A 57,671-nucleotide genomic window follows, 5' to 3' on the forward strand; every position below is an offset into this window, starting at 1 on the left:
TTTTAAATTAGACTTAAATTAACAAGGGATTTCACCTGGAATTCTTTTTGAGTTTTCATGGTTTGATTGTTTTTACATAATATCAATACATCATTTTAAACTCAGTCGATAAAAAAGTAGTTATTACTCTGATTTTGTGAGAGAGAAAAACGTATGATTACTTCTGCCTGCTGTTGTGGAACATGCTATTTACATATATGTCACTATTTTATATATCAAATTTAGTCAGGAGAACAGAATTCTTTTTTCTTTCTTCAACCTCGAAACTCGCGAGATAATTTTCCGTGATTGCTAAGTTGGAATGTCCGAGACTTTCTGATATGTAAGCGATGTTGACGCCGCTACGTTTTAATACAGTGGCGAATGAGTGGCGCGCTGAATAGGTGGTAATTCGTGGAATTCCTGTTTTACATGAAATCCTGTAGAGAATCTGATTACATTCAGTGACCACTTCTCTTACGAGTTTTACTCTTTCGAATGGATTCTCCGCTCCGGTGGCGAAAGGAAAGATATAAGTTTCCGGTAAGATAGGAGGGTTACCCCATTTCTTGATTATTCTTTGCATTTCGGGAGTGATGACTGCATGGATAATTTTACTCCGTTTGGTGTTTCGGGCTGTTTTTGCACGTATGAAACAGACTTCTCCATTGATGATGTTGGAGTATTGCAGATATAATAAATCACGAAAATTGATACCATTGCATAGGTAGGAGAAGAACCAGAGATCACGGTACATTTCGGTTTTTTCTGTTCCATCGGTGTATGTGGCTATTTTCTTTATTTCTCCCAGATTTAATGCCAGTTTACGTCCACATCCGACAGGAATCTCATATTTTCCTTTTCCAAAAGGATATTGACTTTCTTTGATTACGCCGTCTTTGCGGGCTATGTTAAGAATACATTTCAGATTCCTGAAGTAGAATCCCATACTGGAATAACTGATACCTGATGCTGATAAATGACGTTCAAAACGGTTTAACCAGCTGATTGTTATCTCATGGAAAGAAATATGTTTTCCGGCGAATTGTTCAATCTTATTTAATGCACCTTTATAGGACAGATAAGTGTTCGCTTGTCCGTTATCTTTCAATTCTTCCAACTTCTTTAAGAATAGCGTGTTGAGCGACAAATCTGAGTATTTGCCTAAGCGGGCATTTAAGGTATCAAAATGGAATTCACCTTGAAAAGATAGAACTTCGACTTGCAGTTTGATGAGCGAGAAGCTATTTTCGATATTGCGTCGTATCTCAGACAACCTATGGCTTCTGGCGTATGGCAGTTTTTCCCAATCCGTGACAGAAGCCTCTTGCCCGGTAGAATAGTATTTCTGCTTTCTGTTGTAGATAACTTGTACTTTTATCGGGAACAATCCGTTCTTTTTCTGTTTTCTTTTGTCTAATACTGTGAGTACGGAAACTCCATCTTTAGAATACTTGTACATGATTTTTTAAAATTATAAGTTATTAACTGAAAATAGGTATTGCATTAAGTAACATGCAATTTACATGCAAAGTTGAAAAATACAGCTAATAATAAAACTCTTTTGAGACGGGATTGACAGAGATATAGATAATATTGATAATCCTGTGTCTTTTCATTCCTTACTTTTGTAATGCTAATAATTTAACTGAATATTATGAAACACAGATTTTTTATTTCATTGATTTTTGTACTCATTTGGGGACAGAATGGTGTTTGTTCAGAAACATTGGTTGTGCGAGAGCGTATTAATATCAATCGCGATTGGCGTTATCAGGAAAATGATCCGGTAGGGGTGGATTCTGCACTGCATTATTTTCGACTGAAACCTTATCTGTTGCCTTGTGCCAACAATTTTATCATATTTGGAAAAAAGCATCGGCGACCGGAAGGTAATCCGGGAGGAAATATAGCTTATGTGAGCTCTGATTTTGATGATAGTGGATGGCGGCAACTGAATCTTCCGCATGACTGGGCTATTGAAGGACCTTTTAATATTGATTATATGGGTTCAACCGGTAAATTGCCCTATTGGGGAATACGCTGGTATCGTAAAACATTTGAGTTGACAGAGAGTGATGCCGGGAAACAAATCTATCTTGATATTGATGGAGCCATGTCGTATGCCTCTGTATGGTGCAATGGACAATACGTGGGCGGGTGGCCTTATGGTTATGCTTCTTTTCGTCTTGACTTGACGCCATACATCAAGGTGGGACAAAAGAATGTGTTGGCTATCCGGCTGGATAATCCGGATGATGCTTCGCGTTGGTATCCGGGTAGTGGAATTTATCGGAATGTCTGGCTACTAAAAACATCTCCCGTACATGTGGAACAATGGGGAACTTTCGTGCGAAACGTACAACTCAATCAGGAAAAAGCTATTATGGAGATGGGAGTGAATGTTGAAAATCATGCAGGAAAAGACGTTCAGGTAGAAGTACGGACAGGCATTTATCTGCAAGATGAGAATGGACATCCTATGGGTGACAAGGTGGCGCAATATATCACAAAGAGTATAGCAATCAAAAAAGATAGTTGGGCAAGTGCCCGTTTCCAATTTGAGGTGGATGCTCCGAAGTTGTGGAGTATTGATACCCCGAATTGCTATGTGGCAGTCAGCCGGATATTTAAGGACGGACAAGAGGTGGATTGTTATGAAACCCCTTTTGGAATCCGCACCATTGAGTTCACACATGATCAGGGATTTATGTTGAACGGGCGGAAAGTTGCAATCAAAGGAGTGTGCATGCACCATGATTTAGGTGCTTTGGGGGCAGCTTTCAATAAAGTGGCTGCCGAAAGACAGTTGCGTATAATGAAAGAAATGGGCGCAAATGCCATTCGGACTTCTCACAACCCTCCTGCACCGGAGTTAGTGGCTCTTTGTGACCGTATGGGACTGATGATGCAACTGGAGTTGGCGGATACCTGGCAGAAAGGAAAACGTAAGAATGATTACAATCTTCTTTTTGATGATTGGAGTGAAGCGGATATGCGTTCACTGGTACGCCATTATCGTAATCATCCTTCGGTTATAATGTGGAGTATAGGTAATGAGGTACCCGACCAGATGACTGACCAGGGTATTATAATAGCCCGTAATTTGACTGCCTACTGTCACGACGAAGACCCTACACGTCCTACGTCGCTCGGATGTAATAAGCGGGATGCTATTTTCCGGGATATTGTGAATCAGGTAGATATATTTGGTTTGAACTATTTTCATAAAACTTATCCACTTTTCAAAGAGTACAATCCGACTCGCCGTTACCATGCCAGCGAGACTTCTTCTGCGACGAGTTCGCGAGGAGAGTACTTTTTTCCGGTAACGACCCATGTTGATGACAGTCGTTCCGGTTTTCAGCTTTCATCGTATGATATGACAACTATCGGTTGGGGATGTGCTCCTGAAGTTCAATTCAAAATGAATGAGGAATATCCATTTATGAGTGGTGAGTTTGTGTGGACAGGATTCGATTATTTGGGAGAGCCTACTCCATATAACAAAGACCTTACCAATCTGTTGAACTTTAGTGATCCGGCTGAGCTGGAGAAAGCACGGAAAGAGTTGGAAGAGTTAGGTAAGATTAAAACGCCGTCTCGTAGTTCATATTTCGGTATTGTCGATTTATGCGGATTTCCGAAAGACCGTTATTACAACTATAAGAGTTATTGGTGTCCGGATGTGCCGACTGTACATATATTGCCTCATTGGAACTGGGAGGAACGGATTGGAAAAATAACTCCGGTTCACATTTATACTTCGGGGGATGCTGTGGAACTGTTTTTGAACGGTAAACCTTTGGGACGTAGGGAAAAGATCCATTCTTATGATCGTTTGACATGGGATGATGTGCATTATGAACCGGGTGTTTTGAAAGCGGTAGCCTATAAAAACGGGCAGAAGTGGGCGGAAGAGGTCGTGGAAACAACCGGAAAGCCGGCTGCTTTGCAAGTGACACCGGAAAAGACCGTTCTAAAAAATGATGGTACGGATTTATCATTTATTCGTGTGGCTATTGTTGATTCCAAAGGCCGTGCTGTACCTCGTTCTAAGAATCATTTAAAGTTTTCTGTTAGCGGTCCTGCTGAAATAGTTGCTACGGATAATGGAGATGCAACAAGTTTATTGCCTTTCCAATTGTCAGAAAGAGATGCTTATAACGGATTGGCTTTGGTTATTTTGCGTGGCAAATATATGGAACAGGGAAAAGTAATTTTGACTGTAGAGTCTAAAGGGCTTCCAAAACAAAAAGTTATATTAAAGGTAAAATAATATAATGAATATGTGTGCCAAAGTAGTATGCTTTGTTTCTACCCGATGTCTGGAGATGCCAGACATCGGATGAATTACAATACAAGTGATTGATTAACGTTTCATTGATTTTATAAGACTTTCCATCTCTTTTTGCTCAACGTTGTGCCAGGACGTTCCGCAAACAGTGGGAGAGACGGCCTGCCATCGCTGAATTCTTAGTTGCCTGTCATTGAATGTGATTGTCTGAAATCCTTTGATGGCAGGCAATTCATTGTTTTTGAACTGGCAAAGATTGTCGATAAAGGTGATACCAGGGAATATGGCCGGGTTACTGATTTTTATATTAGGAATGGCATTGGAAGAATAAATCCGGTTATGAGCGAAACGTACGTTTCGCGGTTCTTTGTCTCCCCGTCCATCTCCGAAATTCAGTTCAGCGCAATCAATGAAAGTGTTGAAGGCGATATCGATATCTGTTGCACGATGATAAGATTTAAGCTTTTCATCTTCATAGTCTTCCGGAGTGCTGGGGCGTTCATATATACCCATACGAAGAATGAACGCAGCACCGGAACCTTTTCCTGTAACACCTTCTATATAATTGTTGCTGACGGTATGTCCTTGGTTTATAATACGAATGCCTGAGGTTGATGGCAGATTATTTCCAATAATGACATTGGAATCTATTATGTTGTTATGTCCGTGACGGCATACCAATCCTCCACGCGATTCGTAAAACAGGTTGCGACGTACAGTATTGAAACCGGACTTTACGGAAACGATTTCATTCTCTCCATCGCAATGATAAAATATATTTTCCTCGATAATACTGTAAGAAGGCAATTGTGATGACCATGAGTTCCCCACACGTATGATTTCCGCACCATTCCCTCCGAAAGGCTTCCGATAACCGAATACATTGTGATCTATCTGATGATGATTGTGGTCACCACCATCTTCTACAGTAATCTGTATGACCAAGCCGCGGGCGCGCTTGTTGGCAAAATAGCAATGGTCGATGCGATTGTTATTACCATGCAGACCAATCCAGTTTTCCGTTCCACCTCCCGGTTTCTCACCTTTGCCCGGATCATTACAATCATCGATGGCACAGCGGGTAATGCGGCAATGGGTAGCTGGATGTTCTTTGTCCAATTGGAATTCTATCATTTCGAAATCCGCAGCCCATGCTTTATGAAAGTAGAGTCCTTCTAATTGAAGATGGCTGCCGGACAGACGTATTTCAGTAGCTCCGGATATAATGACCTTTCCGGGATTAGCAGCTTTCAGTACAATTGGACAATCGGCAGTACCGTTTCCTGTGAAAATAACTTTTCCAAGATGCGAATAGGTACCATTTTGCAAAAGTAAAGTATCACCGGGCTGTAAGGAACCATCGGACATTGTGACTTTCAATTTCCCGATATCGGCAGACGTGAAAGTGTGTGTAATGGCAAAAATGGGACAAGAAAGCACTGCCGCCATTATGGCGGATGCTAATATTTTCTTATTCATGATATTTATTTATATATATTAGACAATTCATAAGAATAAAAAGCGGGTGTCTCACAACAACCGCTTTTCAATAAACAATCTACCTAAAAATAACCTATGAGATATAATACCTATTGACCAACTAACTATGAATTTAAAAAGCCTATGAATTCAATTTCTATTTATGAGTATGATGTGATGTTTTAATAGCAGTTCTTATGTTATCTATCGGTGTCTTGGGTAAAATAGTACAATCGGCTCCTAAAATGAAGAGCTTTCCTTTTTGTGATTTCTTTAATATCTTTATTTCTTTAGCTATGTCATCAGGGTTTCCTTCTAATATAGCTCCTTTACGATATAATCCTCCCATTACAGGACGTTTGAATAATTGTTCGCATGCTTGCAGACTGAATGGCTTGCCGGCTATTTCACAAGGAGCATTTATGATTTGTCCGGGATATGAGATAAAGCGGGTTAAATCGTCATATTGGCCCTCATAGTCACAAATGTGAAGTATATTGAGCTGTGTATTTGCATTACACTCCTGCATGACTCTTAAATCATAGGGCTTGACAAATGTTTCAAAGAATGCAGGGACCTCATAAAACTTTATTTCTCCTCCCTGAGTAGGTGTATAAAAACCGTCTACACCAATTTTTTTACAGGCTTTTACGTATCCGATAAGTGCTTCTGTAAAATATTCAAGAGCCTTTTTAACTCGTTCAGGTTCTGTCTTGGCATATGCTACTACGGTTTTGGCTCCTACACTTTGTATTAACATTTGAAATGGAGAATAAACGGTAGGCAATATCATTGCATTGGCTCCGGCAATATCGTAAATTCCCTGTACCACTTCCAGTGTGGGAGCGAAGAAGTCCGCTGGAAGAGCTTTTATCTGCTCCCAATCTTCCGGCTTCTCGATCCGGATACGACCGTAGCCTTGTTCGAACTGAATCTTGACGAAATCCATACCTGTAGACAGAAAATAACGTAAGTGTGCATCTATAGCTTTCTCTCCGGTACGGGCATCTTTTCCGAAATGCATGAAAAATGCCGCCGGTACATATGACTCGTCTAGGGTACCTGACAAGAATTGTTGCATCACTTCCCGTTTGTTGGTGGGAATTTGCGCCTGTGCCAGTGAAGCGAGACAAAATAATATGAATATAAGTCTTTTCATAAATTGATGCTTTTCATTTGATTCGATGTTGCAAAAGTACGAGCAATACCAATACAGAGCTTAGAATATTGTTTCAATTATTATATATATTGTTTCAGAAAGTACTTTCTTAGCGTGTAAAATCAAGAATTAATATTTCTTTAGGCGCCAATGTGATGGAAATAGTATCTCCGTAACGATATTTTGTAGCTAACCTTCCCTGAATATTTGTAGTTGGTGAGTTAACTTTTAAATATGTTTTGGATTCAGGCATGCCTACTGTCCTGTTCAATGTAATTCGGTAACTTTGGGGCATATCTGATGGATTATGGAATGATATATATCCTTGCTTATCAGTCCAGGCTGTATAACCGTATACTTCGTTCTGTTGGGGTGAACCTCCATGTATATGTACGTTGTGGAAAGTAGAAAACATTTTCCGGCTCCATTTCAAACCATCAGCAAGGATGTCCCAATCACTGGAAGAAAGGTTGTCGGTTTTGATATATAGTTCGATAAAGCCTGTACCACGGCTCAGATTCATATATAGATAGTTCCTGAATGTTTCGGGAGTTTCATCCGATGATATCTTTTTGGGTTCATGGTTGAAGATGGCACTTATCGGGAACTTTGTGTTCTCTTCTTTCCATATCTGATGATAAATTTGATCGCGGTATACTAATTCTCCATTCCGGTCATTTCCTTTGGCGGCATCTCCCGCATTAATCAGCCATACAATATCAATATATTGTAACCACCAGGGACTCAGATAAGCACCATTCGTGATGGCGATGAATATATCCGGATTTACTGCCCCCAGTTTATTGAAGATTTGCATGAGTCGTTCCGTTCCAGCTGAAAGATAATAACCTTTTTGTTCATCGTAGCTGCTGTCATTCAGTCTTTCATCATTTGATGATGGAAAAGGATTGTTGGTGATATCGAAATCACGGAGATTGAGATGCCCGAAAAGACCGTCAAATTTGAAATAGGATATTCCCATGCGTGCTAATTCCAGTACTCGGTTTTCTAATTTTTGCATGTAGGTTTTACCAGTCATAGACATGCCGAAGATAGTGCCTCAAAGCCGTATTCTCGCATTTTGGACACCATTGGTTGCCCTCCGAAGAGACAGCCGGGACTGAGCCAGAGTCCTAATTGTGAGTGTACATTTTGTACGGAGCGGAAGCAGTCTGCAAAATCAGGCTGGAACTTGGAGTTGATCGTCCATACTTTGTCTGACCAGTCGGTTTCTTTGCTGGTATCCTGCCAGCCATCGTCAATAATATAGGCATTCAGTGGTTGGCAACCTCTTTGTGTTACTAATTCATTGTTGATTTTCTCCACAGCGTGGATGAATTTCTCTTTTGATACGTTTCTGGAATAATCAAACCAACTGTTATATTGGATTTGCAGGCGCAACGGGCGTTTCCTTATCTTATTGATATAGTTATAGAAAGCATCGTCTATAAATTGCGGATCGGCACTTACACCTATTATGCTGTTGTATGATATATAAGGTGTGCCTTGGCTTAGTGTTTGTCCCCACAAATATCCGCAGTTTATCTGGTGGTTATTGACTTCGTTGGTGGCAGCCGGAAATTCTATTCCCCAAAAGGTTCCTGTTTGAGTAGTATAAAGCGGTTGTCCCAGCCCTGGCTTCCATTGCGCATTGCCTCTGGCTGTGATTTTCTTGAGTGTGTAGTTTTGGTAGGCATCTTCAAAAGCAATGGCTTCTACATCTATTCTTTTCAAGCAAATATCCCTACAGGAAGTCAGTTCCAAATGTTTCCGACAGTAGCTTTCATCTTCTGCCAACTCATAACAAACGGTCAGAGATAAATCATTCTCTTTTCCTTGTAGCCGGAACAGATATCCTTTACTTTCCGGACGCTGAGGATTCACATAAGGAGAAGCGGAAATAACAGTGAAGTCTTTGGCTGATAAAATATGGTCTGTATTATTCATTTGGGCAGGTATGGAGAAACGAAGGGAGAACTCATCACAGCTTGTCGGTCTTAATACGGTCTTAGCTTGTTTGTTGATAATTGACAGCGTGGATAACCGCCCTTCTGTTACTTGCAGAATACGTGCCAGATGTTTGTTTTCTACTTTGTATGTTTGAGCCGTAATCTTCGGGATAGTAATCAATAGGATAATGAGTGTGATAATGTTTTTTTTCATATTATAAATATTTGAATGATTGACATTGCAAATATATGTTGTCAATAGGAGAGAGGCTTACAATATCTTCTCATAATCTGTTTGTGTTGTCTCATTATCAGAGAATATATAAAAAGGAGGGCCAAATATACTTTGGCTCCTCCTTACATGAAATGTTTTGCTGATTATTTTTTCACTTGAATAATATCGTAGTTCAGGTCGCTGACAGCCTCTTGCAAACTATCGTTAACCAGACGTAAAGTGGTATCGTTCACTACTACAAAGTAGACAGGAGCGTCACCGTCATTCGGCGTCAGTTTGTAAGCCGTCTTTTGTTTGTTGTCCACGGTCTTTTTGATGACTTGTTTCTTACCTTTGGTTGTGAAACTCTTGTTCTGTCCCTGACCTTCTGCATCCAGGTAAGTCATTACCAGAGTATAGCCGCTTTCTCCGTCAGGACCTACACTGTCCACGCTCAATACGTATTGGATACCCGGACCATCGGCGGCAGGGAGGAGACCTTCGTAAACGGCGACAGCGGAAGAGTCATTTCCGGCAACTGCCATCACACCTTCGCCTTCATCTACAGCAGCATTATTCTGAGTTCCTTTTGATTGGCAGGATACCAACGCAGCAGCGATAGCTGCAATCATCATTACTTTTTTCATTGCTTTAATGGTTTAAGTTAATATATAAAATGCAATTTAGCTATTTTTTCTCTTCTCTTTTGATGACAAGTAGTTTGTCTACTCGTCCACGGTCCATGTCCACCACCTCGAAATCCAGGTTCTTGTAGCTGAACAAGTCTCCGGCTTTCGGCACCCGTCCGATGAGGAACATGGCGAGCCCGCTTAGTGTGGTAAAATCTTCCTCTTTCAGGTCATCGTAACTCAAGATACCCATCTCTTCCATAAAATCATCCATATTCATGGAGGCTTCAACGAGCATCGAGCCATCCTGCCGGGTGACGATGTCTTCTTCTTCCGTTTCGTTCTCTTCAAGGATGTCGCCGAAGATGCTTTCCGTCAAATCGTGCAGGGTGATGATACCTGCGGTGTTACCGTACTCGTCTACAACAACTCCGAACTTATTTTTGTTCTTCTTGAATACCTCTAAAACTTTCTTTGCATATAAACTTTCCGGAACAAACAGGGGAGGGCGGGCTATACTGCGTAAATCGAACGGATCTTCGCTGCCCAACATCAGGATTATATCTTTGACGGACACCACACCAATAATATCGTCTTTTCCTTTCTCTACTAACAGATATTTGCTGAAATGTTGTTCGCGGATGATTTGCAGTACTTCTTCATGGGTATATGTAGGATGCAGTACAACGATGTCGCGGCGGTAAGTCATCAGTTCATTGGCGCGTTTGTCTGAAAAGCGGAATACATCTCGCAGCATTTCGGTCTCTTCCTTATCTATGACACCTTGTTCCGAACTTTGATGCAGAATCATTTTCAATTCATCTTGCGTCATGGTACGTTCTTCTCCATTGTTCAATCCAATTAGTTTATTCATGATTTTGGTGGAGAAACTGAGCAGGCAAACGAAGGGATATGAGACTTTAGTCAACAGAATCATGACGGGACTGAGCAGAGTCGCATAACGTTCCGGATTACTCAAGGCTATGGATTTGGGCACCAACTCACCTATGATAAGCGAAAGGTAAGTGATGATTGCCACGGTCGTAATCATGGCAAGGTCTTTGGCGTAAGGGGCTAATCCTGAGATGGAAGCAAACAACGGCGCTACATTATCGGCAATGGCAACACCACCGAAAGCTCCGGATACGATACCGATGAGGGTAATTCCGATTTGAATAGTAGAAAGAAACTTTTCGGGTTCTTCCAGCTGTTTCAGCACGCCTTTGGCTCTTTTGCTTCCTTTGCCGGCAAGGGTTTCGAGCCGCGCTTTGCTGGATGATACCAATGCTATTTCATACATGGCAAAGACACCGTTCAACACTAATAAAAGTAGGATAATAATAAATTCCATATAGGTTTTGAATAGTTTATGCTGCAAACATACTAATTTTTTGAATTTTATTACTAATATTGCCGCCTATTTATATGGATTATTAATGAATGAAAAACATGAGAAGTAAACAAATTCTGTTTAGCGTTTTGGTGTTGTTTGCCGCTGTTGCGGCGCAAGCGGCACGGGTAGATACTATTATGGTAAAGAGTCCTTCGATGAAGAAAGAAGTGCAGGTGGTATATGTACTTCCGGACAAGGCATTGGGGAAGAAAGCAGAGGCTTGTCCGACGGTTTATTTGTTGCATGGTTATGGTGGTAATGCGCGTACCTGGGTGGGGCTTAAACCGGAATTGACCCAAATTGCTGATGAGAAAGGAATCATCTTCGTATGTCCCGATGGTAAAAACAGTTGGTACTGGGATAGCCCTAAGAATCCGGCTTACCGTTACGAGACTTTTGTAGCCTCGGAACTGGTGAAGTATACGGATGATCACTATGCTACTATTCCCGCAAAGAAAGCGCGTGCCATTACCGGTTTGAGTATGGGCGGACATGGAGCGTTGTGGTTGGCAATCCGTCATAACGATACGTTTGGTGCGGCAGGAAGCACCAGTGGTGGAGTTGATATCCGTCCGTTTCCAAAGAACTGGGAGATGAATCTGCAACTCGGTGAATATGAAGCGGACAAGGCTTTATGGAATCAGCACACGGTTATCACTCAGATTGATAAAATAAAAGAGGGTGATCTTGCATTGATTATCGATTGCGGTGAGCAAGACTTCTTCCTGAATGTGAACAAAGCCTTGCACGAGAGCTTGTTGGAGAAGAATATCAGTCATGATTTCATAACCCGTCCCGGTTCTCATAACGGGAAATACTGGAGTAATTCCATTGATTACCAAATTCTTTTCTTCGATAAGTTCTTCAAGAGATAATATCCTTAATTTATTCGATTGTATAGTTTACGGTACGGACATAGTTCGTACCGTAACTGTTTGTCACATTCCGACAAGAAGTTACAATGCCTTTTGCATTGAGAGTATAACTGTAAGTTACGGTTTCATTGCTTTCACTATTCTCGTCCGGTTGGAAGCGAGTGACCAAAACATTATACGGATCTCCTAAAAGTTTTCCGTAAAGGGCGGCTGTATGAAATGAGAGAGGGTATAATTCAGCAAGGAACAGGAAGGGGAGCTCTGAAGTGTTGGCTATTTCCTCATTGGCCGGGGTTGTAGCTGTATATGATTGTTCATAATTATCCGTCTGTTCGGTGATATGTAATTCTCTCTTGTCGCTATAGTCAATATGAATAGCGGAATAAGTCTGATTTCCATCTAATGATTCTGTAACATCCTTAAGAAAATGCTTTCCTTCCGGGTTGACAAGATAGGAGAAAGTATAAAAGCGGGTATTAATGCCTTCTTGTCGTATACAACTTATGGCGTAACCTTTATCATTCAGAGTATAAGTGGATATATAGCCGTAGTCATCGGTTACTATAGCCTTATGATTTTCATAAGTTATCTGCATGCCACTTTTGATTTCTACTGATTCTCCTGCCACAAAGTTCTGCTTTAATGTGAGGTTCGCCAGCCGACCGGTTTCATAGATGTAAGTTTGAGTCGTAGTGACAGGCTGGGCATCTCCTGTCTTTACTTCTGATAACTCGATTTTCGAGAAATGGGTCACGGGATATTCATTGGCATTTGGAATTCCGTTTTCGTTCTTGCAAACGAAGATATTATCAGTTTCTAGATTTACTGAATTATCATCATCATTACAACTTGTCAATGCCCCAACGAGAAGTAAGCCTACGAGGATTTTTTTTGTCATTTCAATTTATTTGATTATAAGACCGTTGCGGAAGGTGCGTTTCACCTTTACGCTTTTCACAACTGTCATTTGGGTTTCGGGGGTTGGCTCCGGTTCGGGAAGTACGATGCTGCCATTGATGATGCCCAATGCCGCACTTATCAGTTCTTCATTCGGGTCGCCTAATGGCAATACTTTGGCAAAATTACTCAGCTGGCTGACAGCATAGTCCGGAGTGAACCCTTTGGCATAATCCGCCTCATCTTCCGAATTGAATACTTCGCACACAACGGGGCGGAGCACCCACAAGAATTGATCGCTGGGGAAACTTTCCGTAGCCACCGTTACTCCTTTGGTGGTGCTGCCCACTACCACTACTTTCATATAAGGTTTCAGACAGTTGATCAGCATTTCTGAGGCAGCCGCAGTTGTGCTGCTTGTCAGTACATAGACTTTAGGCAGATTTAAGTTGCTGCCTCCTTCCGGAAGCTGGGCGTCAAGCGTCAACTCATGGTTTTTATATTGCCGCTTCTGACTGTATACCAATGAGGCAAAGGGGCTGCCTAACTTATCGGCGGGCACCAGTATGTCTGCCAATAGCTGTACACACTCCATTTCTCCACCGTCATTGTAGCGCAAATCGAGGATGAAGTCCGTTACTCCCTTTTCTTTATACAATTGGGAAAGCCGGAGCAGTTCGCTGTTATATTCCTTGCTGAAATGATTGTATGCCAAATAACCGATATTCAGAGTTCCGCTGGTGTAAAGAGCATAAGCCGGTATGACGACATCCTCCACCGGGCGGGAAGCGGGCAGGTTGGCTTCACGATAACTTTCAATGCTGCCTTCCTCTTCTCCTTCTTCATTCTTTTTTGTGACGTATCTTCCTATCGACAGTTTCTGGTTTTCGCCTTCGGTCAGTAACTTCTCAGTCTTTTTGGTAATGAAGTCATCGTTGATTTGCATGATCCATTCCCCCCGCTTCAATCCTATTTCTGAAGCCGGAGATTCGGGAATAACGTAGGTGACCAGAGCAAGATAGGCGGTGTCATTGTCGACGACGCGATACAGGTTATAGTCGAAGCCATAACTTGGCGGAGGAGTACCATACAATGTGTCGACACTGGAATATCCCTTATCAAGCGGAGACTTTATTTTCTCCAGAAACGCTTCCGGAGAGAGGAAATAGTTCAAGTCTTTTGAGTTGGGGATGTCTTCAAACCAAAGATATTCTTCCCTCATGATGCTGTCTATCCACAAATCACGTCCGGTCAGCGGATAATATTCCGGCCAACGGTCTACTCCACAAGAGAATAAGCTTGTCATCGCAAGGACTCCCAATAGTAGGAAAAGCTGTATATTCCTTCTTTTCATCTGTATCTATCGTTTGGTTTTCGTTGCAAATTTAGCGAATAGTTTGTTTATCTACCATAAATGTGGTATAAAATTCCCTATCTTGTGCCATTGCCCATGTCAGGGCATCCCCTTATCTTTGCACTCAATCAATTAATCCTAAAAAATACAACGACAATGGAAACAAAGAAACTGCATTTCGAGACGCTCCAACTACACGTAGGACAAGAACAGCCCGACCCGGCCACCGATGCACGCGCCGTGCCTATTTATCAGACTACTTCATACGTATTCCGTGACTCTGCCCATGCTGCCGCACGTTTCGGCTTGCAAGATGCGGGGAATATTTATGGACGCTTGACTAATTCCACACAGGGCGTATTCGAAGCCCGCGTGGCTGCTCTCGAAGGTGGCGTTGCCGGACTGGCGGTCGCTTCGGGCGCTGCTGCCGTCACTTATGCTTTTGAGAATATCACCCGTGCCGGAGACCATATCGTTTCTGCCAAGACCATCTACGGAGGTACGTATAATCTGTTGGCGCATACCCTGCCGGCATACGGAGTGACTACTACTTTTGTAGATCCTACTGAGCTTTCGAACTTTGAAAAGGCGATACAGGAGAATACGAAAGCCGTATTTATCGAGACTTTGGGTAATCCGAATTCCAATATCATTGATATTGCCGCAGTAGCCGAAATTGCCCACCGCCACCGCATTCCATTGATCATAGATAATACCTTCGGCACTCCTTACCTGATACGTCCGATAGAATACGGGGCTGACATCGTGGTTCATTCTGCTACAAAATTCATTGGTGGTCATGGCACGTCATTAGGGGGCGTGATTGTAGATAGTGGCAAGTTCGACTGGGTGGCTTCCGGCAAATTCCCTCAACTGACGGAACCGGAACCTTGCTATCATGGCGTTCGGTTTACGGATGCTGCGGGGGCTGCCGCCTACGTAACCCGTATCCGTGCCGTGTTGCTTCGTGATACAGGGGCGACGATCAGTCCGTTCAATGCCTTCATTCTGCTGCAAGGATTGGAGACTCTTTCCCTGCGTGTGGAACGCCATGTGGAGAATGCGTTGAAAGTGGTTGACTTCCTGAAGAAGCATCCTAAGGTGGCGGCGGTTAACCATCCGTCGTTGCCGGAGCATCCGGATCATGCTTTATATGAAAAGTATTTCCCGGGTGGTGCCGGTTCTATCTTTACTTTTGAAGTGAAGGGTGGGGTGAAGGAAGCGCATACTTTTATTGATAACTTGCGGATATTTTCGCTTTTGGCCAATGTGGCAGATGTCAAGTCGCTTGTCATCCATCCGGCTACCACGACCCATTCGCAACTGAATGGGCAGGAACTGGAAGAACAAGGCATTAAACCCGGAACGATCCGTCTGTCCGTCGGTACGGAACATATTGCTGATTTGCTGGATGATTTATCTCAGGCATTGGACAAAATCTGAATGAAACGATAACTACCTACTTTACTAAATGAATATTGCTGTTTTATTATCAGGAGGTGTCGACAGTTCTGTGGTCGTACACCTCCTTTGTGAGCAAGGCTACCGCCCGTCCCTATTCTATATCAAGATAGGAATGGACGGTGCCGAATTTATGGATTGCTCGGCCGAGGAAGACTGGGAAATGGCTTCGGCCGTTGCCCGCCGTTATGGCTTGCCTCTTGAAATGATAGACTTGCAGGAAGAGTACTGGGAACAGGTTGCTGCCTATGCTATTGATAAAATTCGTAGCGGGCGGACTCCCAATCCTGATGTGATGTGCAACCGGTTCATCAAATTCGGTTGCTTCGAGCAAAAAGTAGGGAAAGAGTTTGACTTCACCGCCACCGGACATTATGCCACTACCGTTAATAAGGATGGCAAGATATGGCTGGGTACAGCCGTAGACCCGGTAAAAGACCAGACCGACTTCCTGGCTCAGATTGACTATCTGCAAGTCTCTAAACTCATGTTCCCTTTGGGGGGATTGATGAAGCAGGAAGTACGGGATATTGCCCGCACGGCCGGGTTGCCCACTGCCCGCCGCCGTGACAGCCAGGGCATCTGCTTCTTGGGTAAGATAAATTATAATGACTTTGTCCGTCGCTTCCTCGGCGAGCGTGAAGGGGATATAGTGGAATGGGAAACAGGCCGGAAACTCGGTACGCATCGTGGTTATTGGTTTCATACCATCGGCCAGCGCAAGGGCTTGGGACTGAGTGGCGGGCCCTGGTTTGTGGTTCGCAAGGATGTGGAAGCGAATGTGCTTTATGTCTCTCGCGGATACGATACGCAGTGGCAATATGGTCGGGAATTTAAGATGCACGATTTCCATTTCATTACCGGGAATCCCTGGCGGAAGGGGGAAGAAGTGGATGTTACTTTTAAAATCCGGCACACACCGGAGTTCATGCAGGGAAGATTAATCCCGGAAGGGGAGACGTATCGCATTATCTCAGCTGATAATTTGCAAGGCATCGCTCCGGGACAATTCGGCGTAGTTTATGATGAGGCTTCCCGGATATGTATCGGTAGCGGAGAAATCTGTGTCTGAAAATTTTCTTATATAAGGCTTTTCGTTTTTTTTATGTAAGGGATTCGCATCCTTATATATAGTATTCCACCAAGTCTACAATTCCCGCCTTCATCGCGTATTTCGTGGCTTCGTGGGCATTGTTCACTCCTAACTTGCGGAATATATTTTTGCGGTGGCTGTTTACTGTGTGGAAACTTAGGTTTTTCTCCGCTGCAATCTCTTTGGTTGTTTTTCCTAAAGCTATTTCTTTCAGTACGCTACGTTCCGCCGGGGTCAGTAAATCGTCTTTCAGTGCGGGGCGGGCGGGAGAAGCATTGCTGCCGGACAGCAACAGGTTGCTCACATGATTGCAGATAAACCGTTCCTTCCTTGAGGCGCATTGCAGTGCGGACAGTATTTCTTCTTTTGAATTATCCTTCAATACTACCCCGAACGACATGCTGCTGAACAGTACTTGCCGCAAAAACTCCACGCTCAACTCGTCTGAGAAAAGCAACCAGTCAGCTTCCTTAAATCGTTCGTGTAATACAATCAGTTCGTCTGCTCCGGAAAAGTCAAACAGGGTATAGTCCAGTATAACTACCGCTTGCGGATGCAGGCGCAGTTGCTGAACCAATTCTCCTTTGTTGTCCGCTTCCAGCAACAAGGCAGTGTCTTTTTGCTTGCTAAGCAAGAACATCATACCTGCTTTGGTGATGTCCTGATTGTCGGCGATGATAAATTCTCTCATATCGGGTACAAAGATAATGCAAATTGAGTGCAGAACTTTCATGCTTGCATGGGAAAGTTCTGCCGAAATGCAGCTTATCTTCTTTAAAGATAATGCAAACAGAGGCAGAATGAAATGAACTGTTCCTTTTTTTGTTCGGATGGGCTGGGAGCCGGACTGTAATGGTCAAGGTATATAGCAAAGACAGGATAAAGATATAGATTAACCTATCATCATTGGCATTGATGATAGCCATCATCGGCATTGATGGTAGTCATCATCCGTATTGATGGTAGTCATCATCCGTATTGATGGTAGTCATCATCCGTATTGATGGTAGTCATCATCCGTATTGATGATAGTCATCATCCGTAATGATGATAGGAATCATTGGCATTGATTGTAGGAATCATTGGCATTGATTCTAGGAATCATCGGCATTGATTCTATGCTTATCTATAACCCTATTCTGTCTCTCTCATATACCTTGACCGTCACTGTCCGGCTTTCATCCCTTTCCGGTCCTATGGGCATCTGTCTGCTGATTCGTATTTATACAAAAAAACTCTGCCGCAAACAGTCCCCGAAAGGTACCTTTGCAGCAGAGTGGAAATATATATATTGTAAAGGGCTTTACCAGGAACGTCCTTTGAAGATACTGGATTGACTTAACGGAACCAGATTACCGCTCAACGTCATCGTGTTGGAGTTGAAGTTCGGGCTGATGGTTACAGTGGCATTGTTGCCGCCGTTGGTCAATGTAATGAAAATCTGTGCCGAAATACCGATACCTTGAATGCTGAACTGGCAATTCACATTCCCTTTCTTATCGGTAGTAATCTGCATATCCGATGTGGAACCGTCCACAGTTACACCGCCGATGCCGTTAGGACCGGGATATACGGTGTTGAACGCTACCTGCACGGTACCACGTCCCTGGTTCATCAGTACGAAGTTGGTGTTGGAGTTTACAAAAGCCGTCTGTCCGTTGCGGAACATCACCTGGTCGGCTTCCAGTACAAATTGGTGGGCTTTCAATGCAGCCACAGCGTCATCATACGAGATGGCGTCGGCTACTTGTTCTTCAGCTTTCAGGCGGGCGCGTTCAGCGTCTCTTTGTGCCTTACGGTCTGCGCGGCGTTCCGCTCTACTTTCTTGTGCATACATGGCGGTCGTTGCCGCACTCATCATCACTAATGCTACTAATGCAATAAACTTTTTCATAATTCTTTAATGTTTAGGTTTTACGATTCTTGTTCGTTTATTGCAAAACAACCTTTATTCGGGATTGTTCACGGGACGCTTCACAATTTTATATCCGATGGCGGCAACCAGGATGCTCATCAACGGGCTGATAATGTTGAAAAAGCAGTAGGGGAGGTAGGTCAGCGTAGATACGTTCAATATCGTTGCCTGCGTCATTCCGCACGTATTCCAGGGTATCAGCGGTGAAGTGACGGTGACGGCATCTTCCGTGGTGCGGCTCAGCAACCGGTTTTCATATCCTTTTTTCTCATAAATGTTGCGGAACATGTTTCCGGTAAGGATGATGCTGATATATTGGTCGGCAGTGGTGAGGTTGAGAAACAGTCCCGAACAGACGGTGGACGCCACCACACTGACCCTTCCTTTCATGAAACGGACAAATACGGAGGTAATGCTGCCCAGCATACCGCTTGCCGTCATTGCACCGCCGAAGCACATGGCACAAAGTATCAGCCAAACCGTGTCCATCATGCCTGCCATGCCACGCGTAGACACAAGGTCGGTCAGCATCGTGTTTCCCGTGTTCAGGCTGGTGCTTCCGTAGAAAGTCATCATCGCTCCTTTAAATAGATTGCTCCCTCCGGCAATTTCACGCAGCAAGTCCGGCTGGAAGATGATGGCGCATATCCCTGCCAGCAGAGTAGAGAGAAACAGGGTGATGATGGAAGGCGTTTTCCGTGCTATGAGTATTCCGGTCACTATGGGGACAATCAGCAGCCAGGGAGTGATGACGAACGTGTCTTTCAGCGAAACGGCAAAGTCGGTCATGTGTTCCGTAGAATTGGTTTCGATAACGAACCCCATTACGGTGAAGATAATCAGCGTGATGACGAGCGATGGTGTGGTCGTAATCAGCATATAGCGTATGTGCCTGAACAAGGGCACGTCCGTTATGGACGAGGCAAGTATGGTGGTTTCTGACAGTGGGGAAATCTTATCACCGAAATAGGCACCGGAGATGATGGCTCCCGCTATCCACCCTTCATTGAATCCCTGCGCCTTGCCGATACCCATCAGTGCGATGCCGATAGTTGCGATTGTGGTCCACGAACTGCCTGTCATGACGGAAATCAGCGCGCAGATGATGCAGGTGGACGCCAGGAAAAAGTCGGGGTGGATGATTTGCATACCGTAATATATAAGGGTGGGGACAATGCCGCTTATCATCCATGCACCGCTCAGTGCACCTATAATCAACAGGATAATAATGGCGGTGGCGACTCCTGCAATATTATTCGTGATGGCGAGTTCGTAATCTTTCCAGGGGACACGGTAGAAGGCCATACCTATAAATACGCAGAAGGCCGTAGTGGTCAGCAAGGAAATCTGGCTGCCTCCTCCCAAAGCATCGCTGCCGAATGTGTGTATGGTGGCGAATAACATTCCTACCAACAGTCCGATGGGCAGGAGGGATACTAAAGGAGAGGGGATTTTCTTCAATGAACTCATTCTGTTTGTTATATCAGTTAAAACTTTGCAAAGTTACAACAAATCCGGTTATTATGTTTTGTCCCTGCTTCTCCGCCAATAAATATTATTATATCTTTGCGTTTGCTTGGAATAAAAATGCAACTTTGACGTTCGGTTAATCTTTTTTGTTGACAACTTATGAATCAAATATCTACCCATAAGAAAGTAGTTACCTTCGGCGAGATAATGCTGAGGCTGACCGCACCTGATTTCCTCCGTTTTTCACAGACCAATCAGATGATAGCTACCTATGGTGGCAGTGAAGCCAACGTAGCCGTTTCATTGGCTAACTTCGGCATACCTACTGAGTTCGTAACCCGTCTGCCGGACAATGCTGTGGCCCGTGCCTGTATCGCTTCGCTCCGTGCCAACGGCTTGGGTACTGACGGAATTGTCTTCGGAGGCAAACGTATGGGACTTTACTTTTTGGAAAGCGGCGCCGCCTTCCGCAATTCGAATGTTGTTTACGACCGTGAGGATTCTTCATTTGCTACGCTGCGTCCCGGTATGATTGATTGGGAAACAGTATTCGCTGACGCGGGTTGGTTTCATTGGTCCGGTATTGCCGCCGCCCTTTCGCCGGAAGGTGCCGAGGCTTGCCGCGAAGCTCTCGAAATAGCCGACCGCATGGGACTGACCATCTCTTGTGACCTTAATTTCCGCAAGAAACTCTGGAATTACGGTCGTCCGGCAGCCGAAGTCATGCAGCCTTTGGTGCAATACAGCGATGTTATCTTTGGTGCCGAACCGGAATATAAGGAAATTCTCGGCATTCAGCCCGTTGGTTTCAAAGCCACCGATGCTGCCGATACTTCTTTCGAAACCAATCTTCCTGCTTTCGAGGATTTCGGCCGTCAAGTAGCGCAGCTTGTACCCCGTTGCCGGAAAGCTTTCCTGGAACTGCGCAATTCCATTACTTCCAATCATAACCTCCTTGCTGCCGTAGTCTATTCGGACGGTACACTGAAGCACACCGGCATCTACGACATCGAACATGAAGTAGACCGCGTAGGAGCGGGTGATGCGTTTGTCGGTGGCATGATATACGGTCTTATCACCTATCCCGATGATGACCAGAAGACATTGGAGTATGCTCTTGCCGCTTCCGCACTGAAAAATACGGTTTATGGTGACTTTAACCATGTGACGGTAGAGGAGGTTGAGAGTCTGATGCAAGGAAATATTTCAGGCAGAGTATCCCGATAAAATATTTTTTTTCCAATATTCTTTGGTGCTTTGACTATTTATCTTTTACTTTGTAGCACAAAGTACTTTTTATATGGATAAGAACAAAGCATTAGAATCAGTGAATGAGATAAAGGAGTTGATGGAAAAATCCTCCAAGTTTGTGTCTCTAAGTGGAATGACGGCTATTTTGGCCGGAGTATATGCCTTAGCCGGCGCGTTTGTGGCCAATAGTTTCTTAAGTTCGGGAGAGAACCGGGAAGGACTGATAATGGTGGCCTCGTTGGTGCTGACGGCTTCTGTAATCACAGCCTGTATCCTGTCCTGTTATAAAGCCAGGAAAACCGGGCAGAAAATATTCAGTAAATTAACTTATCGCATTGCCTGGAATTTTGCATTGCCGTTGCTGACGGGAGGATTGTTCTGCATTGCCTTGCTGCTGCACGAGATTTACGGGTTGGTATCTTCTGTAATGTTGTTGTTCTATGGGCTTTCTCTGGTCAATGTTTCAAAGTTCACCTATTCCAATGTAGCCTGGTTGGGATATGCATTCCTTTGCCTGGGCATTGCAGACTGCTTCTTTGAAGGACATGGCTTGCTGTTTTGGACAATCGGGTTCGGTGGCTTCCATATCCTGTATGGTATATTGTTTTATTTGCAGTATGAAAGGAAAAGGTGATAGATGATAGAAGCATTTCAAAATATAAATAAGGCATTCGAAAGTAAAGTCCGCTTGGGCATAATGGCTGTCCTGATGGTAAATGAGGATGTGGATTTCAACACCCTGAAGGAACTGCTTTCGTTGACGGACGGCAATCTGGCCAGCCATACGAGGGCTTTGGAAGAGTTGGGCTACATCGTTTGCAAGAAAACCTTTGTGGGACGAAAACCTAAAACTTTTTTTCAAGCCACACAGGGAGGGAAGAAGGCTTTTAAGACTCATATAGAGGCATTGGAGAATTTTCTGAAATCAACTTAATTAATACGATTCTATTATGGAAAATTTAAATGAAAACTTAAACGACAATTTGAATGATGATTTTAGTGATCATCTGAATGAAGGTCTGAATGAAACGAAGAGGCAGGCGAGTGGTTGTTTGCATCGTTTCTCAAAATCAATTAAGGTAGTGGTAATTGCTTTTCTGGTGTTGTTGCTGCTGATTCCGATGTTTATGATTGAAGACATGATTTCAGAACGCGGACGTACGCAGACGGATGCTATTGCGGAAGTCGGTCAGAAATGGAGCCTGGCGCAGACCATTACAGGGCCTTACATTAATCTGAAGTATCCCATCACTCACGAAGACAATGGGGTAAAGAAGGTGTCTATGGGAGATGTAACCTTGCTTCCCGACGAATTGTCTGTAGACGGACAATTGCATACTGAGATTCTCCGGCGGGGTATTTATAAAGTAAATGTATACCAGTCGGAACTGGTTATCAAAGGGTTCTTTAGCTCGGAAGAACTTCTGAAGAACAATGTAGATATGGATGCGCTATTGTATAATCGGGCGGCGGTCTGTCTGAATCTGACAGATATGCGTGGACTTAGCGAGCAGGTCAGCATTACTCTGAACGATTCAGTCTATATGTTCGAGCCGGGAATGGATGGTCGGGGCATCGATAATATGGGTGTTCATGCTATCGTCGACCTTTCTGCCCTGAAAGAAGGCAAAAAGCTGCCTTATGAGATGAAGATTAAACTAAAAGGTTCTCAATCCATTAACTTTACTCCATTGGGCAAAACCACAAAGGTCAATCTGAAAGCCAATTGGAACACTCCGAGTTTTGACGGTAATTACTTGCCGGAGAAGCGTGAGATTACGGAAACGGATTTTTCTGCGCAATGGCAGGTGTTGAATTTGAACAGGAATTATCCGCAGGTGCTTGTCAATTATCAGAATGCGAGTATCAAGGATATTCAGAATTCAAATTTCGGGGTGAACCTGAAAATGCCGGTAGAGCAGTATCAACAGTCTATGCGTTCTACTAAGTATGCGATTCTGGTTATCTTATTGACTTTTATGGTGATATTCTTCACTGAAATTCTGGAAAAGACTCGTATTCATGCTTTGCAGTATCTGCTGGTAGGGTTGGCGCTCTGTCTGTTCTATAGTTTGTTGCTTTCTATGTCCGAGCATATCGGTTTTGGCATGGCTTATCTGGTGGCATCGGCGCTTACTATCGCTTTAGTGGGTGGCTATATGCTGGGCATTATCAGGAGAAAGAAACCGGCTTTTATTATGGTAGGGTTGCTTGGTGTACTTTATATTTATGTATTCATTCTTATCCAGTTGGAGACTTTTGCTTTGCTTGCCGGCAGTCTTGGGTTGTTTGTGATACTGGCTATGGTGATGTACTTCTCTAAAAAGATTGATTGGTTCAATGAATAAACTAAACTAAGATTTTATATATTTTGCAGAAAAATGCCCGGAATGAGAATTACTACAGTCTTCTCTTCCGGGCATTTACTACAAAAAAAGCTCCTGTAATCATCAAGACTACAGGAGCTTATTTATTTGAAGTAACTTAAATTACTTGCTCAAAGCCTGAGCTACGTCAACCGCACAAGCTACAGTACAACCTACCATCGGATTGTTACCGATACCCAGGAATCCCATCATTTCTACGTGAGCAGGAACTGATGAAGAACCAGCGAACTGAGCGTCTGAGTGCATACGGCCCATTGTGTCGGTCATGCCGTAAGAAGCCGGACCGGCTGCCATGTTATCCGGGTGAAGAGTACGACCTGTACCACCACCGGAAGCAACTGAGAAATAAGGCTTACCAGCAAGAACACGTTCTTTCTTGTAAGTACCGGCTACCGGATGTTGGAAACGAGTCGGGTTAGTAGAGTTACCTGTGATAGATACATCTACACCTTCTTTCCACATGATAGCTACACCTTCGCGAACATCGTCAGCACCGTAGCATTTTACTTTTGCACGGGCACCATCACTGTAAGCGATTTCCTGAACTACTTTCAGTTCACCTGTGTAGTAGTCGAATTGAGTCTGAACATAAGTAAAGCCGTTGATACGAGAGATGATCTGTGCAGCATCCTTACCCAAACCGTTCAGAATACAACGCAGAGGTTCTTTACGTACTTTGTCAGCTTTTGCAGCAATCTTGATAGCACCTTCAGCAGCAGCGAATGATTCGTGACCTGCCAGGAAAGCGAAACATTTAGTTTCCTCACGCAGCAACATAGCTGCCAGGTTACCATGACCGATACCAACCTTACGGTCATCGGCTACAGAACCCGGAATACAGAATGCCTGCAAACCGATACCGATAGCTTCAGCAGCTTCAGCAGCGTTTGTGCAGCCTTTTTTGATAGCAATTGCAGTACCTACAACATAAGCCCACTTTGCATTTTCAAAGCAGATAGGCTGAGTTTCTTCACACGTCTTATAAGGATCGAGTCCATAAGATTCGCAGATAGCGTTTGCTTCTTCGATGTCTTTGATGCCGTTAGCGTTCAAAGCTTCAATAATTCCTTTGATACGACGGTCTTGACTTTCAAATTTTACTTCTCTAATCATAGTTCTTTTTCCTCCTTATAATTATTCGTGACGTGGATCAATATGTTTAACTGCACCCTGTTCAGCTGTTACGCGTCCGTAAGTACCGGTTACTTTCTTCAATGCTTCGTTAGCATCCGTACCCTTCTTGATCTCATCCATGAATTTACCCATGTGAACAAATTCGTATCCGCAGATTTGGTCATCCTTATCCAGGAAGATGTTCTTGATGTAACCTTCAGCCATTTCGAGGTAACGAGGACCTTTAGCCAATGTACCGTACAGAGTACCTACCTGGCTGCGCAGACCTTTACCCAAGTCTTCCAGTCCGGCACCGATAATCAGACCGCCTTCAGAGAAAGCTGACTGAGTACGTCCGTAAACGATTTGCAGGAAGAGTTCGCGCATTGCGGTGTTGATAGCATCGCAAACGAGGTCAGTGTTCAAGGCTTCGAGGATGGTCTTACCCGGAAGGATTTCAGATGCCATGGCAGCTGAGTGAGTCATACCGGAGCAACCGATTGTTTCAATCAGGGCTTCCTGAATGACACCTTCTTTCACGTTGAGGGTTAATTTACATGCACCTTGCTGGGGAGCACACCAGCCAATGCCGTGTGTCAAACCAGAGATGTCAACAATTTCTTTAGCTTTTACCCATTTACCTTCTTCGGGAATAGGAGCCGGTCCGTGGTTAGGACCTTTCTTCACAACACACATGTGTTCCACTTCGTGTGAATAAGTCATAATTAGCTCTTTTTAAGTTATATAAAATAAAAAACGTAATCCATTTTTCAAATCGCTCGCAAAGTTACTCCTTTTCTTTATTTATGCAAATCGAGTTATCTGACTTTTTTTATAAAAATTAATAATAAGAGACAGTGGTTCTGTGTATTGCAATCTCCACATTACAATAATTTTAACGGGGGCTCTTGAAACTGTACTTCTTTCCTCCGGATTGCACGCTGATAACGGCGGGTTGGTTGAGGGGATATTCCGCCTGTTCGTCAAAGCATTGGTAGGAGGCTATGGAGCGTCCCGATAAATCATAGATATCGATACGTGCTCCCGCGGACAGTCCTTTGAGGACAATCCGTTTATCCTGTCGGAAACATTTCACTGCATCTGTGGCTTCGGCAGAAGAAGAGGATATGCCGGTAGAAGTACCATATAGACCGAAATCGTTGATGCTTGGTGAGTTATTGCTGTTTTCGTAACAGGTTTTCATAAGATTGTCAACGAGGCTGTTAATATAGAGTTCCAGATAAGAATATCCGGTGGTCGGTTCTATGTCCCGATAGGTTTTACCAACAGGCAGATACTGTGCAGCCCAAGTGTCGGGTATACCATCATTATCGGTGTCGGCGGGTTTTTCTTCACTGTTGTACAGAGGCCATCCTTCCACATCCTCCTGCGAATCAATCAATCCGTTACTACTCCCGTTGCTGCCTTCGTAGGTGTAGTTTCCATTCTTTACTTCGGAGATGATGCGTCCGTCAACAGCGTCGCGTTTCAGGCTCGCGCCTGCATGTGCGAGTACATTTTCATAAGCCTGTGCGGCAGCATGGGTACTGACGGCGGCTATTTCAAATTCAGTAGTGCTCTTGATACCATCAATGTTCCCTTCCGGTAAATCTCCGTTACCCAGATGCGGGTGAATACCTTCCCAATTGTCGGCATTGGTCTGTGCTATCAGTTTTTTCATGTCACTGCTTAGTTTGGAACAAGTATCGTCAAAATAGTTTCCACTGACATAAAATCTCCCCCAGATACCGGCCGGATTACTTTGAGTACCATCATCGGCATTGGGCTGAAAGATGCGGTTAACGATATTTTTCTTGGTAGCGGTGGAAGGTCCCGGTTTATAATAATTGTTCACGAAATTATAGCGTCCACCCTCTCCGGCATATCCTCCATTGGTAGGCCCCCAATTATAAAACACGTTGTTGCGCAGGTCAGTGAGTTCCGTCTCCCATCTTCCGACGGAGCGGCTGCCATCCAGGCGAGGGGTGCGGCTACTGTGGTGAGCCAGTAAATTATGGTGGAAACTGGCGCCTTCACCTCCCCAGATAGCTCCATAACCGTGATTCCCTTTGACGTGCACCGACTTGGTAAGGCTCTCGCTCAAGATGCACCATTGCATGGTGAAGTTCTTGTTACTATAAAACGAGGCACATTCGTCTGTACTCCAGCTCATACTACAATGATCTATGATGATATTTGAGGTATAACGCCCCCACATGGCGTCATCTTCCGCTTTTGTCTCGTCTCCCATCCGGCTACGGATGAAGCGGATAATAATGTTGGTGGCGCATTGGTCCTTTTTCTCTTCCTCTTTATATCCGGCAATGTGTAAGGTATAGTTTTTAAGGCAGATACCATCTCCCGGGGCAGTTTGTCCGGCGATGGTGAGGTCACCGTTTTTTATCACCAGTCGGCTTTGCAGTTCAATGAGTCCCGAAACATCGAAAACAATGGTTCGGGCGCCTTTCATGTCAATGCCTGCGCGTAGCGAACCTTCACCGCTGTCGTTAAGGTTGGTGACGTGGTATACAATTCCTCCTCGTCCGCCGGTAACGGTGTGGCGGGCAAATCCTTCGGCGCCGGGAAAGGCCGGTGTGGTTTGAGCTTGCGCAAAGACTGTGCATAAAAGGAGAATAAACAGGAACGGGTAGTTTTTCTTCATGGTTTTAAGATTGATATTCCAATGTGGCAAAAGTATGCGTTTTCCGGGTGAATGATGTCGATAAATTCTTTTTCTATGTGTAAGATTTGGTAGATAGCAGACAGATTTCTTTGTTAAACTTGAACAAGAAAAACTATTTTTAATTATTTTTGCATACTAAAAAGGTGAATTGTGATAGCGGATGCCTCTTATACCCTTATCAGCATAAAGCTCAATGAACAAGAGTTTCATAATATATTTGAAAGATATTATGTAGCCCTCTGTCTGTTTGCCAACCAGTATATGGAGGACGATGAAGCTTCGGCGGATATCGTACAGGACTCATTCGCTAAATTGTGGCAGATCAGGGATGATTTTTTCTATTTGCATCAGGTGAAAGCCTTTCTTTATACAGCTGTGCGCAATAAAGCGCTGAATGAGTTGGAACATTCTAAAGTTGTATGGGAGTATGCCCAAAAAGTAATCGAGAAGAAAAAAGACTCTTTCTTTCATGATGCGGTGGTGGAAGAAGAAACTTATAGAATAGTGGCGGAGGCTATCGATATGCTTCCCGCTCAGATGAAGGCTATCATGAAGTTGGCTATGGAAGGAAAGAAGAACAATGAGATAGCCGAACATTTGAATGTATCTGCCGAAACTGTGCATACCCTTAAAAGAATTGCCTATAAAAAGCTGCGTGAACACCTGAAAGACTATTACTATTTCTTATTCTTTTTTATCTGAAATACTCCTCATTTTATTTTTTTTGAAAAAAAAATGGTATTCCGTTAACCATAAATATCAATTGACCTGTATTACTATAAAAGACAACAAAAAAAGGTCAATATATGATAAAGCAAGACTTCCACATAGCTAATATTATTGCACGGCATTTATCCGGTGAGATAACTCCCGAAGAAAGTGTCCAATTAGAGAAATGGCGAAATGAAGATACTGCCCATGAAGCTCTTTTCCGGAAGATATGTAATGAGGAAAATCTCAGGCTGCATATAGAGAAAGGTTCGATATTCAATACCTCTACCCATTGGGAAGGTATTCAGAAACGAATCAAGCGAAATGACAGCAGGGAGAGGAGGCTAAAAATACTTCGCTACGTCGCTGCCGTTCTGTTTCCGGTTTTTATATTGGGAATTTCACTGGAATATACTTCTCATGATTATTCTCAGAAGCAACCCGTACTGACAGCCCAGTCCATACCACCGGGAGAATCCAAAGCTATTTTGACGTTGGACAACGGAGAAACAATCTGCTTGAATAAAAATGCTTTGGACGCATTGCAGGAATTAGAGGGAACACATATTAAGGTGGATTCAACCACTCTGAATTATCAGGTGGCGCAGCCTGCTTCTCAAAAAGAAAAGCCCATATATAATAAGGTTGTAATTCCCCGTGGGGGAGAATATGCCTTGGTACTGAGTGACGGAACAAAAGTGCATCTGAATTCAATGAGCAGTCTTCGGTTTCCGGTGACATTTGGTGCCGGTGCGCGGGTAGTGGAACTGGAAGGAGAAGCTTATTTCGAGGTCAGTAAAACCGGACAGCCTTTTTTAGTAAACACGAAAGGGGTACAGGTAGAAGTGCTGGGTACGACATTCAATATCTCAGCCTATCCTGATGAAGAATACCAGGCTACGTTGGTCAACGGGTCGGTAAAAGTCAATGCCGAAAAGAGTGGAAGTCTTATTCTGAAACCTTCGCAGCAGGCCACTCTGTCGGTAGGTAGCAATTCCATGCAGGTGCGCACGGTAGACACTTCTTTCTATACCTCATGGGTAGAAGGGAAAATACATTTCAAGGACCAACGCTTGGAAGACATCATGAAGACACTTTCGCGCTGGTATGATATGGAGGTGGTTTACCAGAATGAGAGGATTAAAGATTTCCGTTTCGGCTGCCATCTCGACCGCTACGAGGAAATAGCACCTTTCGTCAGACTGCTGGAGAAGACGGAAAAGGTGCATGCTAAAATTAACGGTAAAACAATTACTTTTTATAACTAACTAATAATCATTTACTATGAACAAGAAGGACTACTGCAACAAACATGAGAGAAGTAGCAAACGTTTGTGGATAACGTTTCTGTTTTTTTGTTTCATTGTCACAGGTTTCATGCAAGCTGCAAACACAGCATTTGCTCAAACCACTGTTACGGCAACATTTAAGAAAGCTACTTTGAGCGAAGTACTATGGGAGGTTCAGAGACAGACAGATTTCACGTTTGTCTACAGTACTAAAGATGTTGAGGGGATAAATGTTCAGAATTTGAATGTAAGCAATGAGAAAATTGCTGTTGTACTTGAGAAATGCCTCAAAGACAGCGGACTGACTTATTCTGTTCATAATGGAGTGATTGCTATTAAGCCAATTGTCAATGAGGTTAAAGAGGTGGCTGCTCCCCAGCAGAAGACGAAAGTCAGCGGTGCCGTCATTGACGAAACCGGAGAACCTATCATTGGCGCCAATGTCGTGGTGAAAGGTACTACCAATGGTGGTACTACCGATCTTGACGGTCGTTTTTTTCTGGAAGTAGATCATCTTCCGGTCACACTGATTGTTTCTTATATCGGCTATGTCCGTCAGGAAATCAAGGTAACCTCCGGCAAGATGCTTAAAGTGGAAATGTCACCGGACATCAACCTGATGGAAGAAGTGGTAGTTACCGGTTACGGTACTTTCAAGAAGTCGGCTTATGCCGGTTCCGCTTCCAGCGTAAAGGGGGAGACTCTGAAAGACGTTCCCGCTGTTTCTTTCAAAGATCTGTTGCAAGGCAATGCACCGGGTGTTCAGTTCACTTCTTCATCCGGCCAGCCGGGGGCATCCTCTTCCTTGCGGATTCGTGGTATGGGCTCTTTCAACGCCAGCAATTCACCGCTGTATGTGATTGACGGGGTTCCGATGCGTTCCGGTACCATCAATACGATGAGTTCGGATGCAGGTCTTGATATAATGTCGACTATCAATAGCTCCGACATTGAAAGCGTTACGGTTATTAAAGATGCCGCTGCCGCTTCACTCTACGGTTCGCGTGCTGCAAATGGTGTGGTACTTATCACTACCAAGAAAGGTAAAGTCGGCAAACCCACTATCACATTGAAAGCCGATTGGGGAAGTTCTGATTTCGCTATGGATTATCGTCCGGTGATGGGCGGGGAAGAACGCCGTCAGTATATTTATGATGGTCTGGTAGCTGGTCAACTTAAAAAAGGCAAGAGCGAAGCCGATGCGATGGCTTATGCTGATGGAGAAATTGACGACTATGCACCTGTTCCCTGGTGTGGATTTATAGACTGGGATGACGTTCTGTTCCAAAAGGGAAGCCATCAATCTTACGAAGCCTCTTTATCGGGAGGTACGGACAGATTTAAGTATTATTCTTCACTTTCTTATCTGAAACAGGATGGTATAGCCATCAACTCCGGACTGGAACGCATCAGTGGAAGATTGAACGTTGATTTTCAGGCTACTGATAAATTTAAGTTAGGCGCAAATGTACTGTTTGCTACCGTTAATCAGGATGTGTATAGTGAGGGTACTTCTTATTCCTCTCCTTTCTACACATCACGTAGTGCTGTCATCCCTTCCGACCCTGTTTATAATGAGGATGGCACTTGGAACCGGGAACTTATCCGTATCAGTGACCGTAATCCCGCTTTATCGGCAACTTATGATTATCAGCGTGAATATGTGACCCGCGCATTCAATACGATTTATGGTGAATATGAATTCATTAAGAATCTGAAGTTTCGGTCTACTTTCAGCTACGATTATGTCAATACGAAAGGTAACGATTGGAAAGACCCGCGTACTTCCAACGGTGATGACATCAACGGAGGCATGAGCAAGAAATTTTATGAGTATAAGAAAATGGTATGGGCGAACCAGTTGAGTTACAAGACAACTATTGCTACCGACCACCATGTCGACGCATTGGTGGGATATGAGATTGACGACCAATATCGCGATTATCTGTCAGGCTATGCCACCAACTTTGCCACTTACGACAAAAATGAGATCAGTAACGGTATGAAAACCGAATCGGTAGGTGGCAGCGACACCCGTACACGTATGGTGTCTTATCTGTTCCGTCTGAACTATGATTATAAGAACAAATACTATCTGGGTGGCAGTTTCCGTACGGACGGCAGTTCCCGTTTCCACAGAGACAACCGTTGGGGTAGCTTCTGGTCAGTGTCCGGTTCATGGCGTATGATTGAAGAAGAATTTATGGAACCCGTGAAAGACTGGCTGACTGATTTGAAGATTCGTGCATCTTACGGTGTGAATGGTACTCTTCCTTCCGATTATTTCGGATACAGGGGATTGAGCAGTCTGACCAATGGATATCTGGAGCAACCGGGTATTGTCCAGTCTCAATTGAAGAACAATGATTTGCAGTGGGAAACCAACTATAACCTGAACCTGGGTCTGGACTTTAGTTTGTGGAGCCGTATTAATGTTACGCTGGAATATTACATCCGTACTACCAAGAACCTGTTGATGGACCGTCCCATCTCCATGACTACCGGTTTCAGCAGCTATCTGATGAATATTGGCGAGGTTAAGAATAAAGGTGTGGAATTGGAGATAAACTCCACCAATATTCAAACCAAAGATTTCTCATGGAACACCGCGTTCAACATTTCTCACAACAAGAATGAGATTGTGACTTTGGATGGTATGCAAACGGAAATTGTCAGTGGAACTCAGATTCGTAAAGTAGGGAAATCATATCGCACATTCTATATGATAGAGTTTGCCGGAATCAACCCCGAAACCGGTGCGCCACAGTTCTATACGAATGATGTTGACGAGAACGGTAACTATAAGAAAGAGATTACCGAAGTTATAAAAGATGCTCATGCCATTGTACTGGATAAGCATGCCGAACCGAATGTTATAGGTGGCTTGTCGAATACTTTACGTTACAAATGGTTCGATCTCAACTTTATGTTCTCTTATCAGTTTGGCGGTTACTCATACGACAACTGGGCACAGAAAACGGAGCATGGCGGCAACGACCTGGAAGCTAATATCCCTACTTACTACCGCGACAGCTGGAGAAAGCCGGGTGACATCACGAGCTATGAACTGTTCTATGAAAAGCCTTCTGTGGCTATGAACAAGGTGACCACTACCCGTCGTTTGCATAGTACCGACTTTATCCGCCTGAAAACGTTGACATTCGGCGTGACTGTTCCGAAAGAGTGGACTCGTAAAATAGGTCTAGAGAATGTACGTGTGTATGCATCAGCCAATAATCTCTGGACCTGGGCGGCTTATGATTATTACGATCCGGAAGCTGTCAGCGGTGGTACTGCCATTTGGGGAACGCCTCCTCTGAAGACCGTGACCTTTGGTGTAAACGTTAATTTCTAACCGTTAAAATACTTGATATTATGAAACTATTGAAATATTTATTCGTCAGTTCCGTATTGCTCGTAGCTACCTCTTGCGGAAACAATTGGCTGGATCTTGACCCTTCCACTTCGGTAGACACTGAAACCAGTATTAAGATATTGTCGGATGTGGAATTTACCTTGAATGGTATTTATAGTACTATGCAGAGTTCTGATGCATATTCAGGCCGTTTGGTATATTATGGAGACGTGACAGGGGATGACATGCAGGCTGTCAGCTCAACCAAGCGTGTGGCTAACTATTACCGTTTCAACTTTACCAAGGATAACGGGCCTACTTCCCATTGGTCTTATCTCTACTCCATAATTCAGAATTGTAATCTGATTCTGATGAATATTGATAAATTGAAGATTGATGAAGAAGATGCCGCATACAGGGATGATTTGAAAGGAGAGGCATTGGCGCTTCGCGGTTTGGCTTTGTTCGATTTGACCCGTATCTTCGGTTACCCGTATACAAAGAATAACGGAGCTTCGCTGGGGGTGCCTATTATTGAAGGTTTATCCACTATCGACAGCAAACCGGCTCGTAACACAGTAGCTCAATGTTATGAGAAGATTATCGACGACCTTACCAAAAGTACCAAATTGCTGAGTGGCAAATTCAATAAAGGTAAAATCAATAAATGGGGGGCAATGGTATTGCTCAGCCGTGTCTACCTCTACAAGAACGATAACACCAATGCTTTTAATACGGCGAAAGAAGCTATTGAGGGAGCGGAAAAACAAGGTTACGCCCTGTGGACTAATGAAGAATATCCCACCGCATGGGGCAATGATGCGTCAGCTTCCAATCCGGGCGAGGTTTTGTTCGAGATAGTCAATCTGACCACTGATAGCCCGGGCAAGGAGAGTATGGGATATCTGAACTCAAAAGACGGTTACGATGATATGTGCATCACTTGTTCTTTCTATCAGTTCCTGAAGGAAGACCCCAATGATGTGCGTCTTAAACTGTTGAGTTTTGATAAGAAATATTATGCTTACGTCTTTAAGTATCAGCCACAGCAAAACGAAAATATCGAAGACGCCAATATTCCGCTTATCCGTCTGTCCGAAGCCTATCTGATTGCAGCTGAAGCGGCCGTTAAGTTGAACGACAATGATGCGGCGGTGGATTTTCTTGATCCGATTGTGAGGCGTGCCAATCCGGATAATACTGTTCAAGGCGAAAAAATTACTTTGGAGAGAGTGTTGAATGAACGTCGTAAGGAATTGGTCGCTGAAGGACATCGTATGTATGATGCTGTCAGAAATGGGTTGACGATAGAACGTGTGAATGTAACGGATAAGAATTTGAGTAAGACCAAGCATGACACCAAATATATGAAAGATATTAACTGGGATTTCTACATGATAGTGCTTCCTATTCCTAAAAGAGAGATGGATGCCAATCCCAATATGGAGCAGAATCCTGAATATGGTAATTAAAAATAAATGAGATGAATAAGACAAGTTTCACTAAGTATTTTCTTGTCGCATTTACTCTAATGTTCATCAGTTCCGGCCTGAGTGCCGGAACTTTTGATTTAGACGGCAAGAAGAAAGGCAAGGAGAAGAAAGAGGAGTTGTCGGCCGACGGCCCTTATGTGATTTATCAGCCCGATGGCAAAACGCGTGTTATCAGTGTGGACAAGAAAAGAAAGATTATTGATACCACCTATAACGCATTGCCGGAGGATTTTACTTTGCACGTTGTGGATCACAAGGGGCGTTTCCCGTTCGATGTAAAACTCCATCTGGTGAAGCGTCCCGACTGGCAATACCGGCAACCCGCGAAGGTGTTTGTGATGTCCGATCCGCATGGACGTCTGGACTGTGTGATTAGCTTGCTGCAAGGCAACGGAGTTATAGATAAAAACTATAACTGGAGTTTTGGTAATAATCATCTGATGGTTATCGGAGATATCTTCGACCGTGGAAAAGATGTACCGCAAATTTTCTGGTTATTCTATAAGCTGGAGGATGAGGCTGCCAAAGCCGGGGGAACCGTTTCCTTCCTGTTGGGAAATCACGAACCGCTGGTGTTGGCAAATGACTTGCGCTATACCAAGGATAAATATAAAGAGTTGGCGAAGAAGTTGGGTATGGATTATCCCAGACTCTTCGGACCGGACACTGAGTTGGGGAGATGGTTGGGAACCCGGAATACGATGCAGATTATCGGCAATGACTTGTATGTTCATGCCGGATTGGGTAAGAGGTTCTACGACCATGATTTAAGTATTCCTACCGTGAACGAAGAAATGAGTAAAGCCCTTTTCATGAATAAGAAAGAACGTAAAGCCCTTTCTCCGCTGACGGCATTTCTGTATGGCAACGACGGACCGATCTGGTATCGTGGTCTTGTGCGTACTGATGTCAAATATCATCCGATGGCACAAGACAGCCTGCAAATGGTGCTGAAACGCTATAAAGCAAAGCGTATTATCGTGGGGCATACTATTTTCAAGGACATCTCCACCTTCTATGACGGAAAAGTAATCGGCGTCAATGTGGACAATAAAGAGAACCGGAAGAAAAAGCGTGGGAGAGCACTGCTGATTGACGGGAATACGTACTTCGTGGTGGGCGATAGGGGTGTGCTGCGGAAATTGTAGGGATGTCTTTCGTGGTTTTTGGTCTTCTTGTTATACCTTTTTCTTATAAAACACATATCTTTGTCGCAATATAATAAGAAGACCATGATAGAAATTACGGATGCTGCCTTGCGTAAAGCCGCAGGCGAGGGAATGGATGCTTTCATCCAAGTGTTTACCGACAAATATAAAGAAGTGATAGGTGGTGAGCTGACTGCCGACAGTATGCCATTGCTGACAGGTGAGCAGCATACTTTGCTCGCCTATCAATTGTTTCGCGATGAAGTGATGGATGGTGGTTTCTGCCAATTGATACAGAACGGTTACGGCGGTTACATATTTGCCAATCCGTTTGCCAAAGTGATGCGCTTGTGGGGAGCGGAAGATTTCGGGAAACTGGTATATAGAGCTAAAAAGATTTATGATGCTCATCGTGAAGACCTGGAACGTGAGCGTACAGATGATGAATTCATGGCCATGTATGAGCAATATGAGGTTTTCGATGAATTGGAAGACGAATTTTTGGAGACAGAAGAGGGGGTAACCACCTTGATAGCCGGCTATGTTGACGAACACCTGGAACAGTTTGCTAAAATCGTCTGATTTAACTTCCTAAGTTATGCTTTGAGGGTGGTGTATTGAAGCGTCGCATTTATGACTTGGAGTCAGCGCCTACATAGAGTTTATACACATTTCTACCTACACGCTTACACCCATGCTCTGTATCGCCCTGTTCATCGGTGATACAGCGGTGGTGTAGGTAAATGTAAGCGGGGTGTAGGTAAAGTTACCTATACCGATGCTTAAATGGTATATCTAGTTGATATACTTCTTGTTAATGCCGTTTTTCTCTTGATTCTCTTGTTTACGATACCCTCCTTTTTTACCTGTTTTTCTCTTCTATTATGATGTGAAATATATTGTTTTGCTGTGTTTTTCGCTATATATGGTTCTGTTTGCAGCTTGCTTGTACCGATTGAAATCAGTGTTTGGAAACGTCAATTGCCTATGTTCATTAGGTTAGTTATCTATGTTTATTTTATTAGTAGTCAATGTTTTCTGTGCTGTTACGGCTGTGGGTAACGTGCTCCACGTCTGCGGTCCTGCTGCTTCATGAATGTGGACTTTGTGCTTCACACTTGTGGTCGAATTAAAACAACGAACATGAATGTGAAGATAAAGCTATGTAAAAGTAAAGAAGAGGCCTATGGAAGCACATACTCATATTATAATATGTATATGGGAACGGATAAGCTAATTGAGACTATAGTTGTTGATGAGCAGAATTAAAATAATGTTAAATAGATGGTAGGATTTGCAGTATTTGAATTAATATTTCATTTACTCTTAAAAACAATGAAAAAACGAGGAGAGTGCTATACAACTCAATTCTTTTATCTAAATTTGCAAACTCTAATATTTATAGAACAATGAAAATGGCTAAATTTAAAATCTGGATGGTTGCCCTTACCGTATTAATGGGTTTTTCTCTTACTTCATGCTTGGATTCCAGTGAATCAGAATCTCCTTATGATGGTGGAGGAATGTTTCATGTAGTGCAAAGTTATATGGGAACATCTCACTTTGAAGATCCGGCTGGAAATAAATTATACCCAACAAGTGCATCTGTCTTGGCAATGGAAACTAACTATGGATTTAAGATATCCAGCACAAAGTTAGCTTTTATTTATTATAAATTTGTAAAAGAAGAGGCTGAAACAAAATCAACTTCTACAACCACTCCAAAATCATATGACATAGTACTAGTTTCAGCTGTGGCATGTGACGGACCGGAACCTGTTATTGCTGAAGACTTGGAAGATATGGAGAATCGTGTAACGGAAAATGCTCCTATCGTGTCACTTACTCCGACTGTAAATAATGGAATCAGCTATACAGAGTTGAAACCATTCCTGTATGACTTAAACACATTGGTGTTGCCCATCGCATGGAGAATGGAGAATAATTCTGAAAAGATATCACAGCATAAATTTAATTTGGTTTATGTAGAGTCAGAGACAGAAGCGGGTGATGGAGATATGGTATTGTATTTACGTCACGATAGAGGCACTGACGAAAAGACGGAGGCCGGAACTTATACTCAAGATGGATATGATATTGAGGAAGCGGTAGGACTTTTCAAAGATAAAGCAGGAAACGAACCGCAGAGATTGATTATAAAGTCAAAGAATAATGAATCAGATTCTAAGATACCTGAAACGTATACAGAGGTATCTTTAGATTATAAAGTTACTCAACAATAATTTGGATTATAAAGCATTATTCCATATAGCAATGTTACTGATTTCCTCTCCGGCCAAGGCCTGGGAGGAAATTCGTTTGGAAGAGGATAGGCGAAAGGTGTTTACAGCTTTTGTTTATCCTATGATTGGTTTATGCGGATTGTCCGTCTTCATTGGCTCTTTGCTGGCGAAGGGATGGGGTGGTCCGGAGAGTTTTCAATATGCCATGACACAATGCTGTGCGGTGGCGGTATCCCTTTTCGGAGGATATTTCCTGGCGGCATATCTCATTAATGAGATGCGCGTCAGAATGTTTATGATGGACAGTGACATACCCCTGACGCAACAATTTGCAGGCTATGCACTGGCTGTGCTTTTCTTGCTTCAGATTATTATCGGTATGTTGCCGGACTTCAATATCATCGGGCTACTATTACAGTTTTATATCGTATATGTGGTGTGGGAGGGGGCTTCCGTGTTGATGGAAGTGGAAGAAAAAGACCGGTTACGGTTCACCATTATTTCTTCTATTCTGCTGATAGCCTGTCCTATGCTCATCCAGTGGATATTCAACAAGCTGACAATGGTACTTAATTAACGTTTGAAATCATGAAACAAGCTCCTATCAATATAAAGAACAAGCGTGCTACATTCGACTATGAACTGATAGACACTTATACAGCAGGCATCGTGCTCACGGGTACGGAAATAAAATCCATCCGCATGGGTAAAGCGAGCCTTGTAGACACATTCTGCTACTTTGCCAACGGTGAGTTGTGGGTGAAGAATATGCATATTGCCGAATATTTCTACGGTTCGTACAATAACCATTCGGCACGCCGGGAGCGCAAACTCTTACTTACCAAAAAAGAACTTGATAAACTGGCACGCGGTGCGAAAGACCCCGGTTTTACAATGGTTCCTGTACGTATGTTTATCAATGAAAAAGGCCTTGCCAAAGTAGTAGTGGCTCTTGCCAAAGGTAAAAAACAATATGACAAGCGTGAGGCTTTGAAAGAAAAAGACGACAAGCGTGATATGGCGCGTATGTTTAAAAGATAATTTAGATGAGTAAACTTGGCAGTTTGGTGCGTGAGCGCATCCTCATTTTAGACGGTGCCATGGGCACCATGATACAACAGTACAACTTAACGGAAGAAGATTTCAGGGGAGAGCGCTTTGCAGACATCCCCGGGCAGATGAAAGGAAATAATGATCTGCTTTGCCTGACCCGTCCCGATGTGATACAGGATATACACCGCAAATATCTTATGGCAGGTGCCGATATCATCGAAACCAATACGTTTAGTTCCACCAGCGTCAGTATGGCCGATTATCATGTGCAGCAGTATGTGCGTGAGATGAACCTTGCCGCTGTGAAACTGGCACGCGAAGTGGCGGACGAATTCTCCACACCGGATAAACCGCGTTTCGTGGCCGGTTCCGTCGGACCTACCAATAAGACTTGCTCCATGAGTCCCGATGTGAACAATCCCGCCATGCGTGCACTAACTTATGATGAACTTGCTGACGCCTATCGCGAACAGATGGAAGCCTTGCTGGAGGGCGGGGTAGACGCCCTGCTGATAGAAACTATCTTCGACACTTTGAATGCCAAAGCAGCTATCTTTGCTGCGGAAAAGGCGATGGAGGCAACAGGCATCCGGGTGCCCGTCATGCTGTCCGTTACGGTTTCCGATACGGGTGGGCGTACCCTCTCGGGACAGACATTGGAGGCGTTTCTTGCTTCTGTTCAGCATGCCGACATCTTTTCGGTGGGCTTGAACTGTTCGTTCGGTGCCCGCCAGTTGAAACCTTTCCTGGAACAGCTTGCTGCCCGTGCTTCTTATTATATCAGCGCATACCCCAATGCTGGTTTGCCCAATAGCCTCGGCCAGTACGACCAGACCCCTGCCGACATGGCGCATGAGGTGAAAGAATATATCCACGAAGGTTTGATAAATATTATCGGTGGTTGCTGTGGTACTACCGATGCATACATTGCCGAATATCCTGCATTGATAGCCGGTGCGGCTCCTCATATTCCTGCTCCGAAGCCCGACAGTCTTTGGCTTTCCGGTCTGGAGCTACTGGAGGTGACTCCTGAAAAGAACTTTATCAATGTGGGTGAGCGCTGTAACGTTGCCGGTTCGCGTAAGTTCCTGCGGTTGATTAATGAAAAGAAATACGATGAGGCTCTCAGCATTGCCCGCCAACAGGTGGAAGACGGTGCACAGGTCATCGATGTGAATATGGACGACGGTCTGCTGGATGCGCAGGCAGAAATGACCACTTTCCTCAATCTTATCGCTTCCGAACCGGAGATAGCCCGTGTGCCCGTCATGATTGACTCTTCCAAGTGGGAGGTTATTGTTGCCGGATTAAAGTGTCTGCAAGGGAAATCCATTGTAAATTCCATCTCCTTGAAAGAGGGGGAAGAGAAATTCCTGGAACATGCCCGCACGATTAAGCAATATGGCGCAGCGACCGTAGTGATGGCTTTTGATGAAAAAGGGCAGGCAGATACTTATGAACGTAAGATTGAAGTTTGCGCCCGTGCCTATCAGCTTTTGGTTGAGAAAGTGGGTTTCAATCCTCACGATATTATTTTTGACCCTAACGTCCTTGCCGTAGCTACGGGTATGGACGAACATAATAACTATGCCGTAGACTTTATTCGGGCTACGGGCTGGATACGTAAGAATCTGTCCGGTGCACACGTCAGCGGTGGCGTAAGCAACCTTTCATTCTCTTTCCGCGGGAACAATTATATCCGCGAAGCCATGCATGCGGTGTTCCTTTACTATGCTATCCGCGAAGGAATGGATATGGGAATTGTCAATCCGGCCACGGCTGTGCTTTATACGGATATTCCTGCCGATGTGTTGGAACGTATCGAAGACGTGGTGCTGAACCGTCGTCCCGATGCTGCCGAGCGTTTGATAGAAACAGCCGAGCAACTGAAAGCCGCTGCCGAACAAAAGAAAGGCAATGTGTCTGATAAGCATGTCGCACCGCTTTCCTGGCGTGATGGAACGAGTGTGGAGGAGCGATTAAAGTTTGCTCTGACCAAAGGGCTTGGCGATTACCTGGAAGAAGACCTTGCCGAAGCCTTGAAGCTCTATCCGAAAGCTGTTGATATTATTGAAGGTCCCTTGATGGCTGGTATGAACTATGTGGGAGAATTGTTTGGTGCCGGAAAGATGTTTTTGCCGCAAGTTGTGAAAACAGCGCGTACCATGAAGAAAGCGGTGGCTATTCTTCAGCCTGTAATCGAGTCCGAAAAACAGGAAGGTTCCGCCTCTGCCGGTAAAGTATTGCTTGCCACGGTGAAAGGTGACGTACATGATATCGGTAAGAATATTGTTTCTGTGGTAATGGCTTGCAATGGGTACGAGATAATAGACCTTGGTGTGATGGTACCTACCGAGACGATTGTTCAGCGTGCCCTGGAAGAGAAGGTGGATATGATTGGACTTAGTGGTCTGATTACTCCTTCGCTGGAAGAGATGGTGCATGTGGCTATGGAACTGGAGAAAGTGGGTGCTGACATTCCGTTATTGATCGGTGGTGCCACTACTTCCCGATTGCACACGGCGTTGAAGATTGCTCCGGTTTATCATGCTCCTGTGGTTCATCTGAAAGATGCCTCTCAGAATGCAACAATTGCCGCCCGGTTGATGAATCCGAAAGCAAAAGAAGAGTTGGCGGAAAAATTAACTTCTGAATATGAACAGTTGCGCGAAAAGAATGCAACCCAAACTCCGAAGACGGTATCTCTGGAAGAGGCACAGAAGAATAAACTGAATCTGTTTTAGGGAAAACATAAGTAGATGCTCATAATTAATTCGTATATCGAGTATCTGTCATCCTGAGCTTGTCGAAGGATCTCTTCTCCTGTTTGTATAGCGCAACTTTATGCCAAGAGAGTAGATCCTTCGACAAGCTCCCTTAGATGACGAAAAGTCCGTATAGCAAAACTATTTGCGTGTGCTAAATTAGCATTTATATATCCAACTAATTTCAACTCCTGATTCGCATTAATATTTTATTTCTATTTCTTTATCTTCTTCTTATACGTCTCGTATCTCCCCATTATATCCCTTACGAAATTATACGTCTCTATTCCGCGGAAATAGCCGTTTTTGCAGACCGGGTCGGTGAAGTATTCCTCGTTGCTTTTCAGTAAGATAAAGTTTTCCACATTATCTTTCCAGACATATTTGTTCTTTCCGTATTTTTCGGCCAGAGCCATGGCGTCCTGCACATGGCCGATACCGGAATTATAAGATGCAAGTACAAAGTTGAGCCGCTCTTCCGGAGGCACAGAAGAAAAACTTCTGGCAGTGGCATTAATATACTTTATGGCAGCTTTTACGCTTTCTTCCGGATTCTGTTCTTTTCCTTCAGGCATCCCCATGGCACGTGCGGTGGCAGGCATTAACTGCATCAGCCCTTTGGCACCCGCCCATGATACTGCTGTTGTATCAAAGTTTGATTCCGTATAAGCCAGTGAAGCAAGCAACCGCCAGTCCCAGTCTATTTCAGAGGCATATTTCTTGAACAATTCGTCAAAGTGTGAAATCTTTCCTTCCCGAAGGGACAGGATGGGAGAGTGGGGAGTGGCTTTGCTGATTTCAAAGTACCTTTTCATGCTGGCGGTATAGGCGGGAGAAGTCATGTTTTCCTCATGCCATTTATTGGCAGCCTCTGCCAGTTCCGGACTATCCTTACGTACTGCCCAGGAAGCTCTTTGGTCGAAACTGATGGATAACTTTATGTTCAGATTGGGATAATAGGTAGTGTTGAGCCTGGCTACATCATTATCGGCAACGGTATAGGGAATTTTCCCCTGTGCTACTTGTGTGATAAGGTCTTCGGCCGAAACACTGTCATTGGTGACCTTATGAATATGGATACCCCCGCCAAGTTCCTTGTCCAGATTTACCAGACGGTCGTAATACTTCCCGGGCTTCACGTAGATGTCTTTGCCGATCAGTTCCGTTACATCCGTCAACGGTTTGTTTTTTCCGCCTGCGCGTTGCACAATCACTTGATGCGTAATGACTTCTTCGCCACAGTATATCAGGCTGTCTTTCAATTCTTTTGTGATAGGCACGTTATAGGCTATGATATCCCCTTCGCCCGCCAGCAACTTGTTTATGAGTCCCTGTACGTTCTTTGCCACAATTACGCGCAACTTTACTCCCAGACTTTTGGCAAATTGTTCACTTAGTTCGTACTGGAAACCCATATCCTGCCCGCGATAGTTGAAGTAGGATGTGGAACTGTATAAAGTCAGTACAACGAGTTCGCCGCTATCTTTTATTTGCTGCAAATCCCCCACGGCTTCACTGGCCACAGAAGTGCGTTGCTTATTTCCGCACCCCGATAGCCAGCACAGACACGATAAAGCAATCAGGAAAATCTTAGCGGTTGCCCTCATTTAATTTTCAATTTATAAGTGTTTCTTTATATACATAGTAAGAATGTCTATGGCCACCTGATTGTTTCCTCCTTCGGGCACAATTAAGTCGGCATATCGTTTGCACGGTTCGATGAATTGCTGATGCATCGGTTTCAGAATGCGGGTATAGCGCTCCATCACCGCTTCCGCAGTACGCCCGCGCTCCACGACATCCCGCTGTATCACGCGGATAAGGCGTTCGTCGGGGTCGGCATCCACAAATATTTTGAGATCCATCATGCTGCGCAGTCTTTTGTCGCATAAGGCAAGGATTCCTTCGATGATAACCACTTCCCGAGGTTCGATGTGAATGGTTTCCGGCTGGCGTGTACACGTCAGATACGAATAGGTGGGCTGCTCAATACTTTTTCCTTCGCGCAGCATGGCTACGTGCCGGGACAAGAGACTCCACTCGAAAGCATCCGGGTGGTCGAAGTTGATGTTCTGTCGTTCTTCCACAGGCACGTGGCTGCTGTCCTTGTAGTAAGAGTCCTGAGGCAACAATACCACTTCGCCTGCCGGCAGGCTTTCGATAATTTTACGTACGACGGTGGTCTTTCCTGAACCTGTTCCGCCTGCAATTCCTATTATTAACATCCGTTTAAGTGTATATTTAAAACAAAACGAGTACTTTTGCGGTTATATTTAATCGCTTCAGTTGACAAATATATAGATAAATCATTAAAATAACAAAGTTATGGTCAAACACATTGTATTATTTAAACTAAAAGACGAAGCACCGGCTGACAAAAAGCTGGCAGCTATGAAAGATTTTAAAAACGCTATCGAGGCTCTTCCTGCCAAAATATCCGTTATCCGCAAAATAGAAGTGGGACTGAATATGAATCCGGCCGAAACCTGGAGTATTGCGCTCTACAGTGAGTTTGATACATTGGACGATGTGAAGTTCTATGCCACTCACCCCGATCATGTGGCTGCCGGTAAGCTGATTGCTGAAGTAAAGGAAAGCCGTGCATGTGTGGACTATGAGACAATTGATAATTGACAATTCATGAATTAATCATTGATTATATGAAGAAAATATTATCTATTTGTCTGTTGCTCATAGCTGTTATGGCGCAGGCGCAGATACAGGAACCCGTCAAGTTCAAGTCGGAATTGAAGACTCTTGCGGCGGGTGAAGCGGAAATTGTGTTCACTGCTACTATTGATAAAGGTTGGCATGTGTATTCTACCGACCTCGGTGACGGTGGTCCTATCTCGGCTACATTCAACGTAGAGAAAATATCCGGTGCCACGGTTGTAGGAAAATTGCAGCCGAAAGGTAAAGAAATAGCTTCTTACGATAAATTGTTTGAGATGAACGTGCGTTACTTTGAGGGTACGGCGCAGTTTGTTCAGAAGCTGAAACTTACGGGGGGCGATTATCAGGTGCAGGGATTCCTGGAATTCGGAGCCTGCAATGATGAAAACTGCTTGCCGCCTACACAAGTAGAATTTGATTTCAAGGGTAAGGCGGAAGCTGCCAAAGGTGCGGCCGCTGTGGCTCCTGCGGATAAACCGGCAACTCCCGTTGCGGAGGCAAAACCGGAGAGCCAGCCGGTTGAACAGGCCGGAACACCGGCAGATGCTGCTGTGATTGGTGGGACGGACGCTCCAACGGATGTGAACGTTATGGAAAACATAGACCTCTGGAAACCGGTTATCTCTGATCTGCAAACTTTTGGTGAAACTACTTCACAGGAAGATATGTCATGGATTTATATCTTTATCACCGGATTCCTCGGTGGATTGCTGGCTCTGTTCACTCCTTGTGTGTGGCCCATTATTCCGATGACGGTGAGCTTCTTCCTGAAACGTTCCAAAGATAAGAAAAAAGGTATTCGTGATGCCTGGACGTATGGTGCTTCCATCGTAGTGATCTACGTTACACTGGGTCTGGCTATTACGCTGATTTTCGGTGCCAGTGCATTGAATGCGCTTTCCACGAATGCTGTGTTCAACATCCTTTTCTGTCTGATGCTGGTGGTGTTTGCCGCTTCCTTCTTCGGGGCATTCGAGCTGACGTTGCCTTCTAAATGGAGCAATGCGGTTGACAGCAAGGCGGAGGCAACAAGCGGTCTGCTCAGCATCTTCCTGATGGCGTTCACGCTTTCATTGGTATCATTCTCTTGCACGGGACCCATTATCGGTTTCCTGCTTGTGCAGGTATCTACGACGGGTAGTGTGGTGGCTCCGGCCATCGGTATGCTTGGTTTTGCCATTGCTTTGGCATTGCCGTTCACGCTGTTCGCCCTGTTCCCGTCCTGGTTGAAGTCTATGCCGAAGTCGGGAGGTTGGATGAATGTCATCAAGGTTACGCTCGGTTTCCTGGAACTGGCTTTTGCCTTGAAGTTCCTTTCCGTAGCCGATTTGGCATACGGCTGGCGTATTCTTGACCGTGAAACATTCCTAGCTTTGTGGATTGTGTTGTTTGCCCTGCTGGGCTTCTACCTGTTGGGCAAAATCAAGTTCTCGCACGATGATGACGATACGAAAGTGGGAGTGGGCCGTTTCTTCATGGCACTCTTTTCACTTGCCTTTGCCGTATACATGGTTCCCGGTCTGTGGGGTGCCCCATTGAAGGCAGTGAGTGCTTTTGCTCCGCCTATGCAGACGCAGGATTTCAATCTCTATAATAATGAGGTGCATGCCAAGTTCGATGATTACGATCTCGGTATGGAATATGCCCGTCAGCATGGTAAACCTGTGATGCTTGACTTCACCGGTTACGGTTGTGTAAACTGCCGCAAGATGGAACTTGCCGTATGGACAGACTCAAAGGTGAGTGATATCATAAACAACGACTATGTGCTCATCACACTCTACGTAGATAATAAGACTCCGCTGACCGAACCCGTAAAAGTGGTTGAGAATGGCAGGGAGCGTACGTTGCGTACCATAGGCGATAAATGGAGCTATCTGCAACGGGTCAAGTTCGGTGCGAATGCACAGCCGTTCTACGTACTGATCAATAATGAAGGCCGTCCTTTGAATAAATCTTATTCCTATGACGAGGACATTCCTAAGTACATCGAATTCTTGCAAACCGGATTGGAGAACTATAAGAAAGGAAAATAATACTAACAGAATGCCTGGCCGACACCAACGACCGGGCATTTTTATTAACCCCAAATATTTATGAAACATATTGTAGACATTGACACATGGGAACGCCGGGATAATTATAATTTCTTCCGGGGTTTTGTAAATTCATGGTATTCCATTACTACAGAGATTGATTGTACCGAGGCCAGTGCCATAGCAAGAGCTTCCGGCCGTTCATTCTTCCTTTATTATCTTTATGCCGTGGTTCGTTCGGCCAATGAGGTGCCGGAGCTTCGTTACCGTACAGATAAGAACGGGCAAGTCATTTTCCATGACGAGGTGGATATCATTTCTCCGATAGCCGTTCCGGGAAAGACATTTTATACCGTCCGTATCCCTTATCATGAAGACTTCGAGCGTTTTTATGCTGAAGCCTATTCACTGATAACCAATATTCCGGAAGATGGTGACCCATACGGAGCCGAGAAGGTGTTGGGAGCGCAGGGCGTTTATGATGTTGTTCATTTGAGTGCGGTTCCTAAGATGTATTTCACATCTACCACTTACACTCTGGCGGAAGCCGGAAACGGTTGCAGCTATCCGCTGATGACTTCCGGTAAAGCCGTGTCCCGCGAAGGACGTTTGGTTTTTCCACTTTCCATCTATGTAAACCATGCGTTTGTGGATGGTTCGCACCTGAGTTTATTTTTCCAGAAGATAGAAGAACACCTGAAAAGAATTTCACATAAGTAAAAAAAGGGATATTCAACGTGGATAACGCAGATTTATAAGGTTGCGCTACAACCGGAAAACTGTGTTATCCGCGTTTTTTATGTCAGGAAAATCAGCTTGTATCCGGTCTTCTTTTTCTATTTCTCTTTTTTATCTCCGGGATTTTACATACGTTTGCAACATTGTAGAGTACCTTTGTGTTCCAGAAACTAAAAATATACTATGTCTTCAACAGATATTTTCAATGATGAACATGCACTTGTTCTCCGTTTGATAGACGGGGACGAAGCCGCTTTCTGCGAACTTTACGCAACTTACAAAAACCGCCTGATATACTTTGCAATGCGTTTTCTGAAGTCGCGTGAGTATGCAGAAGATATTTTTCAGGATGCGTTTACGGTTATCTGGCAGAGTCGTCGTTTCATTAATCCCGATACCTCCTTTTCTTCTTACCTCTATACGATTGTCCGCAACCGGATATTAAACCAGTTGCGCGATTCCGCCAACGAAGAACAGCTGAAAGAAAGCATACTTTCGCAGGCACTCGACTATACGGATAATACTAAAGGTGACATTCTGGCGAATGATTTGAAGTCTCTCGTTTCCCGTGCTCTGGAGCAGCTTACTCCCCGGCAGCGTGAAGTCTTCAATATGAGTCGGGAAGCCCAACTTTCTCATAAAGAAATTGCAGAGAGTTTGGGAATATCCGTTAATACGGTTCAGGAACATATATCTTCTTCTCTGAAAATCGTTCGTACCTACCTTATCAAGTATTCCGGCAGTGAATATGCCGATTTGATTCTGCTGCTTATCTGCCTGAATCTATAATAAATGTTAATCATACCCCAGCATCTTCCCTTTGCTGTGTATTACTCTATGTAAAGGAGAATATATGCTGCCTTTAATGAGTTTACACTATGGAAGAAAAAGAAACAGATAAATCTATACTCCGCCGTTACCTGGATGATATGTATACCCGGGAAGAAGCGCATGGCCTATTGTCAAAACTTAGGAACAGTGCTTCTGATGAAATGCTGGGTGAACTGGCTGACGGGGTTTGGGAAGAAGCGGCAGCACAGGATTTCACTACCGGCCCGGAGCGTGAGAAATATAAGGAAGAAGCCGCCCGACTTCTGAAACGTATTGAACACAAGAAGCGTACCTGGTTTCATCGTATTACTAAAACAGTGGCAGCGTCTGTTGCGGTGGTTTGCCTTATTTGGGGTGGTCTGAATCTTTGGAATGATATGAACCGGCAACAGATTGTTTATCTGGAAGCTTTTACCTCTTATGGCGAGCGGAAGCGGATTCAGTTGCCGGATGGTACGTTGCTCACTCTGAATTCCTGTTCACGTATTCGCTATCCGGAACGTTTCATAGATGATGAACGGAGGGTTGAATTGGAGGGGGAGGGATATTTCCAGGTATATAAGAATGAGCGGCAGCCGTTTATTGTCAATACTAGCCGTTTGAATGTACGCGTGTTGGGTACCCGTTTTGATGTGAAATCCTACTCTTCGGATGAGATTGTCTCAGTAGATGTGGAAAGCGGTAAAGTGCAGGTGGACTTGCCTGAAGCAATGATGCGGCTACAGGCTAAAGAGCAGGTACTGATAAATACGGCTTCGGGCGAATACAGCAAACGGCGTGAAGAGCGTTCCGTTGCAGTCTGGCGAAAAGGCGGGTTGCGTTTTAACAGTACGCCGATACGTGATGTGGCCAAAGAACTGGAACGTATGTATAATTGCCGCATCACCTTCGCTGATGGACAGGAATTCAGCAATCTTATATCCGGAGAACATGATAATAAAAGCCTGGAGGCCGTGCTTCAGTCTATGGAATACACCAGCGGCATCCGCTATAAAAAAGAAGGAAACAACGTTTTATTGTTTAAATGATAAAAAACTTAATATTATGAAAGCACCCACTTAGTCCCCTTTTCTAAAAGAAAATAGGAGCTATCTCTCAGAGCAGCCCCTATCCTGTAATCCGGACGGATATTCATTCGTTTCGACCCGTGTGAATAACGTATCTCGGCATTACACCTTTGTTTCAATTAATTAATTTAATTACTAAAACGCACAAATAAATGAATAATCTTTCAAATTCCAAAAGGAAAAGTCGAAATATACATTCGTTTTTAGCTTTTTTACTATTCGTATGCTTGTCTGTTATGCCGGATAATGTGCAGGCTCAAAAAGATAAAACTGTAACGCTGAATGTTCAGAATGAAGCAGTGGAAAATGTCTTTATCCGGCTGAGTAAGCAGACAGGTTTGAAATTCTTTTATGACCAGGATGTGGTCAATGCCGCTCCACGCATATCAATCGATGTGAAAAACAGTCCTTTGCAGGCTGTTTTGGATAAGATAACTGCACAGACAGGTTTATTTTTCAATAGGGATAATAATACGATATCTGTAGGCAAACAGAAGAGTGGGAGTGATGCCAGGCAATCGAAGACGCGGGCAGTGAAAGGGACAGTGGTAGACGAAACCGGTGAGGCTATAATCGGTGCTACTGTATTGGTGAAAGGCACCACTAATGGTGTGACAACTAATCTTGATGGAAACTATGCTCTGGCGGATGTTCCGGACAATGCCACAATCTTGATTTCATATATAGGTTATCAGACTGTGGAACTTAAGGCCAACAGTAAAGAACTGGCTAAGATTACATTGAAAGAGAATAGCGAATTATTGGATGAAGTGGTAGTTCTGGGATATGGAAATATCCGCAGGAGCGATGTGACGGGTTCCATTGCATCCGTTTCTTCGGAATCCATCTCAAAAGTGGCTTCCGCTTCCGTGGCCGATGCGTTGGCCGGAAAGATGGCCGGTGTGCAGATAACGACGGCAGACGGTGCTTTGGACGCTGAAATCAGCATCCGTGTGCGTGGAGGCGGCTCAATCACTCAGGACAACTCACCGTTATTTCTTGTTGACGGTTTTCCGGTGGATGATTTGAGTGGCATTCCGCCTACGGATATCGAATCTATCGATGTCCTGAAAGAAGCTTCCATGACTGCCATCTACGGTGCCAGAGGTGCGAATGGTGTAGTGATTGTAACCACGAAGAACCCGAAAATGGGTAAGACGTCAGTGCAATTCAACAGCTATGTCCAGACGCGTACATTGGCGGGAAAATTACCGGTAATGGGCAATTATGAATTTGTGATGGCGGAGTATGAGTATCAGATGATACGTAAAGGATCGGATGAGACTTTTATCAAGAACTTTGGTTATTATGATGACATTGACTTATATAAATATACAGATTCTAAAGACTGGCAGGATGAAGTATTGGGAGGTAATCCGATTTCACAATACTATAATCTGACAGTCAGTGGAGGCAGTGAAAAGACGAAGTTTAATTTGAGTTATAACCGGAATAAAGACGAGGGACAGTTGATAGGTTCCGGTCTGACGCGTAATAATATTATCCTGAAGTTGAATCATGAATTATTTAAGAATCTGAAACTGGAGACAAATTCCACATACCGCACCCGCACTATTGACGGAGCAGGTACGTCGGGCACCAACATCGTAACGGCTCTCCGCTACCGGCCTACCAACGGACTGACTTCCGGCACATCCCTTGATCCGGATGATGATGACGAGAATCTGGATGAGGATGGTAACTCTTTGAATCAGAAGTACACTCCGCTGGAAGAGAACAAGCAGAATTATAGGAAAAGGAAAGAAACGGCAATCAGCCTTAAAGCGGCTTTGGTATGGGACGTTTTCAAAGGAATGCAATTCCGTTCGGAATATGGCATCAGTACGACAAACTCCAGTGATGACCTGTTTTATGGGGCGTTATCGAGCACAGCGTCCGCTGCCGGGATGAATAATATGCCTTCGGCCAAGCGTACAAAGACACATAAAGAGTCATATCGCCTGGCTAATACACTGACCTATCGCAATTTGTTCCGTAAAATCCACAATGTGAACCTGATGATCGGACAGGAAATAAATCATTCGCAAAATGACAATACGTATATGAGTGCACGTTATTTCCCCGTTTCCATTACGGCCGAAGCGGCTCTTGAAAACTTTGCATTGGGCACACCCCACCAAAGTACCAGCTATAAAGCAGCTCCTGACAGAACGGCTTCCTTCTTCGGTCGCGCACTGTATGATTATAAAAGCCGTTATTATTTCAATTTCACATTTCGTGCGGACGGCTCCACCAAGTTTGCACCGGGCAAGCAGTGGGGGGTATTCCCTGCGGGTTCTATAGCCTGGAGAATTTCTAAAGAAAATTGGATGAAGCCGTTCAAATTTGTTTCTGAACTGAAGTTGAGAGCAAGTTATGGTTTGGCAGGTAACAACCGCATCAGTGATGATTTGTGGCATAACATCTATCGCGTATATAGCGGTTCGAGCGCTCCCGGTTTTAATAATGAAGACTATAATTATTATCAGTTTGCAGATCAGACCTATTTGTATGATCCTGATCTGAAATGGGAAACCACTATTACGCGGAATCTTGGTTTGGACTTCGGCTTTTTCAAGAACCGTTTAAGTGGTACGGTTGATGTATACTGGAATACAACTAAAGATTTGCTGGTTCCGTCCATCATACCGAATTCGTCCGGTTATTCGCGGCAGATGACGAATGTGGGCCGTACTTCCAATAGGGGAGTTGAGTTTTCTTTGAGCGGAAAAATCGTCCAGACGAAGGACTTTAGCTTGTCAGCCAACTTCAATGTCGCCTTTAATAAGAATAAGGTTGATAAACTGTCTTCCGGTGAAACGGAGTGGAAAACGAAGGCTTCCCTCTCCAATTGGTATGGAACCTATAATTACAAGATGGAAGTAGGCAAGAGCATGGGATTGATTTACGGTTTTGTGAATGACGGCTTCTATACGGTCGACGACTTTAACTTTGATGAAACCACCAAGAAATGGACATTGAAACCGGGAGTTCCGGATAACTCTTCCTTTAGTTCGGGCAACTTTAGCTTCAAGCCGGGTGCCATGAAGTTCAAGAAACTGTCCGATTCGGAGTCGGACTTGATAACGGAAGAAGATATGACCATTATTGGCGATACCAATCCGAAGGTAACAGGAGGTTTCGGACTGTCCGGCAGTTGGAAGAATTGGGATTTTACTGCATTCTTTAATTATATGTGTGATTTTGATGTGTTCAATGTCAATAAACTCTATCTGAATTCCGCTGTCCGTCGCAATTATTCTAATTTGTCAACGAATATGAGCCTGTCACACCGTTTCCGCTATGTGGATGATGCGGGTGTCAATGTTTCCAATGATCCGGTTGCGCTGGCAGAATTGAATAAGAACGCCGCGACTTATTCGTGGATGTCCGTTACTCAGGGCATCACGATGAGCGATTTGATTGAAGACGGTTCATTTTTGCGTCTGAGCACTCTGACTGTGGGATATACGCTTCCGCAACGTTGGTTGAGCCGGGTGGGGGTTAAGAGCCTGCGTCTGTATTTCTCCGGCAGCAACCTGTTTACTCTGACGGGGTATAGCGGTTACGATCCGGAAGTGAACATTCAGAAAGGGCTGACTCCGGGTATAGATAACAATGTGACTCCGCGTAGCCGGGTTTACACACTTGGAATAAATTTGAATTTTTAAAAATAGAATATTGAATCATGAAAAAGCTTTATATTCCAGTTATCATATTGATGATACTTACATCTTGTGAAGATTACCTGAATGTAAACTCTCCTTCCACTTTTGATAAAGATTATATCTTTAACAGCGAGTCGGAGATTGCCACGGCTGTCAATGGTATGTATGTACCGATGGTTAGCGGCAAGGGTTGGGTAGGTAACATAGCCCAGAAGATGCTGTTCAATACAGATGTCGAGTTCACTACGGTTACCACGTCGTCCAATCTGAAAGAGAGTGCTTTCGAACCGAGTGCAGGTGATATCAGTTCGTATGGCAGCATCTGGACAGGTATGTATGACGGAGTGAACCGGACGAATGACGTGATAGAAGGCATCGAGCAAAGTCCCTTGTTTGAGGCTGCCGATAAAACCAAACCTTCCCGGGTGATGCATTATTATGGTGAAGCGAAGGTTTTGCGAGCCATGTACTATTTTGAACTGGTGAGAAACTGGGGAGACGTTCCTTACAGGCGGAAACCGGCGGGTGACAAGAATGAACTGTTTATCGGGGCGACCGACCGTGATATCATATTGGCGGATATGATAAATGACCTTATTGAAGTCGAGCCGGTCATGTGGTATGCCGAAGAATCGGACAGGGGAGTTGAAGCAGCTTCAAGAGAGTTTTGTCAGGGATTGATAGCCCGCATGGCATTATATAGAGGCGGATGGACGCTGCGTCCGGATTATTCGAATCCCGCAGCTATCGGTTCGATGCAGCGCAATGATGACTGGCAGAAATACTATGAAATAGCCGAGAAGTATGCGGGCAAGGTAATTAATGAGGGTAAGCACTCACTGGACCGTTCATTCCGCCAGCTTTGGGTGGACGAATGTAGCTGGGTCGTTCCGGTGAATGATGATAACATTTTCGATGTACCGGCCAAGGTAGGGGGCTCCGGAGAGTTGGGATATTCCTGGGGAACCTATATCGTTTCGCAGAAGAATTCGGAAGGGCAGAATGCGTCCAATGCTCCGCACGGATATTCTTCGGGAGGTTCAAAACTGGCGCTTACCTATATGCTATCATTTGATCATAAAGACTTGCGCCGCGACCTTACGTGCGAGATGTTCCGTTATGAAAATTCGGGAATGACTAATATCGTTCAGAAACCCATAGCTGCCCTTACGGTTTATTGCGGGAAATGGAACCGCCTGTTTATGGCAACCCCTTTGGGCAGCACTTCCAATAAAGGTACCGGAATAAACTACACTTATATGCGATACGCAGACGTATTGCTTATGTACGCTGAAGCCGCCAATGAAAACCATAACGGACCTACGGCACAAGCCAAAGAAGCCTTGAAGAAAGTCCGCAGTCGCGCTTTTGCGGCAGAAGACTGGGCTGAGAAAGTGGATGGCTATGTCGATGCTCTTATTTCTAAAGAAGATTTCTTTGATGCGATTGTGAAGGAACGTGCCTGGGAATTGGGAGGTGAGAAGCATAGACGTTATGACCTGGCGCGTTGGAATCTGTATGGAAAGACTCTCTATAACCTTTATTTCGACTGGATTACTTTAGGAAAAGTAGCCCGCACCAAGCAATATGAGAATGCGTCCACTAAGTTTGAAGAGCCGACTTATGATGAGCGTTTCAATTCCTATCCGGCTGTGGCTTATTACAGAATGGTTAATGCCGTGAATCCGCCTGCCGTCTGTGTGTCGCAAACCATAGACTGGTATAAAGAAGGAGGCAAGAACTCTTATGATGAATCCTTTGAATCATATCCTTCAAAAGCGCCTACGGGATATACACTTATAAATATGTGTAACCAGTATTGCACGCAGGTCAAGAATACTTCGAATCCGCGTCAGTGGGTACCTGCCCCTGCCGTACTGTTCTCATTCTATGGGTATATCAACGAGTCGAATGCGGCAACCGTGAATCCGGAAGTCGATCCTGTCCGTTACCTGTTGCCTATACCTCCCGATGCATTGTCAAGTCATCAAGGGTTATTGAAGAATTATTATGGATATTAAAAAAGAAAGTATGAGAAAGTTATTGATATATTTGGTGCCTGTATTGGCGTTCTGTTTATTGAATATTACTTCATGCAAGGACGAGAGTGAAGAGATGCCTCGTCTGTTCAGGCCTTCTTTCATCGCCTCTTCCTGTTTTGCGGAAGGGAATACGGTTTCTCTTGCCTGGAGAACATCCGGAGAAGCTACTTCCTATACGGTAGAACTCTCTCAGGATGCCACCTTCCAGGCGGAACCGGCAGAGGTGCAGACGGTGAAAAGCAATAAGTGTACATTTTCCAATTTGCGTTACGAAACGGGGTATTATGCTCGGGTGAGGGCTAATAATGAAGGGCTTGATATCATTTCAAACTGGACGGAGTATACTTCGTCCATTAGGACTCTGTCACGCGTCATACCTAAGATACTTTATGCGCCGGATGAAAATCTGATAACAGAAAATTCGGTGGCGATAGCATGGAAGGTATCGGATGTCAATCCGGTCGACGGTGTTTCTGTCTGGTTGGCGGACGGAGGACAGGCAGACGAGAAGCATTTTGACTTATCTGCCTCGGATATTTCTTCCGGTAAGTATGTGATTTCAGGATTGTCTCCCCGTTCCACTTATCTGGTTGCTTTGACAAACAGTAAGGCTCCCGAAGGCGCTGAGAAGTACAACCTGCAGAAATTTACTACAGCCGGTATGCCTGCCGGTGCTGTACTGGCTACGGATGGCGTCGACTTACTGGCGAAGATAAAGGAGGGAATGAATGACGGCAGCAAATCAAGTCTGATTTTCCAGTTGCAAAACGGAGTTGATTATTATCTGTCCGCAGACGGCCTTCCCGCAAGCAGCACCGGTGACATCAAACTGACGAAGAGTATCGCATTCCTGGCTAATCCCGGGGAGCGTCCTACACTCTACATACGCAAAGGCGGTTTCATCATAAAGCCGGAAGTGAACAATATTCCCGAAATCGAATATTTTGTGGTTGAGAATGTAAATGTTAAGGAACCGGTTGTTGCCGGTGGAAGCGGCGGCAGTAAAACTCGCCTGCTTAATATCGGCAAGCACGATGCCGGCACGGATATTACGATAGACCGTTTCGAAATCCGGAATTCGGATGTTATACTGCCTTCTTCTGTGCTGATGATGAACGATGCCAGTGACGGAATGACGACAATCAATCATATCCGGATAGACAATTGCCGGGTGACGGGTGTCAATGATACTAAATACGTGACAAAGCAGTTCGGATTTATACACGCCATCAATAAAGGCTCTAATGTCTGGAACGACGTGTCCGTTTCGAACTCAACTTTCTATGAGTTTTATATCTCACCGGGGGTATTCGGGGCATTGACTGCCGGTGTACCGGTTGCTGCTGATTCTAAGGTTTCCATATCAAATTGTACTTTCTATAATTGGGCAACAAGCAAGGCGGCTTATACGGCTATCGGAAACTTTTCCAAGCTGTCCACGCCATTGTCTTTATCGGTCAGTGGATGCGTCTTTGGCTATAGTGCTGGGAAAGCGCTTGACCCCGGTGCATGCAATCTGACGGCGAAGAACAACTATTGTACGACTGATTTTGAACAAGCATCCGGTACGGGACTTTCGTTGATAGATTTAGGATTATCTGATTCTTCTTTCTTCAGGAATGCCAAGGAAAATGATTTCACCGTTATCGATTTTGAATCTGTCGTTTACACTCAGGAATATGGTGATCCGCACTGGATTACCGTTCAGGAATACTGATCATGATTCATTACTCCGGATGGTAACTCCGGTTACATGCCGGAGTAGTTTCATTTACACGGCGGAGTAGCTTCATTTACATACCGAGGTAAAGGTCGTTACAATAAGTGGTAACGGTCGTTACATACGGCGGTAAATGCTTTTACATCCTGCGGTAAATGGATTGTAAATGCTATTTGCTGATAATCAGTAGAATAACTGGATGCGCTGGCAACGCTCTTTCAATAAATAGAATGTGTAAGATTCTGTGAAAGGTGCTGTGCATTGTGCGGGCGGATTATGCGCCTGCACAAGCATGGTCACTGAGTATGTATGTACAACCTTCCGTATAAATTAAAATAGAGAATAAAATGAAATGTAATATGGTTTGGATATCTTTCGTTGTATGGACGCTTTTGGCTTGCGGTACGAAAGAAGAGGATATAAAACTTTCCGCCCCTTTTCCCGACTATGGGGAAGTACTTGCTTTTCCGGGAGCGGAAGGCTATGGGCGTAATGCTGTTGGAGGGAGACGCGGTGAGATTTATCATGTCACTACCCTGGCCGATTCCGGAAAAGGTTCTTTGCGTGATGCGGTGAGCAGGCCGAACCGGATTATTGTTTTCGATGTTTCGGGAATTATCAGATTGCAGTCTTCGCTCAGCTTTTCCAAGAACCTGACTATTGCCGGACAGACAGCACCGGGAGACGGGATTGTGGTATATGGTAAACATGTCTCTTTTTCAGGAGCAGACAATCTGATATGTCGTTATCTGCGTATACGTATGGGGGTGAACGGGAAAGAAGGAAGTGATGCAGCTGGGGTAGCTTATGGTTCGAACATGATTTTCGACCATCTCTCTGTCACTTGGGGACGTGATGAATGTTTTTCTATCAATGGAGATCCAAAGAAACCGGACGACCAGCCTCGGAACATCACTATACAGAATTCATTTATCGGGCAAGGGCTGCAACCCCATTCTTGCGGCGGACTCATTCAGACTACTGCCGAGAATGGAATCACTTTGTATCGTAACCTTTATATTGACAATAAAACCCGTAATCCGAAGGTGAAAGGGCTGAATCAGTTTGTGAATAATGTTGTTTACAACTGGGGAAATGGCGGTGCTTACATAATGGGTGATACGGAACAGATTTCAGAAGCGGATATCCGCAACAATTATTTCATAGTAGGGACTACCTATAATTATGATGGTAAAAAGTTAGGTGCTACAGCTCCTTTCACCCGTTATAACGAAAACTTC

45 protein-coding genes (1 of these 45 running past the window's edge) are annotated in these 57,671 nt (G+C 44.3%); 28 read left to right on the top strand and 17 right to left on the bottom strand.

The window, feature by feature from the left end; all coding sequences use genetic code 11:
• Positions 1-208: 208 nt before the first annotated feature.
• Entirely contained in the window at positions 209-1,441 is a 1,233-nt protein-coding gene (locus tag BUC01_RS14740; protein WP_025831248.1) for a site-specific integrase, read from the bottom strand.
• 195 nt (positions 1,442-1,636) lie between these two features.
• On the opposite strand from BUC01_RS14740, the gene galB reads away from it, so the two are divergent.
• On the top strand, positions 1,637-4,258 hold the full coding sequence (gene galB, locus BUC01_RS14745) for a beta-galactosidase GalB (RefSeq protein WP_025831249.1): 2,622 nt from the start codon (positions 1,637-1,639) through the stop codon (positions 4,256-4,258).
• A 93-nt stretch (positions 4,259-4,351) separates the two neighbouring features.
• On the opposite strand, the gene BUC01_RS14750 is transcribed toward galB, so the two are convergent.
• The 6 genes from BUC01_RS14750 to BUC01_RS14770 form a co-directional block, all read right to left on the bottom strand.
• The gene (locus tag BUC01_RS14750) at positions 4,352-5,755 is read right to left on the bottom strand and encodes a polysaccharide lyase 6 family protein (protein WP_025831250.1); all 1,404 of its coding nucleotides are present in this window, start codon (positions 5,753-5,755) and stop codon (positions 4,352-4,354) included.
• Positions 5,756-5,912: 157 nt separating this feature from the next.
• Complete coding sequence (locus BUC01_RS14755; protein ID WP_073314083.1) at positions 5,913-6,914, bottom strand: uroporphyrinogen decarboxylase family protein; 1,002 nt, start codon at positions 6,912-6,914, stop codon at positions 5,913-5,915.
• 109 nt (positions 6,915-7,023) lie between these two features.
• On the bottom strand, positions 7,024-7,935 hold the full coding sequence (locus BUC01_RS25875) for a hypothetical protein (RefSeq protein WP_244895748.1): 912 nt from the start codon (positions 7,933-7,935) through the stop codon (positions 7,024-7,026).
• Between the two features lie 14 nt (positions 7,936-7,949).
• Positions 7,950-9,077, bottom strand: coding sequence for an alpha-galactosidase (locus BUC01_RS25880; protein ID WP_244895749.1), 1,128 nt, complete (start codon positions 9,075-9,077; stop codon positions 7,950-7,952).
• 164 nt (positions 9,078-9,241) lie between these two features.
• Positions 9,242-9,724, bottom strand: coding sequence for a copper resistance protein NlpE N-terminal domain-containing protein (locus tag BUC01_RS14765; RefSeq protein ID WP_025831251.1), 483 nt, complete (start codon positions 9,722-9,724; stop codon positions 9,242-9,244).
• Positions 9,725-9,764: 40 nt separating this feature from the next.
• Positions 9,765-11,057, bottom strand: coding sequence for a hemolysin family protein (locus BUC01_RS14770; protein ID WP_025831252.1), 1,293 nt, complete (start codon positions 11,055-11,057; stop codon positions 9,765-9,767).
• Positions 11,058-11,155: 98 nt separating this feature from the next.
• On the opposite strand from BUC01_RS14770, the gene BUC01_RS14775 reads away from it, so the two are divergent.
• Complete coding sequence (locus BUC01_RS14775; protein ID WP_025831253.1) at positions 11,156-11,974, top strand: alpha/beta hydrolase; 819 nt, start codon at positions 11,156-11,158, stop codon at positions 11,972-11,974.
• Positions 11,975-11,984: 10 nt separating this feature from the next.
• Here the strand turns inward: BUC01_RS14775 and BUC01_RS14780 are convergent, their stop codons facing one another.
• The gene (locus tag BUC01_RS14780) at positions 11,985-12,872 is read right to left on the bottom strand and encodes a DUF4595 domain-containing protein (protein ID WP_025831254.1); all 888 of its coding nucleotides are present in this window, start codon (positions 12,870-12,872) and stop codon (positions 11,985-11,987) included.
• A gap of 6 nt (positions 12,873-12,878) precedes the next feature.
• Positions 12,879-14,225: a S41 family peptidase gene (locus BUC01_RS14785; RefSeq protein ID WP_073314085.1), complete on the bottom strand. Its 1,347-nt coding sequence runs from the start codon at positions 14,223-14,225 to the stop codon at positions 12,879-12,881.
• Between the two features lie 156 nt (positions 14,226-14,381).
• Between BUC01_RS14785 and BUC01_RS14790 the strand changes: the two genes are divergently transcribed.
• Positions 14,382-15,668 carry an O-acetylhomoserine aminocarboxypropyltransferase/cysteine synthase family protein gene (locus BUC01_RS14790; RefSeq protein ID WP_025831255.1) on the top strand — a complete coding sequence of 429 codons (1,287 nt, stop codon included), beginning with the start codon at positions 14,382-14,384 and terminating at the stop codon, positions 15,666-15,668.
• Positions 15,669-15,696: 28 nt separating this feature from the next.
• Entirely contained in the window at positions 15,697-16,758 is a 1,062-nt protein-coding gene (mnmA, locus tag BUC01_RS14795) for a tRNA 2-thiouridine(34) synthase MnmA (RefSeq protein WP_073314087.1), read from the top strand.
• A gap of 52 nt (positions 16,759-16,810) precedes the next feature.
• Here mnmA and BUC01_RS14800 read toward each other — a convergent pair whose 3' ends face one another.
• On the bottom strand, positions 16,811-17,470 hold the full coding sequence (locus BUC01_RS14800; RefSeq protein ID WP_073314138.1) for a response regulator transcription factor: 660 nt from the start codon (positions 17,468-17,470) through the stop codon (positions 16,811-16,813).
• A gap of 391 nt (positions 17,471-17,861) precedes the next feature.
• Here BUC01_RS14800 and BUC01_RS14805 point away from each other — a divergent pair, with 391 nt between their 5' ends.
• A complete protein-coding gene (locus tag BUC01_RS14805; protein ID WP_073314090.1) occupies positions 17,862-18,116 on the top strand; it encodes a hypothetical protein in 255 nt (84 codons plus the stop codon).
• On the opposite strand, the gene BUC01_RS14810 is transcribed toward BUC01_RS14805, so the two are convergent.
• Positions 18,083-18,673, bottom strand: a complete 591-nt coding sequence (locus BUC01_RS14810; protein WP_025831256.1) for a DUF4251 domain-containing protein — start codon at positions 18,671-18,673, stop codon at positions 18,083-18,085. The two genes, BUC01_RS14805 and BUC01_RS14810, sit on opposite strands and share 34 nt — an antisense overlap.
• Positions 18,674-18,727: 54 nt before the next feature.
• The gene (nhaC, locus tag BUC01_RS14815; protein WP_139261873.1) at positions 18,728-20,155 is read right to left on the bottom strand and encodes a Na+/H+ antiporter NhaC; all 1,428 of its coding nucleotides are present in this window, start codon (positions 20,153-20,155) and stop codon (positions 18,728-18,730) included.
• A gap of 168 nt (positions 20,156-20,323) precedes the next feature.
• On the opposite strand from nhaC, the gene BUC01_RS14820 reads away from it, so the two are divergent.
• The 4 genes from BUC01_RS14820 to creD all read left to right on the top strand — a co-directional run bounded on the left by BUC01_RS14820 (position 20,324) and on the right by creD (position 23,763).
• A complete protein-coding gene (locus BUC01_RS14820) occupies positions 20,324-21,391 on the top strand; it encodes a sugar kinase (RefSeq protein WP_025831257.1) in 1,068 nt (355 codons plus the stop codon).
• 73 nt (positions 21,392-21,464) lie between these two features.
• Complete coding sequence (locus tag BUC01_RS14825) at positions 21,465-22,049, top strand: hypothetical protein (protein ID WP_025831258.1); 585 nt, start codon at positions 21,465-21,467, stop codon at positions 22,047-22,049.
• Between the two features lie 3 nt (positions 22,050-22,052).
• Positions 22,053-22,349 (top strand): winged helix-turn-helix domain-containing protein, encoded by a 297-nt coding sequence (locus tag BUC01_RS14830; RefSeq protein ID WP_025831259.1) that lies wholly within the window; start codon positions 22,053-22,055, stop codon positions 22,347-22,349.
• Positions 22,350-22,365: 16 nt separating this feature from the next.
• The gene (creD, locus tag BUC01_RS14835; RefSeq protein WP_025831260.1) at positions 22,366-23,763 is read left to right on the top strand and encodes a cell envelope integrity protein CreD; all 1,398 of its coding nucleotides are present in this window, start codon (positions 22,366-22,368) and stop codon (positions 23,761-23,763) included.
• Between the two features lie 141 nt (positions 23,764-23,904).
• Here the strand turns inward: creD and BUC01_RS14840 are convergent, their stop codons facing one another.
• From BUC01_RS14840 to BUC01_RS14850, 3 genes are all read right to left on the bottom strand, one after another.
• On the bottom strand, positions 23,905-24,915 hold the full coding sequence (locus BUC01_RS14840; RefSeq protein WP_025831261.1) for a GGGtGRT protein: 1,011 nt from the start codon (positions 24,913-24,915) through the stop codon (positions 23,905-23,907).
• Positions 24,916-24,936: 21 nt separating this feature from the next.
• Entirely contained in the window at positions 24,937-25,638 is a 702-nt protein-coding gene (locus BUC01_RS14845) for an iron-sulfur cluster assembly scaffold protein (RefSeq protein ID WP_009131327.1), read from the bottom strand.
• A gap of 172 nt (positions 25,639-25,810) precedes the next feature.
• Complete coding sequence (locus BUC01_RS14850) at positions 25,811-27,577, bottom strand: pectate lyase family protein (protein ID WP_025831262.1); 1,767 nt, start codon at positions 27,575-27,577, stop codon at positions 25,811-25,813.
• A gap of 168 nt (positions 27,578-27,745) precedes the next feature.
• On the opposite strand from BUC01_RS14850, the gene BUC01_RS14855 reads away from it, so the two are divergent.
• The 10 genes from BUC01_RS14855 (at position 27,746) to metH (ending at position 41,634) form a co-directional block, all read left to right on the top strand.
• Positions 27,746-28,300, top strand: coding sequence for an RNA polymerase sigma-70 factor (locus BUC01_RS14855; protein WP_394363913.1), 555 nt, complete (start codon positions 27,746-27,748; stop codon positions 28,298-28,300).
• 104 nt (positions 28,301-28,404) lie between these two features.
• Positions 28,405-29,577 carry a FecR family protein gene (locus BUC01_RS14860; RefSeq protein WP_073314094.1) on the top strand — a complete coding sequence of 391 codons (1,173 nt, stop codon included), beginning with the start codon at positions 28,405-28,407 and terminating at the stop codon, positions 29,575-29,577.
• Positions 29,578-29,593: 16 nt separating this feature from the next.
• Entirely contained in the window at positions 29,594-32,953 is a 3,360-nt protein-coding gene (locus BUC01_RS14865; protein WP_073314096.1) for a TonB-dependent receptor, read from the top strand.
• A 20-nt stretch (positions 32,954-32,973) separates the two neighbouring features.
• The gene (locus tag BUC01_RS14870) at positions 32,974-34,425 is read left to right on the top strand and encodes a RagB/SusD family nutrient uptake outer membrane protein (protein ID WP_073314098.1); all 1,452 of its coding nucleotides are present in this window, start codon (positions 32,974-32,976) and stop codon (positions 34,423-34,425) included.
• An 11-nt stretch (positions 34,426-34,436) separates the two neighbouring features.
• Positions 34,437-35,594, top strand: a complete 1,158-nt coding sequence (locus tag BUC01_RS14875; RefSeq protein WP_025831264.1) for a metallophosphoesterase — start codon at positions 34,437-34,439, stop codon at positions 35,592-35,594.
• Between the two features lie 84 nt (positions 35,595-35,678).
• Positions 35,679-36,176 carry a DMP19 family protein gene (locus tag BUC01_RS14880; RefSeq protein WP_025831265.1) on the top strand — a complete coding sequence of 166 codons (498 nt, stop codon included), beginning with the start codon at positions 35,679-35,681 and terminating at the stop codon, positions 36,174-36,176.
• Between the two features lie 833 nt (positions 36,177-37,009).
• Entirely contained in the window at positions 37,010-37,837 is an 828-nt protein-coding gene (locus tag BUC01_RS14885; protein ID WP_139261870.1) for a hypothetical protein, read from the top strand.
• 31 nt (positions 37,838-37,868) lie between these two features.
• Positions 37,869-38,414, top strand: coding sequence for a Yip1 family protein (locus BUC01_RS14890; RefSeq protein ID WP_081795768.1), 546 nt, complete (start codon positions 37,869-37,871; stop codon positions 38,412-38,414).
• An 11-nt stretch (positions 38,415-38,425) separates the two neighbouring features.
• Entirely contained in the window at positions 38,426-38,878 is a 453-nt protein-coding gene (gene smpB / locus BUC01_RS14895; protein ID WP_025831267.1) for an SsrA-binding protein, read from the top strand.
• Positions 38,879-38,883: 5 nt separating this feature from the next.
• A complete protein-coding gene (gene metH / locus BUC01_RS14900; RefSeq protein WP_051568753.1) occupies positions 38,884-41,634 on the top strand; it encodes a methionine synthase in 2,751 nt (916 codons plus the stop codon).
• A gap of 236 nt (positions 41,635-41,870) precedes the next feature.
• Here metH and BUC01_RS14905 read toward each other — a convergent pair whose 3' ends face one another.
• The gene (locus BUC01_RS14905; protein WP_073314100.1) at positions 41,871-43,262 is read right to left on the bottom strand and encodes an MltF family protein; all 1,392 of its coding nucleotides are present in this window, start codon (positions 43,260-43,262) and stop codon (positions 41,871-41,873) included.
• Between the two features lie 12 nt (positions 43,263-43,274).
• The gene (gene udk, locus BUC01_RS14910) at positions 43,275-43,880 is read right to left on the bottom strand and encodes a uridine kinase (protein ID WP_025831268.1); all 606 of its coding nucleotides are present in this window, start codon (positions 43,878-43,880) and stop codon (positions 43,275-43,277) included.
• A gap of 100 nt (positions 43,881-43,980) precedes the next feature.
• Between udk and BUC01_RS14915 the strand changes: the two genes are divergently transcribed.
• From BUC01_RS14915 to BUC01_RS14955, 9 genes are all read left to right on the top strand, one after another.
• Positions 43,981-44,289, top strand: coding sequence for a Dabb family protein (locus BUC01_RS14915; protein ID WP_025831269.1), 309 nt, complete (start codon positions 43,981-43,983; stop codon positions 44,287-44,289).
• Positions 44,290-44,315: 26 nt separating this feature from the next.
• Positions 44,316-46,364 carry a protein-disulfide reductase DsbD family protein gene (locus tag BUC01_RS14920; RefSeq protein WP_025831270.1) on the top strand — a complete coding sequence of 683 codons (2,049 nt, stop codon included), beginning with the start codon at positions 44,316-44,318 and terminating at the stop codon, positions 46,362-46,364.
• Between the two features lie 60 nt (positions 46,365-46,424).
• Complete coding sequence (locus tag BUC01_RS14925) at positions 46,425-47,084, top strand: chloramphenicol acetyltransferase (RefSeq protein ID WP_073314102.1); 660 nt, start codon at positions 46,425-46,427, stop codon at positions 47,082-47,084.
• A 201-nt stretch (positions 47,085-47,285) separates the two neighbouring features.
• Entirely contained in the window at positions 47,286-47,891 is a 606-nt protein-coding gene (locus tag BUC01_RS14930; protein ID WP_025831271.1) for an RNA polymerase sigma-70 factor, read from the top strand.
• A gap of 89 nt (positions 47,892-47,980) precedes the next feature.
• A complete protein-coding gene (locus BUC01_RS14935; RefSeq protein ID WP_025831272.1) occupies positions 47,981-48,961 on the top strand; it encodes a FecR family protein in 981 nt (326 codons plus the stop codon).
• Positions 48,962-49,236: 275 nt separating this feature from the next.
• Entirely contained in the window at positions 49,237-52,671 is a 3,435-nt protein-coding gene (locus BUC01_RS14940; protein WP_073314140.1) for a TonB-dependent receptor, read from the top strand.
• Positions 52,672-52,688: 17 nt separating this feature from the next.
• A complete protein-coding gene (locus tag BUC01_RS14945; RefSeq protein WP_034524188.1) occupies positions 52,689-54,689 on the top strand; it encodes a RagB/SusD family nutrient uptake outer membrane protein in 2,001 nt (666 codons plus the stop codon).
• 10 nt (positions 54,690-54,699) lie between these two features.
• Positions 54,700-56,427, top strand: coding sequence for a fibronectin type III domain-containing protein (locus BUC01_RS14950; protein ID WP_244895750.1), 1,728 nt, complete (start codon positions 54,700-54,702; stop codon positions 56,425-56,427).
• A gap of 362 nt (positions 56,428-56,789) precedes the next feature.
• Positions 56,790-57,671 carry the 5' portion of a rhodanese-like domain-containing protein gene (locus BUC01_RS14955; RefSeq protein WP_243462412.1) on the top strand. The gene runs 513 nt beyond the window's last position, so the window shows 882 of its 1,395 coding nt (coding positions 1-882); it begins with the start codon at positions 56,790-56,792; its stop codon lies off the right edge, out of view.

The sequence above is a fragment of the Bacteroides stercorirosoris genome (assembly GCF_900142015.1).
GTDB classification, from domain to species: Bacteria; Bacteroidota; Bacteroidia; order Bacteroidales; family Bacteroidaceae; genus Bacteroides; species Bacteroides stercorirosoris.

Excerpts from the sequence above, each read along its gene's own strand:
- BUC01_RS14950 (WP_244895750.1), top strand. The coding sequence starts at position 54,700 with ATGAGAAAGTTATTGATATATTTGGTGCCTGTATTGGCGTTCTGTTTA.
- udk (WP_025831268.1), bottom strand. The coding sequence starts at position 43,880 with ATGTTAATAATAGGAATTGCAGGCGGAACAGGTTCAGGAAAGACCACC.
- BUC01_RS14880 (WP_025831265.1), top strand. The coding sequence starts at position 35,679 with ATGATAGAAATTACGGATGCTGCCTTGCGTAAAGCCGCAGGCGAGGGA.
- BUC01_RS14940 (WP_073314140.1), top strand. The coding sequence starts at position 49,237 with ATGCCGGATAATGTGCAGGCTCAAAAAGATAAAACTGTAACGCTGAAT.
- BUC01_RS14840 (WP_025831261.1), bottom strand. The coding sequence starts at position 24,915 with ATGATTAGAGAAGTAAAATTTGAAAGTCAAGACCGTCGTATCAAAGGA.
- BUC01_RS14905 (WP_073314100.1), bottom strand. The coding sequence starts at position 43,262 with ATGAGGGCAACCGCTAAGATTTTCCTGATTGCTTTATCGTGTCTGTGC.
- BUC01_RS14920 (WP_025831270.1), top strand. The coding sequence starts at position 44,316 with ATGAAGAAAATATTATCTATTTGTCTGTTGCTCATAGCTGTTATGGCG.
- galB (WP_025831249.1), top strand. The coding sequence starts at position 1,637 with ATGAAACACAGATTTTTTATTTCATTGATTTTTGTACTCATTTGGGGA.
- BUC01_RS14800 (WP_073314138.1), bottom strand. The coding sequence starts at position 17,470 with ATGAGAGAATTTATCATCGCCGACAATCAGGACATCACCAAAGCAGGT.
- BUC01_RS14865 (WP_073314096.1), top strand. The coding sequence starts at position 29,594 with ATGAACAAGAAGGACTACTGCAACAAACATGAGAGAAGTAGCAAACGT.
- BUC01_RS14935 (WP_025831272.1), top strand. The coding sequence starts at position 47,981 with ATGGAAGAAAAAGAAACAGATAAATCTATACTCCGCCGTTACCTGGAT.
- BUC01_RS14765 (WP_025831251.1), bottom strand. The coding sequence starts at position 9,724 with ATGAAAAAAGTAATGATGATTGCAGCTATCGCTGCTGCGTTGGTATCC.
- BUC01_RS14870 (WP_073314098.1), top strand. The coding sequence starts at position 32,974 with ATGAAACTATTGAAATATTTATTCGTCAGTTCCGTATTGCTCGTAGCT.
- BUC01_RS14850 (WP_025831262.1), bottom strand. The coding sequence starts at position 27,577 with ATGAAGAAAAACTACCCGTTCCTGTTTATTCTCCTTTTATGCACAGTC.
- BUC01_RS14930 (WP_025831271.1), top strand. The coding sequence starts at position 47,286 with ATGTCTTCAACAGATATTTTCAATGATGAACATGCACTTGTTCTCCGT.
- BUC01_RS25875 (WP_244895748.1), bottom strand. The coding sequence starts at position 7,935 with ATGCAAAAATTAGAAAACCGAGTACTGGAATTAGCACGCATGGGAATA.
- BUC01_RS14785 (WP_073314085.1), bottom strand. The coding sequence starts at position 14,225 with ATGAAAAGAAGGAATATACAGCTTTTCCTACTATTGGGAGTCCTTGCG.
- BUC01_RS14890 (WP_081795768.1), top strand. The coding sequence starts at position 37,869 with ATGTTACTGATTTCCTCTCCGGCCAAGGCCTGGGAGGAAATTCGTTTG.
- mnmA (WP_073314087.1), top strand. The coding sequence starts at position 15,697 with ATGAATATTGCTGTTTTATTATCAGGAGGTGTCGACAGTTCTGTGGTC.
- BUC01_RS14945 (WP_034524188.1), top strand. The coding sequence starts at position 52,689 with ATGAAAAAGCTTTATATTCCAGTTATCATATTGATGATACTTACATCT.
- BUC01_RS25880 (WP_244895749.1), bottom strand. The coding sequence starts at position 9,077 with ATGAAAAAAAACATTATCACACTCATTATCCTATTGATTACTATCCCG.
- BUC01_RS14925 (WP_073314102.1), top strand. The coding sequence starts at position 46,425 with ATGAAACATATTGTAGACATTGACACATGGGAACGCCGGGATAATTAT.
- BUC01_RS14860 (WP_073314094.1), top strand. The coding sequence starts at position 28,405 with ATGATAAAGCAAGACTTCCACATAGCTAATATTATTGCACGGCATTTA.
- smpB (WP_025831267.1), top strand. The coding sequence starts at position 38,426 with ATGAAACAAGCTCCTATCAATATAAAGAACAAGCGTGCTACATTCGAC.
- BUC01_RS14875 (WP_025831264.1), top strand. The coding sequence starts at position 34,437 with ATGAATAAGACAAGTTTCACTAAGTATTTTCTTGTCGCATTTACTCTA.
- BUC01_RS14775 (WP_025831253.1), top strand. The coding sequence starts at position 11,156 with ATGAGAAGTAAACAAATTCTGTTTAGCGTTTTGGTGTTGTTTGCCGCT.
- BUC01_RS14740 (WP_025831248.1), bottom strand. The coding sequence starts at position 1,441 with ATGTACAAGTATTCTAAAGATGGAGTTTCCGTACTCACAGTATTAGAC.
- BUC01_RS14830 (WP_025831259.1), top strand. The coding sequence starts at position 22,053 with ATGATAGAAGCATTTCAAAATATAAATAAGGCATTCGAAAGTAAAGTC.
- BUC01_RS14755 (WP_073314083.1), bottom strand. The coding sequence starts at position 6,914 with ATGAAAAGACTTATATTCATATTATTTTGTCTCGCTTCACTGGCACAG.
- BUC01_RS14845 (WP_009131327.1), bottom strand. The coding sequence starts at position 25,638 with ATGACTTATTCACACGAAGTGGAACACATGTGTGTTGTGAAGAAAGGT.
- BUC01_RS14780 (WP_025831254.1), bottom strand. The coding sequence starts at position 12,872 with ATGACAAAAAAAATCCTCGTAGGCTTACTTCTCGTTGGGGCATTGACA.
- BUC01_RS14820 (WP_025831257.1), top strand. The coding sequence starts at position 20,324 with ATGAATCAAATATCTACCCATAAGAAAGTAGTTACCTTCGGCGAGATA.
- creD (WP_025831260.1), top strand. The coding sequence starts at position 22,366 with ATGGAAAATTTAAATGAAAACTTAAACGACAATTTGAATGATGATTTT.
- metH (WP_051568753.1), top strand. The coding sequence starts at position 38,884 with ATGAGTAAACTTGGCAGTTTGGTGCGTGAGCGCATCCTCATTTTAGAC.
- BUC01_RS14790 (WP_025831255.1), top strand. The coding sequence starts at position 14,382 with ATGGAAACAAAGAAACTGCATTTCGAGACGCTCCAACTACACGTAGGA.
- BUC01_RS14770 (WP_025831252.1), bottom strand. The coding sequence starts at position 11,057 with ATGGAATTTATTATTATCCTACTTTTATTAGTGTTGAACGGTGTCTTT.
- BUC01_RS14810 (WP_025831256.1), bottom strand. The coding sequence starts at position 18,673 with ATGAAAAAGTTTATTGCATTAGTAGCATTAGTGATGATGAGTGCGGCA.
- BUC01_RS14915 (WP_025831269.1), top strand. The coding sequence starts at position 43,981 with ATGGTCAAACACATTGTATTATTTAAACTAAAAGACGAAGCACCGGCT.
- BUC01_RS14885 (WP_139261870.1), top strand. The coding sequence starts at position 37,010 with ATGGCTAAATTTAAAATCTGGATGGTTGCCCTTACCGTATTAATGGGT.
- BUC01_RS14750 (WP_025831250.1), bottom strand. The coding sequence starts at position 5,755 with ATGAATAAGAAAATATTAGCATCCGCCATAATGGCGGCAGTGCTTTCT.
- BUC01_RS14825 (WP_025831258.1), top strand. The coding sequence starts at position 21,465 with ATGGATAAGAACAAAGCATTAGAATCAGTGAATGAGATAAAGGAGTTG.